Origin of the sequence: Spirillospora sp. NPDC000708 (assembly GCF_040299565.1) — a bacterium.
Classification (GTDB): Bacteria; Actinomycetota; Actinomycetes; order Streptosporangiales; family Streptosporangiaceae; genus Spirillospora.
Genome location: NZ_JBEPCJ010000072.1, coordinates 1 through 56087 on the forward strand (window position 1 = coordinate 1; position 56087 = coordinate 56087).

50 protein-coding genes and 4 tRNA genes are annotated in these 56087 nt (G+C 73.3%); 23 read left to right on the top strand and 31 right to left on the bottom strand.

Annotated elements, in window-relative coordinates; all coding sequences use genetic code 11:
- The 6 genes from ABT299_RS37295 to ABT299_RS37320 form a co-directional block, all read left to right on the top strand.
- On the top strand, window positions 1-198 hold a 198-nt coding region (locus ABT299_RS37295), incomplete at its 5' end, for a substrate-binding domain-containing protein (RefSeq protein ID WP_500253612.1).
- 155 nt (window positions 199-353) lie between these two features.
- Window positions 354-1643, top strand: a complete 1290-nt coding sequence (locus tag ABT299_RS37300; protein ID WP_387028687.1) for an extracellular solute-binding protein — start codon at window positions 354-356, stop codon at window positions 1641-1643.
- Window positions 1644-1749: 106 nt separating this feature from the next.
- Window positions 1750-2736, top strand: coding sequence for a carbohydrate ABC transporter permease (locus tag ABT299_RS37305; protein WP_387028686.1), 987 nt, complete (start codon window positions 1750-1752; stop codon window positions 2734-2736).
- Entirely contained in the window at window positions 2733-3629 is an 897-nt protein-coding gene (locus ABT299_RS37310) for a carbohydrate ABC transporter permease (protein WP_387028685.1), read from the top strand. The genes ABT299_RS37305 and ABT299_RS37310 overlap by 4 nt, the downstream gene beginning before the upstream one ends.
- Before the next feature lie 5 nt (window positions 3630-3634).
- Window positions 3635-5068 carry a GH1 family beta-glucosidase gene (locus ABT299_RS37315; protein WP_190866914.1) on the top strand — a complete coding sequence of 478 codons (1434 nt, stop codon included), beginning with the start codon at window positions 3635-3637 and terminating at the stop codon, window positions 5066-5068.
- Window positions 5069-5199: 131 nt separating this feature from the next.
- Window positions 5200-6210 carry a LacI family DNA-binding transcriptional regulator gene (locus ABT299_RS37320; RefSeq protein WP_190866881.1) on the top strand — a complete coding sequence of 337 codons (1011 nt, stop codon included), beginning with the start codon at window positions 5200-5202 and terminating at the stop codon, window positions 6208-6210.
- 27 nt (window positions 6211-6237) lie between these two features.
- On the opposite strand, the gene ABT299_RS37325 is transcribed toward ABT299_RS37320, so the two are convergent.
- The gene (locus ABT299_RS37325) at window positions 6238-7020 is read right to left on the bottom strand and encodes an SAM-dependent methyltransferase (protein WP_500253613.1); all 783 of its coding nucleotides are present in this window, start codon (window positions 7018-7020) and stop codon (window positions 6238-6240) included.
- 51 nt (window positions 7021-7071) lie between these two features.
- Between ABT299_RS37325 and ABT299_RS37330 the strand changes: the two genes are divergently transcribed.
- Window positions 7072-7554, top strand: coding sequence for a nucleoside deaminase (locus ABT299_RS37330; RefSeq protein WP_500253614.1), 483 nt, complete (start codon window positions 7072-7074; stop codon window positions 7552-7554).
- Between the two features lie 83 nt (window positions 7555-7637).
- Complete coding sequence (locus ABT299_RS37335; protein ID WP_500253615.1) at window positions 7638-8108, top strand: nuclear transport factor 2 family protein; 471 nt, start codon at window positions 7638-7640, stop codon at window positions 8106-8108.
- 12 nt (window positions 8109-8120) lie between these two features.
- On the opposite strand, the gene ABT299_RS37340 is transcribed toward ABT299_RS37335, so the two are convergent.
- The 14 genes from ABT299_RS37340 to ABT299_RS37405 form a co-directional block, all read right to left on the bottom strand.
- Window positions 8121-8666 carry a TetR/AcrR family transcriptional regulator gene (locus tag ABT299_RS37340; protein ID WP_500253616.1) on the bottom strand — a complete coding sequence of 182 codons (546 nt, stop codon included), beginning with the start codon at window positions 8664-8666 and terminating at the stop codon, window positions 8121-8123.
- Window positions 8667-8678: 12 nt separating this feature from the next.
- A complete protein-coding gene (locus ABT299_RS37345) occupies window positions 8679-9311 on the bottom strand; it encodes a hypothetical protein (RefSeq protein ID WP_387028675.1) in 633 nt (210 codons plus the stop codon).
- Between the two features lie 115 nt (window positions 9312-9426).
- Window positions 9427-12417, bottom strand: coding sequence for a glycoside hydrolase family 3 protein (locus tag ABT299_RS37350; protein WP_500253617.1), 2991 nt, complete (start codon window positions 12415-12417; stop codon window positions 9427-9429).
- 108 nt (window positions 12418-12525) lie between these two features.
- Window positions 12526-13560 carry a LacI family DNA-binding transcriptional regulator gene (locus ABT299_RS37355; protein ID WP_433150950.1) on the bottom strand — a complete coding sequence of 345 codons (1035 nt, stop codon included), beginning with the start codon at window positions 13558-13560 and terminating at the stop codon, window positions 12526-12528.
- A complete protein-coding gene (locus ABT299_RS37360) occupies window positions 13557-14930 on the bottom strand; it encodes a GH1 family beta-glucosidase (RefSeq protein WP_387028669.1) in 1374 nt (457 codons plus the stop codon). Before ABT299_RS37360 ends, ABT299_RS37355 begins: the two co-directional genes overlap by 4 nt.
- Entirely contained in the window at window positions 14930-17221 is a 2292-nt protein-coding gene (yicI, locus tag ABT299_RS37365; RefSeq protein ID WP_500253618.1) for an alpha-xylosidase, read from the bottom strand. The genes ABT299_RS37360 and yicI overlap by 1 nt, the downstream gene beginning before the upstream one ends.
- Complete coding sequence (locus tag ABT299_RS37370; protein ID WP_500253619.1) at window positions 17221-18111, bottom strand: carbohydrate ABC transporter permease; 891 nt, start codon at window positions 18109-18111, stop codon at window positions 17221-17223. Before ABT299_RS37370 ends, yicI begins: the two co-directional genes overlap by 1 nt.
- On the bottom strand, window positions 18108-19070 hold the full coding sequence (locus ABT299_RS37375) for a carbohydrate ABC transporter permease (RefSeq protein WP_387028664.1): 963 nt from the start codon (window positions 19068-19070) through the stop codon (window positions 18108-18110). Before ABT299_RS37375 ends, ABT299_RS37370 begins: the two co-directional genes overlap by 4 nt.
- On the bottom strand, window positions 19067-20353 hold the full coding sequence (locus ABT299_RS37380) for an ABC transporter substrate-binding protein (RefSeq protein ID WP_190866850.1): 1287 nt from the start codon (window positions 20351-20353) through the stop codon (window positions 19067-19069). The genes ABT299_RS37375 and ABT299_RS37380 overlap by 4 nt, the downstream gene beginning before the upstream one ends.
- 184 nt (window positions 20354-20537) lie before the next feature.
- Window positions 20538-21947: a protein kinase domain-containing protein gene (locus tag ABT299_RS37385; protein WP_500253620.1), complete on the bottom strand. Its 1410-nt coding sequence runs from the start codon at window positions 21945-21947 to the stop codon at window positions 20538-20540.
- 20 nt (window positions 21948-21967) lie between these two features.
- Window positions 21968-22759, bottom strand: a complete 792-nt coding sequence (locus ABT299_RS37390) for a putative hydro-lyase (RefSeq protein ID WP_347257076.1) — start codon at window positions 22757-22759, stop codon at window positions 21968-21970.
- Window positions 22756-23706, bottom strand: coding sequence for a 5-oxoprolinase subunit C family protein (locus tag ABT299_RS37395; protein WP_500253621.1), 951 nt, complete (start codon window positions 23704-23706; stop codon window positions 22756-22758). Before ABT299_RS37395 ends, ABT299_RS37390 begins: the two co-directional genes overlap by 4 nt.
- The gene (locus ABT299_RS37400; RefSeq protein WP_500253622.1) at window positions 23703-24311 is read right to left on the bottom strand and encodes a 5-oxoprolinase subunit B family protein; all 609 of its coding nucleotides are present in this window, start codon (window positions 24309-24311) and stop codon (window positions 23703-23705) included. Before ABT299_RS37400 ends, ABT299_RS37395 begins: the two co-directional genes overlap by 4 nt.
- An 8-nt stretch (window positions 24312-24319) precedes the next feature.
- Window positions 24320-25552 carry an NRAMP family divalent metal transporter gene (locus tag ABT299_RS37405; RefSeq protein WP_500253623.1) on the bottom strand — a complete coding sequence of 411 codons (1233 nt, stop codon included), beginning with the start codon at window positions 25550-25552 and terminating at the stop codon, window positions 24320-24322.
- Window positions 25553-25714: 162 nt separating this feature from the next.
- Between ABT299_RS37405 and ABT299_RS37410 the strand changes: the two genes are divergently transcribed.
- Window positions 25715-26410, top strand: coding sequence for a GntR family transcriptional regulator (locus tag ABT299_RS37410; protein WP_500253624.1), 696 nt, complete (start codon window positions 25715-25717; stop codon window positions 26408-26410).
- A 49-nt stretch (window positions 26411-26459) separates the two neighbouring features.
- Here the strand turns inward: ABT299_RS37410 and ABT299_RS37415 are convergent, their stop codons facing one another.
- A complete protein-coding gene (locus ABT299_RS37415; protein WP_347257075.1) occupies window positions 26460-27092 on the bottom strand; it encodes a GntR family transcriptional regulator in 633 nt (210 codons plus the stop codon).
- A gap of 144 nt (window positions 27093-27236) precedes the next feature.
- Between ABT299_RS37415 and pdhA the strand changes: the two genes are divergently transcribed.
- The 5 genes from pdhA to ABT299_RS37440 all read left to right on the top strand — a co-directional run bounded on the left by pdhA (window position 27237) and on the right by ABT299_RS37440 (window position 32689).
- Window positions 27237-28400 (top strand): pyruvate dehydrogenase (acetyl-transferring) E1 component subunit alpha, encoded by a 1164-nt coding sequence (gene pdhA / locus ABT299_RS37420; RefSeq protein ID WP_387028649.1) that lies wholly within the window; start codon window positions 27237-27239, stop codon window positions 28398-28400.
- Window positions 28401-28411: 11 nt separating this feature from the next.
- Window positions 28412-29461, top strand: coding sequence for an alpha-ketoacid dehydrogenase subunit beta (locus ABT299_RS37425; RefSeq protein ID WP_387028647.1), 1050 nt, complete (start codon window positions 28412-28414; stop codon window positions 29459-29461).
- Window positions 29458-30819: a dihydrolipoamide acetyltransferase family protein gene (locus ABT299_RS37430; RefSeq protein ID WP_500253625.1), complete on the top strand. Its 1362-nt coding sequence runs from the start codon at window positions 29458-29460 to the stop codon at window positions 30817-30819. Before ABT299_RS37425 ends, ABT299_RS37430 begins: the two co-directional genes overlap by 4 nt.
- Before the next feature lie 122 nt (window positions 30820-30941).
- Window positions 30942-31583 carry a nicotinamide riboside transporter PnuC gene (gene pnuC / locus ABT299_RS37435; protein WP_190868863.1) on the top strand — a complete coding sequence of 214 codons (642 nt, stop codon included), beginning with the start codon at window positions 30942-30944 and terminating at the stop codon, window positions 31581-31583.
- Window positions 31580-32689, top strand: coding sequence for an AAA family ATPase (locus tag ABT299_RS37440; protein ID WP_500253626.1), 1110 nt, complete (start codon window positions 31580-31582; stop codon window positions 32687-32689). The genes pnuC and ABT299_RS37440 overlap by 4 nt, the downstream gene beginning before the upstream one ends.
- On the opposite strand, the gene ABT299_RS37445 is transcribed toward ABT299_RS37440, so the two are convergent.
- The 7 genes from ABT299_RS37445 to ABT299_RS37475 form a co-directional block, all read right to left on the bottom strand.
- Window positions 32667-33911 (bottom strand): ROK family protein, encoded by a 1245-nt coding sequence (locus ABT299_RS37445; RefSeq protein ID WP_500253627.1) that lies wholly within the window; start codon window positions 33909-33911, stop codon window positions 32667-32669. The genes ABT299_RS37440 and ABT299_RS37445 overlap by 23 nt on opposite strands.
- A 110-nt stretch (window positions 33912-34021) precedes the next feature.
- The gene (locus ABT299_RS37450) at window positions 34022-35881 is read right to left on the bottom strand and encodes a glycoside hydrolase family 3 protein (protein WP_500253628.1); all 1860 of its coding nucleotides are present in this window, start codon (window positions 35879-35881) and stop codon (window positions 34022-34024) included.
- A gap of 103 nt (window positions 35882-35984) precedes the next feature.
- A tRNA-His gene (locus ABT299_RS37455) sits at window positions 35985-36059 on the bottom strand.
- A gap of 1 nt (window position 36060) precedes the next feature.
- Window positions 36061-36133: transfer RNA gene (locus ABT299_RS37460), tRNA-Arg, on the bottom strand.
- Window positions 36134-36154: 21 nt separating this feature from the next.
- A tRNA-Met gene (locus ABT299_RS37465) sits at window positions 36155-36227 on the bottom strand.
- A 5-nt stretch (window positions 36228-36232) separates the two neighbouring features.
- Window positions 36233-36317, bottom strand: a tRNA-Ser gene (locus ABT299_RS37470).
- Window positions 36318-36573: 256 nt separating this feature from the next.
- On the bottom strand, window positions 36574-37440 hold the full coding sequence (locus tag ABT299_RS37475) for an oxidoreductase (protein ID WP_387028636.1): 867 nt from the start codon (window positions 37438-37440) through the stop codon (window positions 36574-36576).
- Window positions 37441-37521: 81 nt separating this feature from the next.
- Between ABT299_RS37475 and ABT299_RS37480 the strand changes: the two genes are divergently transcribed.
- Window positions 37522-38403: a LysR family transcriptional regulator gene (locus tag ABT299_RS37480; protein ID WP_500253629.1), complete on the top strand. Its 882-nt coding sequence runs from the start codon at window positions 37522-37524 to the stop codon at window positions 38401-38403.
- A 9-nt stretch (window positions 38404-38412) separates the two neighbouring features.
- Here ABT299_RS37480 and ABT299_RS37485 read toward each other — a convergent pair whose 3' ends face one another.
- Both ABT299_RS37485 and ABT299_RS37490 read right to left on the bottom strand, forming a co-directional pair.
- The gene (locus ABT299_RS37485) at window positions 38413-38673 is read right to left on the bottom strand and encodes a sigma factor-like helix-turn-helix DNA-binding protein (RefSeq protein ID WP_500253630.1); all 261 of its coding nucleotides are present in this window, start codon (window positions 38671-38673) and stop codon (window positions 38413-38415) included.
- Between the two features lie 62 nt (window positions 38674-38735).
- Window positions 38736-39917, bottom strand: a complete 1182-nt coding sequence (locus tag ABT299_RS37490) for an MFS transporter (protein ID WP_500253631.1) — start codon at window positions 39915-39917, stop codon at window positions 38736-38738.
- Between the two features lie 99 nt (window positions 39918-40016).
- On the opposite strand from ABT299_RS37490, the gene ABT299_RS37495 reads away from it, so the two are divergent.
- Window positions 40017-40784, top strand: a complete 768-nt coding sequence (locus ABT299_RS37495) for an AraC family transcriptional regulator (RefSeq protein ID WP_387028630.1) — start codon at window positions 40017-40019, stop codon at window positions 40782-40784.
- 85 nt (window positions 40785-40869) lie between these two features.
- A complete protein-coding gene (locus tag ABT299_RS37500) occupies window positions 40870-41175 on the top strand; it encodes a hypothetical protein (protein ID WP_387028628.1) in 306 nt (101 codons plus the stop codon).
- Between the two features lie 16 nt (window positions 41176-41191).
- On the opposite strand, the gene ABT299_RS37505 is transcribed toward ABT299_RS37500, so the two are convergent.
- Window positions 41192-42382, bottom strand: coding sequence for an MFS transporter (locus ABT299_RS37505; protein WP_500253632.1), 1191 nt, complete (start codon window positions 42380-42382; stop codon window positions 41192-41194).
- A 106-nt stretch (window positions 42383-42488) separates the two neighbouring features.
- Between ABT299_RS37505 and ABT299_RS37510 the strand changes: the two genes are divergently transcribed.
- Window positions 42489-42980, top strand: coding sequence for an Lrp/AsnC family transcriptional regulator (locus ABT299_RS37510; protein WP_500253633.1), 492 nt, complete (start codon window positions 42489-42491; stop codon window positions 42978-42980).
- Window positions 42981-43013: 33 nt separating this feature from the next.
- On the opposite strand, the gene ABT299_RS37515 is transcribed toward ABT299_RS37510, so the two are convergent.
- On the bottom strand, window positions 43014-43859 hold the full coding sequence (locus tag ABT299_RS37515; protein ID WP_500253634.1) for an MBL fold metallo-hydrolase: 846 nt from the start codon (window positions 43857-43859) through the stop codon (window positions 43014-43016).
- A gap of 106 nt (window positions 43860-43965) precedes the next feature.
- On the opposite strand from ABT299_RS37515, the gene ABT299_RS37520 reads away from it, so the two are divergent.
- The 3 genes from ABT299_RS37520 (at window position 43966) to ABT299_RS37530 (ending at window position 46972) form a co-directional block, all read left to right on the top strand.
- Window positions 43966-45672: an AMP-binding protein gene (locus tag ABT299_RS37520; protein WP_500253635.1), complete on the top strand. Its 1707-nt coding sequence runs from the start codon at window positions 43966-43968 to the stop codon at window positions 45670-45672.
- Between the two features lie 30 nt (window positions 45673-45702).
- Window positions 45703-46629, top strand: a complete 927-nt coding sequence (locus tag ABT299_RS37525; protein WP_500253636.1) for a phosphotransferase family protein — start codon at window positions 45703-45705, stop codon at window positions 46627-46629.
- Between the two features lie 79 nt (window positions 46630-46708).
- Window positions 46709-46972 carry a TFIIB-type zinc ribbon-containing protein gene (locus ABT299_RS37530; protein WP_190860057.1) on the top strand — a complete coding sequence of 88 codons (264 nt, stop codon included), beginning with the start codon at window positions 46709-46711 and terminating at the stop codon, window positions 46970-46972.
- Window positions 46973-47066: 94 nt separating this feature from the next.
- Here the strand turns inward: ABT299_RS37530 and ABT299_RS37535 are convergent, their stop codons facing one another.
- Genes ABT299_RS37535 through ABT299_RS37545 form a run of 3 tightly spaced genes read right to left on the bottom strand, consistent with a single transcriptional unit; the run spans window position 47067 to window position 52152 of the window.
- Entirely contained in the window at window positions 47067-49622 is a 2556-nt protein-coding gene (locus ABT299_RS37535; RefSeq protein WP_500253637.1) for a polynucleotide kinase-phosphatase, read from the bottom strand.
- On the bottom strand, window positions 49619-51073 hold the full coding sequence (locus ABT299_RS37540; RefSeq protein ID WP_500253638.1) for a 3' terminal RNA ribose 2'-O-methyltransferase Hen1: 1455 nt from the start codon (window positions 51071-51073) through the stop codon (window positions 49619-49621). The genes ABT299_RS37535 and ABT299_RS37540 overlap by 4 nt, the downstream gene beginning before the upstream one ends.
- 38 nt (window positions 51074-51111) lie before the next feature.
- Complete coding sequence (locus tag ABT299_RS37545; protein WP_500253639.1) at window positions 51112-52152, bottom strand: DUF3152 domain-containing protein; 1041 nt, start codon at window positions 52150-52152, stop codon at window positions 51112-51114.
- Between the two features lie 254 nt (window positions 52153-52406).
- On the opposite strand from ABT299_RS37545, the gene ABT299_RS37550 reads away from it, so the two are divergent.
- On the top strand, window positions 52407-53255 hold the full coding sequence (locus tag ABT299_RS37550) for a TIGR02452 family protein (RefSeq protein WP_387028613.1): 849 nt from the start codon (window positions 52407-52409) through the stop codon (window positions 53253-53255).
- A gap of 36 nt (window positions 53256-53291) precedes the next feature.
- Here the strand turns inward: ABT299_RS37550 and ABT299_RS37555 are convergent, their stop codons facing one another.
- Window positions 53292-54032, bottom strand: a complete 741-nt coding sequence (locus ABT299_RS37555) for a TetR/AcrR family transcriptional regulator C-terminal domain-containing protein (protein WP_500253640.1) — start codon at window positions 54030-54032, stop codon at window positions 53292-53294.
- Between the two features lie 173 nt (window positions 54033-54205).
- Between ABT299_RS37555 and ABT299_RS37560 the strand changes: the two genes are divergently transcribed.
- Window positions 54206-55936, top strand: coding sequence for an MFS transporter (locus tag ABT299_RS37560; RefSeq protein ID WP_500253641.1), 1731 nt, complete (start codon window positions 54206-54208; stop codon window positions 55934-55936).
- Window positions 55937-56087: the final 151 nt, after the last annotated feature.

Here is a 56087-nt window from a genome sequence, read left to right on the forward strand (position 1 = left end):
TACCTCGACCCGCCGCTGACCACGATCCGCCAAGCCGTGCGGGAGATGTCGATGGCGGCGGTCAGCACGGTGCTCGACGAGATCCGGGGCGCGCGGTCGCCCCGGACGGAGCTGCTGTTCCGCCCGGAACTGGTCGTGCGGCGGTCCACGGCGCCCGTCCCGGCCGGCCGGCGGCTGTCCACCGTACAGGAGGGCTGAGCCGGGCCCCGACCGGGGCCCGGCCGGTTCTGTCCTCGTTGTAACGGTTGTGTTGCGGCGGATTGACAGTGAGGCGGCTCACGGTCTTTCCTTCGTGGGAGCGCTCCCACGCAATGGAAGACACAACCTGAGAGGGGTCCGCCATGAGGGCCATCATGCGGCGCGGACTGGGTACGGCGATGGCGGTCCTGCTCGCCGGCGGTCTCGCGGCCGCCTGCGGCGGGGACGACAAGAAGGACTCGGACTCGGGGCCGGTGACGCTCACCGTCGACGTGTTCGGCGAGGTCGGCTACGACCAGCTGTACAAGCAGTACGAGCAGTCCCACCCCGGCGTCACCATCAAGCAGCGCAAGGTCTCCGACCTGGACACCTACAAGCCGCGCATCCAGCAGTGGATGGCCACGGGCAGCGGCGCCGGAGACGTGGTGATGCTGGAGGAGGGCATCCTCCCGCTCTACATGCAGCAGCGGGCGAAGTTCCTCAACCTGTTCGACTACGGCGGCAAGGCCCTCCAGGACAAGTTCCTCCCCTGGAAGTGGCAGATGGGCGTCAGCCCCGACGGCAAGCAGCTCGTCGGGCTCGGCACCGACGTGGGCCCGCTCGCCATGTGCTACCGCACCGACCTGTTCAAGAAGGCCGGCCTGCCCACCGACCGCGAGGAGGTCGGCAAGCTCTGGCCGACGTGGGACGCGTTCCTGCAGACCGGGCAGAAGTTCCAGCAGAAGGTGTCCGGCACCAAGTGGCTCGACGGCCCCACCGCCGTCTTCCGCGCCACCGTCCTGCAGAACGCCGGCGCCGGCCCCGGCTACAGCTTCTTCGACAAGGACGACAAGTTCGTCTTCGACACCAACCCGGCGGTGAAGCAGGCGTTCGACACCTCGCTGAAGTTCGAGGAGAACAAGCTCACCTCCGACATGTCGATCTTCACGCCGCCGTGGCAGGCGGGCCTCAAGCGCGACACGTTCGCCACCGTGCCCTGCCCGTCCTGGATGCTCGGCGGCATCGAGCAGTTCTCCGGCCCGTCCGGCAAGGGCAAGTGGGACGTGGCGACCACGCCCGGCGGCTCCGGCTACTGGGGCGGCTCGTGGCTCGCGGTCCCCAAGCAGACCAAGCACCCGAAGCAGGCCGCCGCGCTCGCCGAGTTCCTGACCTCCCCGCAGGGGCAGACCGGCGCGTACGCCGCCGCCAACACCTTCCCGTCGTCGCCGCAGGCCGAGCAGGACCCGGCCGTCGCCGGCTCCAAGAACGCCTACTTCAACGACGCCCCCGCCGGCAAGATCTTCGGTGACCTGGTCGCCTCCGTGAAGCCGGTGCACCTCGGCCCGAAGAACGAGGACGTCCGGGCGGCCGTCGAGAACGTGCTGATCTCGGTCGGCCAGGGCAAGGTCAAGCCGGACGAGGCCTGGTCCAAGGCCGTCGAAGCGGCCAAGAAGGCCGCCAGGTAGCCGCCCCCCGCCGCGGCGGCGGCGCCGTGCCCCACCTCCCCGTACGGCGCCGCCGCCGTTCTCTTCCCCCGCTCACGTCCCGTCCTCGGAAAGGAGGCGCAAGGCCATGGCCACCGAACTGCGCCCCAGCCGGAACGGCCCCCAGCATCCCCCGGCGAAGGCACCTCCGGCGGCCCGCCGAACCCTGCGGTCCCGGTTGACCCGGCTCGATGTGAAGGGCGCGCCGTACGCCTTCATCTCGCCGTTCTACATCATCTTCGCGATCTTCGGCGCGTTCCCGCTGGTCTACACGCTGTGGGTGTCGCTGCACGACTGGGAGCTCGCCTCGGGCACCCGCAAGTGGGTCGGCTTCGACAACTACAAGTACCTGTGGGGCGACCCCGACTTCTGGCACGCGACGGTCAACACGCTCGCCATCTTCGTGCTGTCGACGATCCCGCAGCTGCTGATCGCGCTGTTCATCGCCAACGCGCTCAACCGGCGGATGCGCGTGCCGACCCTCTTCCGCATCGGCATGGTCGCGCCGCTGGTCACCTCGACCGCCGCCGTCGCCATCGTGTTCACCCAGATGTTCGACCACGACTGGGGCATGATCAACTGGGCGCTCGGGCTGGTGGGCATCGACCCGATCGGCTGGTCCACCAGCCGCGGCTGGTCCTGGGTGGCGATCGCCACCATGGTCGACTGGCGCTGGACGGGCTACAACGCGCTCATCTACCTCGCCGCCATGCAGGCGATCCCGAAGGACCTGTACGAGGCCGCCTCGATCGACGGCGCGTCCCGGATCCGGCAGTTCTGGCAGATCACCGTGCCGATGCTGCGCCCCACGATCATCTTCACCACGATCATCGCGACCATCGGCGGGCTGCAGCTGTTCACCGAGCCGGTCCTGTTCAGTGTGGGGACGCCCAACAAGATGGACGGCGGCCCGCTGCACCAGTTCCAGACGCTGACGATGTACATGTACGACAACGCCTTCGGCCATGACCGGTACGGCTACGGCGCCACGATCGCGTGGGCCCTGTTCGTGATGATCATCCTCTTCTCGCTGATCAACTTCCTGTTCGTGCGGCGCACGGGAGGCACCAAGTGACCACGCTCCTGGCCGGTCCCGGCGACGCCCGGCACGCGCGCGGCGGCGGCCGTCCCCGCCGGCTCCACGGCCTGTGGAACGCCAGCCCGCTGACCTACCTCACGCTGATCGTCGCGCTCGCCCTGTCGGTCTTCCCGATCTACTGGATGATCGCGGTGGCGACCCGCACCAACGACGTGGTCTCCGACGTCCCGCCGCCGCTGCTGCCCGGCGGGCACGGCGGCACCAACGTGCACCGGCTGTTCGACAACCCCGACGCCTACTTCGCCAAGGGCCTGCTGAACTCCGCGATCGTCTCGGCGTGCGTGACCGTCTCCACCGTGTTCTTCGCCTCGCTGGCCGGCTTCGCGTTCGCCAAGCTGCGCTTCCGCGGCAAGAACGCGCTGCTGGTGACGATCGTCGGGACGATGATGATCCCGGTGCAGATGGGCATCATCCCGCTCTACATGATCATGGTGAAGCTGGGCTGGCAGAACCATCTGCAGGCGGTGATCGTCCCGTTCCTCGTCACCGGGTTCGGCGTGTTCATGATGCGGCAGTACGCCGACCAGGCCGTCCCGGACGAGCTGATCGAGGCGGCCCGCGTGGACGGCTGCACGACGTTCGGCATCTACTGGCGGGTCGTGCTGCCCGCGCTGCGCCCCGCCGCGGGCGTCCTCGGCCTCTTCACGTTCATGCAGTCCTGGAACGACTTCATGTGGCCGCTGGCGACGCTCAGCCCCGAGAACCCCACGGTGCAGCTCTCGATCAACAACCTGGCGAACGCCCACTTCTCCGACTACACGCTCATGTTCGCCGGCACCACCGTGGCGGTCCTGCCGCTGCTCGTGGTGTTCATCCTGTTCGGCCGCCAGATCATCGGCGGAATCATGGAAGGTGCAGTGAAGGCGTGACCTCTCTGGAATCCAGCGCCGTTCAGGACGACGCCGGCGCCCGCGGCGCCGGCCCGCGGTTCCCCACCGGGTTCCGCTGGGGCGCCGCCACGGCCGCCTACCAGATCGAGGGGGCCGCGGCCGAGGACGGCCGCGGGCCGTCGATCTGGGACACCTTCGCGCGCACCCCCGGCAAGGTCCTCGGCGGCGACACAGGGGACGTCGCCGTGGACCACTACCACCGGTACCCCGAGGACGTCGCGCTGATGCGCGACCTCGGGCTGTCCTCCTACCGGTTCTCCATCTCCTGGCCCCGGGTTCAGCCGGCCGGGGCCGGGGCCGTCAACGAGCGGGGGCTCGACTTCTACCGGCGCCTCGTCGACGCGCTGCTGGAAGCGGGGATCGAGCCCTGGCCGACGCTCTACCACTGGGACCTGCCGCAGCCGCTGGAGGACGCGGGCGGCTGGCCCGAGCGGGACACCGCGCACCGGTTCGCCGACTACGCCGGGCTCGTGCACGAGGCCATCGGCGACCGCGTGCGGCACTGGACGACGGTGAACGAGCCGTGGTGCGCGGCGTTCCTCGGCTACGCGTCCGGGGACCACGCGCCCGGCCGGCTCGACCCGTCGGGGTCCCTGCTGGCCGCGCACCACCTGATGCTGGGCCACGGCCTGGCGGTGCAGGCGATGCGGGCCCGCCACCCCGGCAACCTGTTCGGCGCGGCCGTCAACCTGTACGCGGTCTCCCCCGCGACGGACGACCCCGCCGACGTGGACGCGGCGCGCCGCATCGACGGCATGCAGAACCGGCTGTTCCTCGACCCGCTGCTGCTCGGCCGCTACCCCGAGGACGTGCTGGCCGACACGGCCCGGCACGGTTTCGAGCCCGGCGCGGCGGACCTCGCCGTCATCAACCAGCCGATCGACCAGCTCGGCATCAACTACTACACGCGGCACACGGTCGCGGGGACGCCCGGGGAGGCGGCGCAGACGGCGTCGGGGCCGTTCGCCGTGCACTCGCCGTGGGTGGGCAGCGAGCACGTCCGGTTCGTCTCGGCGGGGCGGCCGACGACCGGGATGGGCTGGGAGATCGACGAGGGCGGGCTGCACGAGGTGCTGACCCGGGTGCACCGGGAGTACCCGGCCGTCCCGCTGTACATCACCGAGAACGGCGCGGGCTACGACGAGACGCCGGACGGCGATGGCACGGTCCACGACGCGGGGCGCATCGCCTACATCGACGCGCACCTGCGCGCGTGCCACGCCGCCATCGCCGACGGGGTACCGCTCGCGGGCTATTTCACATGGTCGCTGCTGGATAATTTCGAATGGGCTTGGGGCTACTCCAAGCGCTTCGGGCTGGTTCACGTGGACTATGCGACGCAGCGCCGGACGCCCAAGGACAGCGCGCGCTGGTACTCGGACGTGATCCGGCGGGGCGGCCTGCCCGGGGGCGGCTGACGGTCGCGGGGGCCGGCACCGCCCGCCCGGGCGGGCGGTGCCGCCGTCCGCCGGGCGGGCGCCCCGGTGGCCGCCGGCCCGGCGGGACGGCGGGACGGCGACGACGCCGCAGGAACGACGGAGGGGGCCTGATGACACAGAGGGGCACGCGCCCGACCCTGGAAGAGGTCGCGGCGCGCGCTGGCGTCGGCCGCGGCACGGTGTCCCGGGTGGTCAACGGGTCGCCGCGGGTCAGCGAGCGGGCCCGGCAGGCGGTGCTGAAGGCGATCGACGAGCTCGGGTACGTGCCGAACCGGGCGGCCCGCACGCTGGTCACCCGGCGCACCGACACCGTCGCGCTGGTGGTCGCGGAGTCCGACCAGCGGCTGTTCGGCGAGCCGTACTTCGCCGGGATCATCCGCGGGATCAGCAACGGCCTCGGCGACACCGGGCTGCAGCTGCTGCTCGCGCTCGCCCGCTCCCCCGCCGAGTACGCGCGCCTCGAGCACTACCTGACCACGCAGCACGTGGACGGGGTGCTGCTCACCTCGCTGCACGCCGAGGACCCGCTGCCCGCGAAGCTGGAGGCCAACGGGGTGCCGACGGTGCTCGGCGGCCGCCCGCCGGGGCTGTCGCCGGTCAGCTACGTCGACGTCGACAACCGGCTCGGCGCCCGCGAGGCCGTCGCGCACCTCATCGCCGGCGGGCGGCGGCGCATCGCGACGATCGCCGGCCCGCAGGACATGGGGGTGGGCATCGACCGGCTCGCCGGCTACCGGGAGGCGCTCGGCGAGGCGGGGCTGCCGGAGTACGTCGCGTTCGGCGACTTCGGCGAGGCCACCGGCATCAGCGCCGCGGAGCGGCTGCTGGCCGGCGAGCCCGCGGTGGACGCGGTGTTCGCCGCGAGCGACCCGATGGCGCTCGGCACGCTGCGGGTGCTGCGCCGGCTCGGCCGCCGCGTCCCCGACGACGTCGCGGTGATCGGCTTCGACGACTCCGCGGCGGCGCCGCTGGCCGACCCGCCGCTCAGCAGCGTGCACCAGTCGCCGGAGGAGATGGGCGTGGCGATGGCCCGGCTGCTGGTGTCGCGGATCCGCGGCGAGGCCGTCGCGGACCCGGTGGTCATCATGCGCCCGCACCTCGTCCTGCGCGAGTCGGCGTAGCCCGCCGGCGAGGCTCAGCGGCGCGGCTCAGCGGCGCGCGACGCCGGCGTACATCCAGCGGGTGCCCTCTCCGTCGCCGTCGGGCCGCCACTGCGGCACCCACACCACGCCCGGTTCCACCAGCTCGAACCCGTCGAACAGGGCCTCCACCTCGGCGCGGTCGCGGCTGCGGAGTCGTGCCGTGGCGTCGCGCCACGCGCCGACGGCCTGCCTGCCGCGCTCCGGCTGGCCCTCGGTGGTGCTGTGCGAGAGGGCGAGCAGGCTGCCCGGGGCCATGACGTCGCGGAACGCGGCGATGGCCGCCCGCGCCCGCTCGTCCTCGGCGAAGTGCAGCACGGCGAGCATCAGCACCGCCACCGGGCGGTCGAAGTCGATCAGCTCGCGCAGCCTCGCGTTCCCCAGGATCCCGGCGGGTTCGCGGACGTCCCCGCGGATCACCGCGGTGGTCGCGGACGCCGGCAGCAGCGCCCGCGCGTGCACGAGGACGATCGGGTCGTTGTCGACGTAGACGACGCGCGCCGACGGGTCCAGCGCCTGCGCGACCTCGTGCACGTTCCCCTGCGTCGGCAGCCCGGTGCCGATGTCGACGAACTGCCGCACGCCCGACTCGATCGCGAACCGCACGGCGCGGCCGAGGAACGCCCGGTTCTCCCGCGCGGCCTGCGGGATGTCGGGGCCGGCGTCGGTGGCGACCTTCGCGGCCGCGCGGTCGACGGCGAAGTTGTCCTTGCCGCCGAGGAAGACGTCGTAGATCCGCGCGGGGCTCGCGGTGCGGGTGTCCACGCCGGGCGGGGCGAACTCCTCGTTCATGCCCCCACCTTATGATCATTGGGGACGCACCGGACCCGAGACGAGGATTCCATGGCCTACGAACCGACCGAGGAAGAGCTGGTCCATCTGCGCCGCGCCGTCGAGCTGGCCGCCGAGGCGCTGGCCGACGGGGACGAGCCGTTCGGCACCGTGCTGGTGTCGGCGTCCGGCGAGGTGCTGTTCGAGGACCGCAACCGCACCGCCGGCGGCGACCAGACCCGGCACCCCGAGTTCGAGGTCGCGCGCTGGGCCGCCGCGCACATGGCGCCGGAGGAGCGCGCCGGCGCCGTCGTCTACACCTCCGGGGAGCACTGCCCGATGTGCTCGGCCGCGCACGGCTGGGTCGGCCTCGGCCGCATCGTCTACGTCCACTCGTCCGCGCAGGTGAGCGCGTGGCGTGCCGCTCTGGGGGTCCCGCCGTCGCCGGTCAGCGCGATCCCGGTCCAGGACGTGGTGCCCGGCATCCGGGTGGACGGGCCCGTCCCCGCGCTGGAGGCCGAGGTCCACGACCTGCACGTGCGCGCCTGCTCCTGAGTCCCGCCGAGCGGGACCGCTCCACAGGGCCCGGCGCGCCGCGGCTTGAATGGCCGCTCGTCCCCACCGTCAGGAGTTCCCGCATGTCCGACGCCCTTCCGGCCGACCAGGCCGTCCGGAATCTGATCTTCGCCTACGCCGAGGCCGTCGACGGCGGCGACTTCGCCGCGGTCGGCGCGCTGTTCGCGCACGGCGACTTCGTCAGCAGCGGCGCCACCCTGACCGGGGACGCGGTGGCGCGGATGTTCGAGAAGACGATCATCCGCTACGACGACGGGACGCCGCGGACCAAGCACGTCACGACCAACGTCGCCATCGAGCTGGACCGCGCCACGGCCACCGCGACGTCGTACTTCACCGTGATGCAGGCGACGCCGGAGCTGCCCTTCCAGGCGATCTGCGCCGGCCGCTACGACGACCGCTTCGAGCTGCACGACGCCCGCTGGCGCTTCGCCGAGCGCCGCATCACCCTGGAGCTCGTCGGCGACGTCGCCCACCACCTGCGCCGCCCCGACACCCTCCCTCCCCACCTGCGCCCCGCCACCTCGCGGTGAGCGCGCCGCACCTCAGCGGAAGGACTCGTCCAGGGCGTCGATCAGGCGGGTGAAGGTCTCGTCCAGGGACTCCGGCAGGCCGAAGGCCGCGTCGCGCTCCAGCGACGCGAAGCCGTGGCAGGCGATCCGCCACAGGCGGATCGCGTGGACCAGGTCGCCGCCCTCGAGCCGGTAGCCCCGGAACGCGGACGCGATGACAGCGATCGCCCGGTCGGAGACCGCCTCGTGCTCGGCGTCGCCGGGCGCCGGCGCCCGGACGCTCGCGGCGTACCGTCCGGGATGCGCGGCGGCGTAGGCGCGGTAGGCGGTCGACAGCTCCGCGAGCGCCTCGCGCCCGGTCACGCCCGCGACGGCGGCCGCGAGCCGCGCCGTCATCTCCTCCACGGCCAGCATCGCGATGCCGCGCTTGACCGCGTCCAGTCCGTCGACGTGCTTGTACAGGCCGGGGAGCGACACCCCGCACCGCTTGGCGACGGCCGCGAGGGTGAGCCGTTCGAGGCCCGTCTCGTCGGCGACGTCCGCGGCGACCCGGACGACCCGCTCCGGGGTCAGGCCCACGCGCGGCACGCCCTACCCGGCCTTCCGGGCGAGGGCGAGACCGGAGCCGGTGACGAAGAGGATCAGCAGGGGCAGCGACACGTAGGCCAGCGTAGCGACGCCGGTGAGCAGCAGTGCGTAACCGATGCCGGATCCGGCGATGGCGGCGGCGAGCGCGAAGCCCGCGTAGTTCAGCCAGCGCGGGAGCACCCCGGCGACCGCGCCCGCGGCGCCGACGGCAGCGAGGAAGAACATCTTGACGCCGTCCGCGCGGTTGAGCGCTTCCAGCAGCGCGTGCGCGGTGCCGGGCGTGGACGTGGCGACCAGCGCCAGCCCGATCGCGAACTGCGCCAGCGAGATGGCCGCGGCCACCAGCCCGGCGCCCGCCGCGATCCGCCCGGCGCGCGACCACCGGGCCGCCCGCCCGAGCGCGAGCGGGACGAGCGCGAGCGCCGCCGCGGGCAGCCCCTCGGTGAGCAGGAACTGCACGGCCGCCGCGCCGCCGTGCCCGGCGTAGTCGCGGACGATCGCGCTTCCGCTCGCCCCGAACCCGGGCGACGGCACCGGGACCGACAGCCCGGCGGCCCACGAGACCAGGAACCCGGCCCCGGCGACCGCGGGGACGCTCAGCAGCTTCTTGCGCGACGCGACGGCGATGGAGGCCATGCCACTCTCCTCAGAACGGTTAATGTGATTAGCCAAAAGTTAATCGCATTAACCGTCGATTGGCAAGCCCCCCGGACGGGCCCCGCCCCGGGCTCGCCGGGACGGGGCCCTCGCGTCAGCGGAGGGTGAGGGTGCTGAGGCGGGCCTCGCCGGTGAAGACGAGGTAGAGGTCGTGGCGGCCGGTGGCGCGCAGGGCGGCCGTCACGTCCTTGTAGGCGTACCTGTCGCCGGTGGACGGGATGGTGAAGGTCGCGGCCACGGGGCCGGTCGGACTGTCGAGGCGGGCCTGCACGGTGGTGTTCCCGGCGGTCTCCTTGGCCGCGCGGAGGGTGAGGGTGCCGTTCTTCAGGGCGGAGTCCTCGAACGAGATCCACGCGTTCGCGGCGCCGGCGACCGCGTCGCCCGCCGCCTTGGACTCGTCGACGAGCTGGACGGCGTTCTGGTCGTCGAAGTCGGCGGCGCGGGTCGGCCGGGTGAGGTCGCGGGCGGGGACGCGCTCGCCGTGGACCTCGACGGTGGCGCGCTGCCGGATGTCGGTCGACGAGGAGCCGATGAGGACGTCCTGCTTCGAGGTCTCCAGCGTCCACCTGTTGCGGGTGACGTCCCAGGTCGCGAGGTCCGACGCCTTGACGCGCAGCGTCACCGAGGCGGTCCGGCCCGGCGCGACGTGCACCTTCTGGAAGGCGCGCAGCTGCTCGACGGGCTGCTTCACGCGGGACGTCCGCTGGTGCGTGTAGAGCTGGACGACCTCGTCCGCCGCCCGCTTGCCGGTGTTGGTGACCGGGACGGTGACGGTCAGCGTCTTGCCGCCGGACAGCGAGCGGCCGCTGAGCTTCGGCTCGCCGTACCGGAACGTCGTGTAGGTGAGGCCGTAGCCGAACGGGTAGAGCGGCTTGCCCTTGTAGTAGAGGTACGTGCGGTCGGACTTGATGATGTCGTAGTCGAGGATGTCGGGCAGGTCGCTCTCGGAGCGGTACCAGGTCTGAGGCAGCTTCCCGGACGGGCTCTCGTCGCCGAACAGGACGGACGCGAGGGCGTTGCCGGTCTCGGCGCCCGCGTGGCTCGTCCACAGGATCGCCGGGACGTTCGCCTGCTCCCAGGTGAGGGTCGTCGGGTAGCTGTTCTCCACGACGACGACCGTGTTCGGGTTCGCCTTGCGGACGGCCTTGATCAGCTCCTCCTGGCCTTCGGCGAGGGCCATGGTCGTGCGGTCGTGGTCCTCGCGGCCGTTGATGAACGGCATGCTGCCGACCACGACGACGGCGGTGTCCGAGCCGGCCGCGGCCTTGACGGCGGAGTCGACGCCGCTGCTGACGACGTCCTTGGCGAACGAGCTGGCGTCGTCCTTGGTGGTGAGGACGAGCGTGCCGTCGTCCTGGACCTTCACGTAGACCTTGGTGGGGTCGGCCCAGTCGTACGCCTTCTCGTAGCCCGCGTAGCGCAGCAGGTAGCCGCCGTCGCCCTGCTTCTCCAGCTTGAACATCTGCTGGACGAACCAGCCGTTCGGCTGGTCCTGGTCGTTGGCGAAGGTGTTGCCGGAGTGGATGCCGACGGTCTTGCCGTTGGCGGCGCTGCGCAGCGTGACGATGCCCTGCCCCCAGTCGAACACGTCGAACTGGGCGGAGGCGTCGGGGGTGGTCGGGCCCGTCTTGAGGACGGCCCCGGCGGCGGTCGTCCCGCCCGCCACGTACTTGCCGGTCTTCACGTCCTTGAGGGCGATGCGGTCGACGCCCTCGCTGGACGCGACGTTGCCCGCGCCGGCCTTCGCCTTGATGCCGTCCAGCGGCGTCACGCCGTACGGCAGCGAGCCCGAGTACCAGTCGGTGTAGAGGGTGTTCGACAGCGGGCCGACGACGGCGACCTTCTTGCCGGACGCGAGGGGCAGCGCGCCGCTCTGGTTCTTCAGCAGCACCATCTGCTCTGTCGCGGCCTTGCGTTCGAGGGCGCGGTGCGCGGGGCTGTCGATGACGTCCTTGGTGATCTTCCCGTACTCGCCGCCGCCCGGGTCGAACTCGCCGAGCCGCACGCGGACGCTGAGGACGTCGCCCACGGCGCGGTCGAGGTCGGCCTCGCTGAGCAGGCCCTTGGACAGCGCCGTCTTCACCGCGTCGACGGTGATGGACGAGTTGGTGTCGTCGGTGGTGAAGCTGTCGACGCCCGCCTTGATGGCGGCGGCGTCGCCCGCGGGCAGGTCCGGGTAGTACTGCTCGGAGCCGACGAGGTTGTTGGGCGCGCCCGCGTCGGTGACGTTGAGCAGGGTCCTGCCGCTCCACTTCCGGGCGTCGTTCACCAGCGGCGACGCGGTCGCCGGGCGTCCGTTGACCAGGTTGTAGGAGGTCATCAGCCCGGTCGCGGCGTCCTGCGTCAGCGGCAGCCGGAACGGGACCTCGTCGTACTCCTTCAGCACGCGGGGCCGCACGCTGGACGACGTCTGGTCGCGGCGGATCTCGTTGTTGTAGGCGAGGTAGTGCTTGAGGACGGGCGCGGCCTTGAGGTGGTCGGGGTCGTCGCCCTGCATGCCCTTGCCGTAGGCGGTGGCGAGCAGGCCGGTGAGCAGCGGGTCCTCGGAGTAGCCCTCCTCGTTGCGTCCCCAGCGCGGGTCGCGCAGCAGGTTGACGACGGGCGCCCACAGCTGCAGGCCCCACACGTCCGGGTCGATGGTGTTGTACCCGCGGGCCTCGTCGCCGACGGCGGATCCGATCCGCTTGAGCAGCGCCGGGTCCCACGTCGCGCCGAGGCCGACGGACTGCGGGAACACCGTGCCCTTGGCGGTCCGGACGGCGCCGGACGCGTTGACGTCGGTGGACCAGGCGACGCCGTGCAGCGCCTCGGTCCCGGTCTTGAACCGCTTGATCCCGAGGCGCGGGATCGCCGGCTCGTACTGGTGGAGCAGGGAGATCTTCTCGTCGGTCGTGAGCCGTCCGAGCAGGTCCTTGACGCGGGCGTCGACGGACAGCCGCGGATCGCGGAACGGGTAGGTCTCGGCGGCCGAGGCGGCGGGGACCGCCGTCCACGCGGCGGGCGCCGCGATCACGGCGGCCACGGCCAGCGACAGGGCCCGGCGGCGACGGCCGGGGAAACGGGGGGTGGGGCGGGTGGTGTGCACCTGTTCTCCTCTGTGGCTCGTCCCCCGAGTACGGTTGTCGAAGCGCTTCGACGATCGGGCCGCGCGGGCCCGGGGCATGCCTCCTTCAGGTCCGGCGGGGCGGGAGGGTCAGCGCGGTGCCGGGGCGGAACTCGCGCGCGGGGTCAGGGTCGGCGGCAGCAGCGTCGCGGCCGGGACGGCCTCGCCGCCGAGCTTGCCCATCAGCAGCTCGACGGCGCGCCCGCCCACCTCCTGGGCGGGGATCGCGACGGACGACAGCGGCGGCTCGGCGTGCTCGGCCATCTCGTCCGGGCAGATCGCCACGACCGACACGTCCCGCGGGACGGCGCGGCCGTGCGCGCGCAGCGCCCGCACGACCGTGTCGACGACCGGCTCGTTGTGGACGAGGATCCCGGTCAGCCCGGGGCGTTCGGCGAGCAGCCGGGCGACCAGCGCGCGGGCCGCCTCCGGGGTCGCCTCGCACGGGTGGACGCCGCCGGCGAGCCCGTGCTCGCGGACGGCCGCGCCGAACCCGTCGGCGACCCGCTGCGCGAACCCGGTCCGCCGCGCGTACACCTCGGGCGGCGAGCCGATCAGCGCGACCTCGCGGTGCCCGAGCCCGGCCAGATGCTCCACGCAGACCGCGCCGGCCGCGTGGAAGTCCAGGTCGATGCAGGTCAGGTCGCCGGCGTCGGCGGGGAAGCCGATGAGCACGCTCGGCCGGTCCAGGGAGCGCAGCAGCGGCAGCCGCGGGTCCTCCATCTGGACGTCCATCACGATGAGCGCGTCCACGAGCGCGCTGTCGGCCACGCGGCTCAGGCCGTCCTCGCCCTCCTCCTGGGTCAGCAGCAGGACGTCGTGGTCGTGCCGCCGCGCGGCGGTCACCACCGACATCGCGAACTGCATGACGACGGGCACCGCGATGCCGGAGCGCAGCGGGATCATCAGGGCGAGGACGTTGGAGCGGCTGCTCGCCAGCGCGCGGGCGCCGGCGTGCGGGCGGTAGCCGAGCTCGCGGATGCTGTCGCGGACGCGCCGCCGGGTCTCCTCGGAGATCGTGCGCTTGCCGCTCAGCACGTAGGACACCGTGCTCGGGGACACCCCGGCGTGCCGCGCCACGTCGGTGATCTTGACCACGGACCGTCCCGTCGTCGAGCGGTTCATTTTGCGTCCGATGCTAGCGATGCGCGGATCGCGTCGCGGTACCAGAACGCACTGTCCTTCCAGGTTCGCTCGCCCGTGCCGTAGTCGACGTGGATCAGCCCGAAGCGCCGGTCGTACCCGTAGGCCCACTCGAAGTTGTCGAGCAGCGACCAGGCGAAGTATCCGCGCAGGTCCACGCCCGCGGCGCAGGCGCGCTCGGCGGCGGCGACGTGGTCGCGCAGGTAGGCGACGCGGCGCTCGTCGCGCACCCGGCCGTCCACGACCTCGTCCTCGAACGCGGCGCCGTTCTCGGTGATCATCAGCGGCACGTCCGGGTACTCGCGGTGCAGCCGCAGCAGCAGCTCCTCCAGACCGGAGGCGTCGATCGGCCAGCCCATCGCCGTGTACGGGCCGGGCTGCCGCACGAAGTCCAGGCCCTCGCAGCCGACGAACGGGGTCGCGGCGCCCTGCTTGTGGCCGTCGTCGGACTCGCGCGGCGACGTCCCGTCCCACACACGGACGAGCGTCGGCGAGTAGTAGTTGACGCCGAGGACGTCGAGCGGCGCGGCGATGACGCCGGCGTCGCCGTCCCGGACGAACGCCCAGTCGGTGATCTCCGCGGTGTCGGCGAGCAGGTCGGCGGGGTAGCCGCGGCCGAGCATCGGGTCGAGGAAGATCCGGTTCGCGACGGCGTCGGCCCGCCGCACGGCTTCGGCGTCGCCGCGCAGGTGGTGCAGGTTGAGCGTGACCGAGTGCCGCGCGGACGGCGACACGACGCCGCGCAGCGCCCGCACCGCCAGCCCGTGCGCGAGGTTCAGGTGGTGGGCGGCGGCGAGCGCGTCCGCCGGATCGGTGCGGCCCGGCGCGTGGACGCCCGCGGCGTAGCCGAGGAACGCCGAGCACCACGGCTCGTTCAGCGTGGTCCAGGTGGCGACGCGGTCGCCGAGGACCCGGCCGACGCGTTCGGCGTAGTCGGCGAAGCGGCGGGCGGTGTCGCGCTCCGGCCAGCCGCCCGCGTCCTCCAACTCCTGCGGCAGGTCCCAGTGGTAGAGGGTCGCGACGGGCGAGATGCCGTTCTCGAGCAGTTCGTCAACGAGCCGCGAGTAGAAGTCGAAGCCCTTCTGGTTCGGCTTCCCCCCGGGCAGCACGCGCGACCACGAGATGGAGAACCGGTACGCGCCGAGCCCGAGCCGGGCCATCGACGCGACGTCCTCTTTCCAGCGGTGGTAGTGGTCGGTGGCGACGTCGCCGGTGTCGCCGTTCAGCACCTTGCCCGGCGTGCGGCTGAAGGTGTCCCAGATGGACGGCGTGCGGCCGTCCTCGCGGGCGGCGCCCTCGATCTGATACGACGCGGTCGCCGCGCCCCACAGGAACCCCTCCGGGAAGCCCATCAGTTCTCCTCTTCCAGGGTGATGACGAGTTCGCCGCCGGCGGCCTTCACCAGCACCCCCTGCGGATGCTCCGACGCCTCGCCTCCCTCCACCGCCGCGACGCGCGCGTTCACCAGGAGGACGCTCCAGGCGCCCGCGCCGGTGACCCGCAGCGTGGCGCCGTTCCGCACCGTGGTGAAGGACGTGTCGTCGACCTGCGTGAGCACGGTCGTCCCGTTGGCCGGTTCGTACACGCGCAGCGTCACGCCGTCGGCGTGGTCGTAGTCGGGGCGGTCGTCCACCGAGCCCTCGGGGATCACCGCGCCGGGACGGGCCAGCAGCGGCACGCTGCCGAACCCGTGCCGTTCCCGCACCCACCGGCCGCCGTGCACGCGCTCGCCGGTGACGTAGTGCGTCCACACGCCGTCCGGGACGTAGTAGGAGATGTCGCCGTCCGCCGAGAACACGGGCGCGACGAGCAGGTCGTCGCCGAGCATGTACTGGCGTTCGAGGTGCGTGCAGGCCGGGTCGTCCGGGAACTGCAGCACCATCGCCCGCATCATCGGCAGGCCCTCGCCGTACGCCTGCCGCGCCGCCCCGGAAAGGTAGGGCATCAGCCGCATCTTCAGTTTCGTGAAGTCGCGGAGGACGTCCACCGACTCCTCGTCGAACAGCCACGGCACCCGGTACGAATGGCTGCCGTGCAGGCGGCTGTGCGAGGACAGCATCCCGAACGCGATCCACCGCTTGAACAGCGCCGGATCGGGCGTCCCCTCGAACCCGCCGATGTCGTGGCTCCAGTACCCGAACCCCGACAGGCCGAGGGAAAGGCCCCCGCGCAGGCTCTCCCCCATCGCCTCGAACGTCGATTCGCAGTCGCCGCCCCAGTGCACCGGGAAACGCTGCCCGCCGGTCGTCGCGGACCGGGCGAACACCACCGCCTCGCCCTCGCCGCGCTTCTTGCGCAGCAGTTCGAAAACGGTCTGGTTGTAGAGGTAGGTGTAATAGTTGTGCGCGCGTTCCGGGTCGGAGCCGTCGTGGTAGACGACGTCGGTCGGGATGCGCTCGCCGAAATCGGTCTTGAAGCAGTCGACGCCCATGTCCATGAGCGCCTCCAGCTTCGCCGCGTACCACTCCCGGGCCTCGGGGTTGGTGAAGTCGACCACCGCGAGGCCGGGCTGCCACTTGTCCCACTGCCAGACGTCGCCGTCCGGCCTGGTCAGCAGGTAGCCGCGTGCCCGCCCCTCGGCGAACAGCGGCGAGCGCTGCCCGATGTACGGATTGATCCAGACGCAGATCCGCAGCCCGCGCTCCTTGAGCCGGCGCAGCATTCCCGCCGGGTCCGGGAACACGCGCGGGTCCCATTCGAAGTCGCACCACTGGAACTCGCGCATCCAGAAGCAGTCGAAATGGAACACGCTGAGCGGCAGGTCCCGCTCGGCCATCCCGTCGATGAACGAGGAGACGGTCGCCTCGTCGTAGTCGGTGGTGAACGAGGTGGACAGCCACAGGCCGAACGACCAGTCCGGCAGCCGCGCCGGCCGCCCGGTCAGCGCCGTGTACTTGCGCAGGATCTCCCGCGGCGACGGCCCGTAGATGACGAAGTACCGCATCGACTGGCCCTCGACGCTGAACTGCGTCCGCGCGACGGCCTCGGAGGCGACCTCGAACGAGACGTGCCCGGGATGGTCGACGAACACGCCGTAACCCGCGTTCGTCAGGTAGAACGGCACGTTCTTGTACGCCTGCTCGCTGGCGGTGCCGCCGTCGGCGTTCCAGATGTCGACGGACTGGCCGTTCTTCACCAGCGGCCCGAACCGTTCGCCGAGCCCGTACACGAAGTGGTCGACGCCGAGATCGAGCTGTTCCCGCACGTAGTGCCCGCCGTCGTCGGTGTCGATGACCGCCGTCGCCTTCGGCGCCGTCCCGGTCAGCCGCCGCCCGCCCGCGAGGAAGTCGACGCCCCACTCCCCGCCGCGCCGGACCCGCACGGTCAGCGCCCCGGACGTCAGCTCCGCCGCGTCGTCGTCCACCCGGACGTCCCCGGTGGGATCGGCGGCCAGCTCGAACCGCGGCCCGCGGGCCTTCTCCCCCGCGAAATGGGTGATGGTGACGCCGATGACGTCCGGCATGGGCGACGCGCAGTCCACCGTCACCACCGGGCCCTTGAGCAGGTCGCCCCGGTGCCGGATCCGCTGCACGGGCGCCTGCACCGAGAACGAGCCGGGCCCTTCGGCGACGTCGAGGACCTCCACCGGATGAACGGCGTGCACACCCTCGCGCATCATCCAGTAGCCGTCACTGAACTTCATTACTTAATGGCTCCTGCGGTGAGTCCGCGCGACAGGGTGCGCTGGAAGATGAGGAAGAACACGACGGTCGGGAGGAGGCCGAGGAGCGCGGCGGCGCTGGACATGGTGGCGTCCATGAGGCGCTGCCCCTGCAGCACGCCGAGCGCGACGGAGACCGTCTGGTTCTCGTTGGAGATGAGGAAGACCATGGGGATGAGGAACTCGTTCCACGTCCACACGAAGAAGAAGACGAGCAGCACGCTCAGCGTCGGCCGGACGACCGGGACGACCACCCGCCACAGGACCTGCCAGCGGTTCGCGCCGTCGATCCGGGCCGCCTCCAGCAGCGGGCGCGGGAACGCCGACATCACCGACGACAGCAGGTAGGTGCCGAACGCGCTCTGCACCACCGTGAACACGATGATCACGCTGAGCCGGGTGTCGTAGATCCCGAACTGCTTCGCCAGGTGGTACAGCGGGTAGACGAGCGCCTCCTGCGGCAGCGTGTTGGCCAGTAGGAGCAGCGCGAGCAGCCAGATGCGGCCCTTGATGCGGCCGATGCCGAGCGCGTAGGCGTTGAACACCGACAGCAGGACGGCCAGCACCGCGACAGAGCCGCTGATCAGCACGCTGTTGAACAGCACGTGCCCGAAGTCGACCCGGTCCCAGAAGTCGCGGATCGCGTCGAGATTCAGGCTGGACGGCGGCGCGAGCGGCCCCTTGGAGGTGTACTCCTGCGGGGTCTTCAGCGCGTTGAACACCACGACCAGGAACGGGATCAGCATGATCCCGGCCAGCGCGACGAGCGCGACGAGCACCGCGTAGGCGGACGGGCCGCGGCGGCGTCTCCGGCGCGGGGCGCCCTGCCGGTCGCGCGCCGGCGCGGCCGGCTCGGTCATCGTCACGGTCATCGCTCCTCCCCCAGGTCACGTCCTTGCAGCCGCAGGAAGACGACGGTGAGCGCGACGATGACGAGCGTCAGCACGGTCGCGATCGCCGAGCCGTAGCCGACGTCGGACTTCTCGAAGAAGTTGACGTAGGAGTAGTACGACGGGACGTTCGTGGCGCCGCCCGGACCGCCCTTCGTCAGCACGAAGATCTGCGGGAACGCCTTGAGCGCGGCGATCGTCGTCCACAGCAGCACGACGAAGATCTCCGGCCGGATCTGCGGGATCGTGATGTGCCGGAACCGCCGGGCCCACGTGGCGCCGTCGATCTCGGCGGCCTCGTACAGCGACGGGTCGACGCGCTGCAGCCCCGACATGAAGACCACGAGCGGGAACCCGATCTGCATCCACACCATGACGCCGAGGACGGACCACAGCGCGGTGGACGGGTCGCCGAGCCAGTCGTGCGCGAGCGACCCGAGCCCGGCGTCCTTCAGCAGGGTGTTCACCGCGCCGTTGTCCGGCGCGAGCAGCCAGCTCCACACGACGCCGGCGATGACGACCGGCAGCACCTGCGGCAGGTACAGGCAGGCCCGCAGGATCGCCGCGGCGCGCGGCCCGAAGTGCCGGTCGATCAGGTCGGTGAGGGCCGCCGCCAGCACCAGCCCGATCGCCGTCGGGACGATCGCCATCCCGATGATGACCAGGACGTTGTGCCGGAACGAGGCCCAGAACTCCCCGTCCTTCACGAGCTCCCGGTAGTTGTCGAGGCCGGCCCAGGACGGGCTGCCGACGCCGGACCAGTCGGTGAAGCTCGTCCCGACGTTCATCAGGAACGGCACGCCGATGACGGCGGCGAACAGCAGCAGCCCGGGGATCAGGTACGGCAGGTAGGCGAGCTGCTCGCGCGCCCTCCCCCGGCCGTCCGGCCGGGGCGCGGCGGCGGCGCCGCGCCCCTTCCGGGCCTCATGGCGCGTGGTCACTTGGGCAGGCCGGAGTCGTAGGTCTTCTGCAGCGCGCCGAGCGCGTCACCGGGCGCGGTGCCGTTCATGATCTTCTGGCCCTGCGCGACCCAGGCGTCGTAGAAGCCGGCGACCGGCCAGTCGGGGTAGTAGGCGAGCTGGTTGTTCTGCGCCAGCGTGGTGAAGTCGTCGGTGAGCTTCTTGACCTTCGGGTCGGTGATCGCCGACGGGTCGGCCGCGACGGGGATGCCGCCGAGGTTGCCGAGCATGTTCTGGACCTTCTTCTTCATCGTGATGTCGATGAAGTCGTAGGCGAGCTGCTTGTTCTTCGAGCCCTTCGGGACGACCCACAGGTTGCCGCTGGAGCCGAGCGTCATCTTCGCGCCGGGCCAGACGGAGGTCTCCCAGTCGAACTTGGCCTCCTTGGCGACCCGGCCGAACCACCAGGACCCGGAGAACATCATCGGGAACTTGCCGCTCATGAAGGCGACGCCCGCGTCCTCGGCCTTCTGGCTCACCGAGTTCTTGGCGATGTAGCCCTTCTTCACCCAGTCGGCGAACGTGGCGGCGCCGGCCGTCCAGGCGGCGTCCTTGAAGTCCGGCTTGGCGGTGTAGCGCTGGTAGGCGTCCACCCAGGACCGGTCGGGCGCCTTGTCGAGGGCGAGCTGGTAGACGAACTGCTGCGCCATGTACTCGGCGCCGGCGTTGGTCAGCGGCGTGACGCCCTTGGCGACGAACTTGTCCATCGCGGCGGTCAGCTCGGCGAACGTCGTCGGGATCGCGACGCCGTTCTTCTTGAACAGGTCCTTGTTGTAGTAGACCTGCAGGTACTCGCCGTAGTTGGGGACGCCGTACCATTTGTCGCCGCCCATGGTGCCCTTGGCGTCGTACTTGGCGGTGACCTGGACGCCGGGACTGATCAGCTTGTCCCAGCCGCGCTTGGTGACCTCCGGGGTGAGGTCCTGGAGGAGGCCCTGCTTGGAGAGCATCCCCGCGGTCGCGTTGCCCTTGTTGTACTCCAGGACGTCGGGGGCGTCCTTGGAGTTGAGGACCATCGGCGCGGTCTTCTGGATCTGCTCGAAGCCCTTCTCCTCGAACTTCACCTTCACGCCGGGATGGGCGGCCTCGAACTCCTTGATCGCCTCGTTCCACGCCGCGCCCATGGCGCTGTCGGGGGCCTCGTAGTGCCAGAGCTTGAGCACCTTGCCGCCGGAGTCGCCGCCGTCGCCGCCACAGGCGGAAAGCGACAGGGCCGCGGCGGCGAGGGCGGCGAGCAGCGCCGCGCTCCTGCCTGCCTTGAACATGGGGGATCCTTCGCGGGGGTGGGACCGGGGGTGGTCGGATCGATGAGGGTGTCGAAGCGCTTCGATTGACGGGGATGCTAAGCCCTGGGTGAGCCGCCGCACAATAGGCCGAACGGCATTCACCACCGAAAACGGGTGTTGAACTGCGAGAACTTTCTGGGAGCGCTCCCACCCACAGCCGGGGCTAGCGGCACTCCCCGCCGTTCAGGGTGAACCTGGACGGCCGCCCGTCGCCCGCGTCCCGCTTGCCGAGGAACCCGAACTCGACCGTCCCGCCCGGCGGGATCGACCGGTTCCAGTCCGCCGCGGTGACGGTCACCGAGGTGCCGTCCTGCTGCTGCCCGGCGTTCCACACCTGCGTGATCGACTGGCCGTCGGGGAAGTCGAACGCCAGCCGCCAGCCGTCGATCGCGGCCGTCCCGAGGTTGGTGATCCGCACCGTCGCCTGGAAGCCCTGCGGCCACGACCCGTCGATCCGGTACGCCACCGAGCACGCGGTGACCGCCGCGGTGGTCCGCGACGGGGACGGCGCCGGCGGACGGCCCGGCCCGTCCGAGGACCGGGACGAGCCCGGCGTCAGCAGGCCGATGAGCAGGGCCGCCAGCCCCGCCGCGCCGATCCCCGCCCCGGCGATGATCAGCGGCTTGCGGCCCGGCGGGCGGGACGCATCCTCGGCCAGGGGTGCGGCCGGGGATGCGCCGGGCGTCGGCCCGTCGGGCGGCGGCTCGTCCAGCACGCGGGTCGGCGGGTGCTCCTCGTCCGGCGGGGGCGCCGGCTCCGGCGTGGACTGCGGGAAGGGGGCGAGCTGGACGCCCGCCGCGTCCGCGAGGACCCGCGCGGCCTCCGGCGCCGCCGGGCGGGCCTCGGGGTCCCCGTCCAGGCAGCGGCGGCAGAGCTCCGTGACCTCGGCGGGGACGCCGTCCGGCGGCGCGCCGAGGACGGCTGAGGGCGCGTCGCCGGTCAGCGCCTGGTTCAGCACGACGCCGAGCGAGAAGACGTCGGCGGCCGGACCCGGCTCCGCGCCCGTGAGCAGCTCGGGGGCGACGTAGGCGGGGGTGCCGAGGAGGGGCCCGCCGGACGTCCCGGTGAACGCGATGCCGAAGTCGAGGACCTTCACCCCGACCGGCGTCAGGAACACGTTCGCCGGCTTGATGTCGCGGTGCACGACCCCGGCGGCGTGCGCGGCGGCCAGCGCGTCGGCGATCCGGGCGCACACGCCCGCCGCCTCCCGCCAGGGCATCGGGCCGCGCGCGAGCCGCGCCGCCAAGGTCTCCCCGTCCAGCAGCTCCATCACCACGTACGGGACGCGGCGCCGCTGCGCGAACCGGCCCGTCCGCGGGGTGACGTCGTCCTCGCCGTAGTCGTACACGCCGGTGATGCTCGGGTGGGCGAGGCCGGCGGCGGCCTTGGCCTCCTGGCGGAGCCGGCGGCCGAGCTCCTCCGGCCAGCCGTCCGCCGGGACCTTGACCGCGACGGCGCGGTCCAGGACGAGGTCGGTGGCGCGCCAGACGGTGGCCATCCCGCCGGCGCCCAGCGGCGCCTCCAGGACGTAGCGCTCGCCGAGCCGGTCGCCGGGGGCGACGATCTCGGGCATGGACGAAGCCTATGCCGGACTCAGGGCACGAGGTACCGGGAGTCGCGCGCGTCGGTGATCGCCATGTGCCCGGGCGCGTGGCCGATCGCCAGCTTCGGGCGGGACGCCATGACCGCGGCCTGCGGCGTCACCCCGCACGCCCAGAACACCGGGATCTCGTCCACCCGGACCTCGACGGGGTCGCCGAAGTCCGGCTCGTCCAGGTCGGCGATGCCGAGCTCGACGGGGTCACCGACGTGCACGGGAGCGCCGTGCACGGACGGGTACCGGGCGGTGACGCGGACCGCGTCGGCGACCTGCGCGGCGGGGACGGGCCGCATCGACACCACCAGCGGGCCGCCGAACTCGCCGGCGCGGCGGCACATCCGGTTCGTCCGGTACATCGGGACGTTGGTGCTCTGCTCGATGTGCCGGACGGGGACGCCCGCCTCGCGCAGCGCGTCCTCGAACGTGAAGCTGCACCCGATGAGGAAGGAGACCAGGTCGTCGCGCCAGTACCCGGTGACGTCGGTCGCCTCGGCGACCGGTTCGCCGTGCTCGTACACGACGTAGCCGGGCAGGTCGGTGCGCAGGTCGCCGGCGAACAGCGGCGCCGACACCGCGCCCGGCTCGGTGACGTCCAGCACGGGGCACGGCTTGGGGTTGCGCTGCGCGAAGAGCAGCAGGTCGTAGGCCTGGTCGCGGGGCACGGCGATGAGGTTCGCCTGCGTCCAGCCGGAGCACCACCCGGCCGTGGGGACGCGCAGTCCGGCGCGGAACAGCGCCCTTGCCTGGTCCGGGGAGAGCGAGCCCGGGTCGATCGGATTCGTCACGGTCCCTCCTGTCTGATCTGTTCGGCCTGTTCGGCGCGTCCGGCCTGCCTGGCCTGTTCGGCCGGCGGTCCTGCGAGCGGGGGCGCGGGATGCGGGCGGAACCGCAGCCGCTGCCCGGGGCGCGCCTGGGCGGCGCGCCCGACGTCGGCGGAGACGACCACCGCGATCACCGGGTAGCCGCCGGTGACCGGGTGGTCGGCGAGGAACAGCACGGGCAGCCCGGACGGCGGGACCTGCAGCGCGCCGGTGACGGTGCCCTCGCTGGGCAGTTCGCCGCGCCCGGCGTGCGCGAGGCGCGGGCCGTCCAGCCGCATGCCGACCCGGTCGATCTCGCTGGTCACCGCGTAGGGCGAGCCGAACAGGGCGTCCAGGGCGCCGGGGGCGAGCCAGTCGGCGCGGGGGCCCGGGATCGCGCGCAGCACGATGTCGCGGGCGGGCGGCGGCGCGACCGGGAGGACGTCCAGCAGCGGGTCCCGGCGCGGCGCCGGGCCGATCGGCAGCAGGTCGCCGGGCTTGAGCGGGGCGGGGCCGAGGCCGGACAGCGTGTCGGTGGAGCGGGAGCCGAGGACGGGCGGGACCGCGATCCCGCCGCGGACGGCCAGGTAGCTGCGCAGGCCGGTGGACGGCGCGCCCATCCGCAGCTCGGCGCCGTCCGGGACGTGGAAGACGGAGAAGGGGGCGACGGCGCGGCCGTCGACGGTCATGGGGACGGGTGCGCCGGTCACGGCCGCGAACACGCCCCCGCGGGAGCGGACGTGCAGCCCGCCGAAGGTGGTCTCGATGGCGGCGGCGTCCTCGGGATTGCCGACCGCGCGGTTCGCGAGCCGGAACGAATCCGGGTCCGCGGCGCCCGCCACCCCCACGCCGAGCGCCGCGTGACCCGGACGTCCCAGATCCTGAACGGTTGCCAGGAGTCCTGATCGGAGAACGTCCAAGCCCCGCTTCATGGTTCCCTCCGGACGAAACAAACTTTTCCTCCAGGGCGGAGCAGGGCGGGCGGGTCGCGGTCGAGGTCCCACAGGACGGCCTCCGTACGCCCTATGAGCTGCCAGCCTCCCGGCGACTCGACCGGGTAGACGCCGCTGAAGCGGCCCGCGAGGCCGACCGCGCCGGCCGGGACCCGGACCCGCGGGGTGCCGCGGCGCGGGACGTCCAGCCGCGGGTCGCCGCCGTCGAGGTAGCCGAATCCGGGCGCGAACCCGGTGAACGCGACCCGCCACGGGGTGCCGGTGTGGGCGGCGACGACGCCGTCCGGGGTGAGTCCGGTGAGCGCGGCGACCTCGTCGAGGTCAGGGCCGTCGTAGACGACGGGGACCTCTATGGCCGCCGCGGACCCGGCCGCCGCGCCGGGGCGCGCGCCGCGCACGGCGGCGGCGACCCCGGCGGGGTCGGCGGACGGGTCGAGCAGCAGGGTGAGGGTGCGGGCCGCCGGGACGATGTCGGTGACGCCGGGCGGCGGCGCGGCGCTGAGCGCCGCGTACAGGCGGAGCATCGCCTCCGCTCCGGGCAGCTCGACGAGCAGCGCCCGGTCGCCGTTCCGCAGGATCCGCACCCGTCCCCTCACTTCCACAGGTCTTCTATGCCCGAGAGCGCGTTCCAGCCGAGGTACAGGGAGAGCAGCCAGGCGGCGACGCCGAGGGCGAGGAGCCAGGCCGGGTACCGGTACCCGCCGAGCAGGTCGCGACGGCGGGCGGCGACCCACAGGAGCACGGCCAGCCCGAACGGCAGGATGAGGCCGTTCAGCGCGCCGGCGAGGATCAGCAGCTTGGCCGGGGTGGTCCCCATCGCCAGGTAGATCGCGGTGGAGACCAGGATGAACGCGACGACGAGCCGGTTGCGGTGCCGCTCGATCCAGCCGGAGAACGACACCAGGAACGACACGGAGGTGTAGGACGCGCCGATCACCGAGGTGATCGCGGCGGACCACATGATCAGGCCGAACACGCGCAGCCCGGTCTCGCCGGCGGCGTGCTGGAAGGCCGAGGGCGCCGGGTTGTCCTTGGCGAGGGTGACGCCGCCGGCGACGACGCCCAGCACGGCGAGGAAGAGCAGCACCCGCATCACGCCGGTGACGACGATCCCGGTGACGGCGCTGCGGTTGATCTCCCGGATGCTGCCGGGCCCGGTCAGCCCGGATTCGATCATGCGGTGCGCGCCGGCGTAGGTGATGTAGCCGCCGACGGTCCCGCCGATCAGCGTGGTGATGACGAGGAAGTCGACCTGCCCGGGCGCGACGGTCTCGCGGAGCGCGTCGCCGAGCGGCGGCCCGGACTTCACCGCCACGTAGAGCGTCATCACGATCATGACGGCGCCGAGCACCACCACGATCCGGTCCATCGCCACGCCGGCCCGCCGGATCAGGAAGATCGCGATGGCGACCAGCGCGGACAGCGCGCCGCCGATCTTGACGTCCAGGCCGAGCAGCGCGTTCAGCCCGAGCGCGCAGCCGGCCACGTTGCCGATGTTGAACACCAGGCCGCCGAAGACGTCCAGCGCGGCCAGCGCGTAGCCGCCGCCGGGCACCACCCGGTTGCCGAGGTCCTGGGCGCGCCGTCCGGAGACGCCGACGATCCGCCACACGTTCAGCTGGATCGCGATGTCGACCAGCACCGACACCAGGATCGCGAACGCCATCGCGGCGCCGAGCTTGGCGGTGAAGGTGGTCGTCTGGGTGATGAACCCGGGGCCGATGGCGCTGGTGGCCATCAGGAACATGGCGCCGAGGAGCGCGCCGCGGCGGGAGGAGGAGGTGGGCGGGGAGGCCGGCGTGTGGTCGAGGGTGGTGTCCGTCATGGCTGCCCCTTCCGGGGTGTCGGCTTTCCGCCAGGGTAAGGATTGTTCAACAATCCTTCAATCCCCTTGTTGATGAATCCTCTCGGAGAGGGGATACGGTGGTGCCGTACGAGTCACGCGCGCGCCCCCGCGGCGCCGCGCCACCGCGGGGAGGACGGGCCGATGCCGGCGCAGGAGTCGTGGCTGGAGAACATCGCTGCGGCGCGGGACGACATCGGCCGGCTCAGCACCGCGGACCGCGTCGCCCACCTGCTGCGCGAGCAGATCACCGACGGGCGCCTCGCGCCCGGCGACCGGATCCCCGAGGAGGACCTCGGCCGCGCCGCCAAGGTCTCCCGCAACACCATCCGCGAGGCGTTCCGGCTGCTCATCAACGAGCGGCTGCTCGTGCACGAGTTCAACCGGGGCGTGTTCGTCCGCCGCGTCACCGCCGAAGGGCTCGCCGACCTGTACCGGGTCCGCCGCATCCTGGAGTGCGAGGGCGTGCGGTGCGCGCCGTCCGCGCCGCGCGAGGCGCTCGCCCGGGTGGAGGCGGCCGTGGCCGACGGCGAGCACGCCGCCGCCGGCGGGCGCTGGGCGCAGGTCGGCACCGCCGACATCCGCTTCCACCAGGCGCTCGCCGCGCTGGTCGGCAGCCCCCGGGTGGACGAGATGATCCGGCACCTGCTGGCCGAGATGCGCCTGGTCTTCCACGAGATGGGGTCGCCGCGCGAGTTCCACGAGCCGTACCTGGCCCGCAACCGGCGGCTCTACGACCTGCTGGAGCGGGGCGACGCCGCGGCCGCCGAGGCGGAGCTGCGCTCCTATCTCGACGACGCGGAGGCGCAGCTCACCAAGGCCTACCGCGAGCAGGAGTGACCCCCGCCGCGAGGCGGAGGGAGACGTGCCGGGACCGCGCGCGGGCGCCTCAGGGCGCGTAGTTCATGACGTGGTCGTGCAGCAGCTGCGGGGCCTGCGGGTCGCGGCGGCGGAACGCCTCGATCAGCTCGGCGTGCTCGGCCGACTTGGAGTAGATCTCGGTGTGGTGCAGCCGCAGCGACAGGGTCGTCCACAGCTCGATGCCGAGGCCCTCCCACACCGAGAACAGCAGCCGGTTCCCGGCCGCCTCGACGATCTCGCGGTGGAAGGCGATGCTGAGCCGCATCTGCTCGTGCAGGTCGCCCTCGCGCGCCGCCTCGCTCAGCTGCCGGTTGCGCTCCTCCAGCGCGTCCAGGCAGCCGCTGATCCGCGCCATGCCGAGCTCGGCGGCGGTGCGCTCCAGCCCGGCGCGGACGGGGAAGATCTCGGCGAGGTCCTGCTCGGTGAACTCGCGGACGCGGGCGCCCCGGTTCGGCAGCGACTCGATCAGCCGCTGCGCCTCCAGCTGCCGCAGCGCCTCGCGCACCGGCCCCTGGCTGACGCCGAGCTCGGTGGCGATGCGGCGCTCGACGATGCGCTCGCCCGGCTCCCACCGGCCCGCGCTGATGCCCTCCACGATGAACTCGCGGATCTGGTCGGCGAGCCCGGTGCGCAGCAGCTGGGCGGGGACGGGCGTGTTCACGGGAGCCAATATTAGACGGGGCGACGGTAAGTGAGTCTTGACGCCGGAGGAGATAGACTCGAATATGATCGATCATTGATCAATGATGATCGGTGAGCGTCGTGGCGATCCTACGGCGTTCCCCCGGACTTAGGAAGGTCGCCGATGGCTGAGACCACCCGGTCAGCTACCAAGGCCGCTCCGGCTCGCACGACCCGGAGAGCGCGCGGCACCAAGGCCTCCGGGCCGGCCGCCGCTCCGGCGGGCAACGGCGCCGCGAGCGAGCCCGCCGTCGACGGCGCCGCCCCGGACGCCCCGGCGGAGAGCGCCGAGACGCTGGTGGCGTACTACCGCCAGATGCTGCTGATCCGCCGCTTCGAGGAGCGGGCCGCCCGCGCCTACACCGAGGCCAAGATCGGGGGCTACTGCCACCTGAACCTCGGCGAGGAGGCGACCGTCGTCGGCCTGATGGCCGCGCTGCGCCCCACCGACTACCTGTTCACCAACTACCGCGAGCACGGCTACGCCCTCGCCAAGGGCATCTCCGCCGAGCGCGTGATGGCCGAGCTCTACGGGCGCTCCACCGGCGTCTCCAAGGGCTGGGGCGGGTCCATGCACCTGTTCGACGCCGAGGCGCGGCTGCTCGGCGGGTACGGCATCGTCGGCGGGCAGGTCCCGCTCGCGGCCGGCGCCGCCCTCGCCGTCTCCTACAAGGGCGGCGACGAGGTCGTGATGTGCCACATGGGCGACGGGACCACCGCGATCGGCGCGTTCCACGAGTCGCTGAACATCGCCGGCCTCTGGGACCTCCCGGTCGTCTTCGTAGTGATCAACAACGGGCTGGGCATGGGCACCACCGTGGAGCACTCCGCCGCCGAGCCCGAGCTGTACCGGCGCGGCGCCGCCTACCGGATGGAGAGCGTCCGGGTGGACGGCACCGACGTCGTCGCCGTGCGGGACGCCGCGCGCCACGCCGTGGAGCGCGCCCGCAGCGAGAGCAAGCCCTACCTGCTGGAGACCACCAGCCCCCGGCTCAAGGGCCACTCGGTCGTCGACCCGGCCCGCTACCGGTCCAAGGAGGAGAAGGAGGCCCTGAAGGCCGCCGACCCCCTCGCCCGGATGGCGCTGGAGCTGGAGGAGGCGGGGATCCTGTCGCACGACGAGCGCGACCGCCTCGACGCGGAGGTCACCGCCGCGATCGACGCCGCCGCCGCGTTCGCCGACGAGAGCCCGGCCCCCGAGGTCTCCACGCTGTTCGACTACACCTACGCCACCCCCGTCCCGGGCGAGCTGCGCCGCCTGCCCGCCGACCCGGTATTCAGTTCCTGAGGAGCACGCTGATGGCACCCGTCACTTACCGCCAGGCGCTCCGGGACACGCTGCGCGCGGAGATGCTCCGCGACGAGAACGTCTTCCTGATGGGCGAGGAGATCGGGCTCTTCGAGGGCTCCTACAAGATCACCGAGGGGCTGCTGAAGGAGTTCGGGCCGAAACGCGTCCGGGACACCCCGATCGCCGAGGAGGGCTTCGTCGGCGCCGCGATCGGCGCCGCGATGCTCGGCCTGCGCCCCGTCGTGGAGATCATGACGATCAACTTCTCGCTGCTCGCGCTGGACCAGATCGTCAACCACGCCGCCAAGATCTACGGCATGTTCGGCGGCCAGGCCAGCGTGCCGATGGTGATCCGCACGCCGGGCGGCGGCGGCCAGCAGCTCGGCGCCACCCACTCGCAGAACGTCGAGCTGTTCTACTCGTTCATCCCCGGCCTGAAGGTCGTCGCGCCGAGCACGCCAGCCGAGGCGTCGGCCATGCTGAAGGCCGCGATCCGCGACGACGACCCGGTGCTGTTCCTGGAGAACCTCGCCCTCTACAACACCAAGGGCGAGCTGCCGGCCCCGGTCGAGGAGATCGAGCCGGCCGAGATCGGCCGCGCCGCCGTCACCCGCCCCGGCACCGACATCACGATCATCGGCTACTCGCGGATGGCGCGGGTCGCCTCCGAGGTCGCCGAGACCCTCGCCGCCGAGGGCGTCTCCGCCGAGGTCGTGGACCTGCGCAGCCTGCGCCCGCTGGACCGCGCGACGATCGTCGAGTCGGTCCGCAAGACCGGCTGCGCGGTCGTCGCCGAGGACGACTGGCTGACCTACGGGATCGGCGCGGAGATCGCCGCGACGATCCAGGAGGGCGCCTTCGACTGGCTGGACGCGCCGGTCCGCCGCGTCGCGATGGCGGAGGTGCCGCTGCCCTACGCCAAGTCCCTGGAGTCGGCGGCGCTGCCGTCCGCCGACTCCCTGCTCACCGCCGTCCGCGACACGCTCCGCGCGACCGGCCGTATCCCGAGGGGGACGACCCCCACACCCCCGCCGACGATGCTGGAGCCCGCCCGATGACCGAGATCCTCATGCCGCGCCTCTCCGACACCATGGAGGAGGGCGTCATCAGCTCCTGGCAGAAGCAGCCGGGCGACGAGGTGGCGGTCGGCGACGTCCTGGTGGACATCGAGACCGACAAGGCGGTCATGGAGTACGAGGCCTACGAGGCCGGCGTGCTCGAGAAGATCCTCGTCGGCGAGGGCGAGACCGCCGCGATCGGCGCGCCGATCGCGGTGATCGCCCCGAAGGGCGGCGCGGGCACCGAGGCGGCGGCGGCCGAGCCGGCGCCCGCCCCGGCCGCCGCACCCGCTCCGGCCCCCGCGGCGGCGGCCGCGCCCGCGCAGCCCGCCGCCGCGCCGGAGCCGGCCCCGGAGCCCGTGCAGGCCGCCGCGCCCGCCGCGGCACCCGCCCCGGCGCATCCGGCGCCGGCCGAGCGCCGGACCGGCGCGTCCCGCCCGCCGTCGTCGCCGCTGGCGCGCCGGCTGGCCCGCGACCACGGCCTCGACCTCGCGACGCTGACCGGGTCCGGGCCGGGCGGGCGCATCGTCCGCGCCGACATCGAGGCCGCGATCCGCGACGGCGCCACGGGCACCGCGCCCGCGCCCGCCGCCGAGGCGCCCGCCGCCCCGGCGCCCGCCGCCGCTCCGGCCCAGGCGCCCGCGCCCGCCGCGCGGCCGCAGGCCGCCGAGGACCCGGACGTCGAGGCCGTCCCGCTCAACCGCTTCCGCAAGGTCGCGGCGCGGCGGCTCACCGAGAGCAAGCGGAACGCGCCGCACTTCTACCTCAACCGGGAGGTGGACGCCGAGGCGCTGCTGGCGTTCCGCGCCACCCTCAACGAGGCGCTGGCCCCGGCGAAGGTCAGCGTCAACGACCTGGTCGTGAAGGCGGTGGCCACGGCGCTGCGCGAGCACCCCGAGGTCAACGTCTCCTACACCGAGGAGAACCTGCTCTTCCACAAGCGGGTGCACGTCGGCGTCGCCGTCGCCGTGGCGGACGGCCTGGTCGTCCCGGTCGTGAAGGACGCCGACCGCAAGAGCGTCTCGCAGATCGGCCGGGAGACCCGCGAGCTGGCGGGGAAGGCGCGGGACGGGAAGCTGTCCGCGCAGGAGATGAGCGGCGGCACGTTCAGCGTCAGCAACCTCGGCATGTTCGGCGTCGACTCGTTCTCCGCGGTGATCAACCCGCCGGAGGCCGCGATCCTCGCGGTCGGCGCCGTCCGCGACGAGCCGGTGGTGCGCGACGGGCAGGTCGTCCCGGGCAAGCGGATGGCGGTGACGCTCTCGGTCGACCACCGCGCCTGCGACGGCGCGACGGCCGCGAAGTTCCTCGCCCGCCTCGCCGAGCTGCTACAGAACCCGCTGCTGATCGTGGCGTGAGCACGGCCCGGCCGCGAGGGTGAGCGCGCGGCCCCGGTGATCGCGCGGCCCCGGTGATCGCGGAGGTCACCGGGGCCGCGCGCCACTTGTCGTCTTTCTGACGACATGTGATCATTGCCGCCATGGCCGTGAACGTTCCGCTGGGTCCCCTGCTCGATCCGGCGTTCCACCTCGGGTCGGTGCCCACCACGTGGGCGGAGCTGCTCGGCTTCGCCACCGGCGCGGTCAACGTCTGGCTGGTCGTCCGGCAGAACATCCTGAACTGGCCGGTCGGCATCGCCAACGTCGTCCTGCTGGGCCTGGTGTTCCTGGACGGCGGCCTCTACGCCGACGCCGGGCTCCAGGTCGTCTACGTCGTCCTCCAGCTGTACGGGTGGTGGGTCTGGCTCTACGCCGGCGACGGCCGCGACGAGCTGCCCGTCCGGCGCACCGCGCGCACCGAGTGGGCCGGGCTCGCCGTCGCCGGCGCGGCCGGGACGGCGCTGCTGACCTGGATGCTGTCGGCCTGGACGGACTCCACCGTCCCGTTCTGGGACGCGCTGACCACCGCGCTGTCGCTCGTCGCGACCTACGGGCAGTCCCGCAAGCTGCTGGAGTCGTGGTGGCTGTGGATCGCCGCCGACCTGATCTACATCCCGCTGTACTTCTACAAGGAGCTGAAGCTGACCGGCGCCCTGTACGTGCTGTTCCTCGCGCTCTGCGTCGCGGGCCTGGTCGCCTGGCGCCGCGACCTCCGGCGGCGGACGGCCGCGGTGCCGGCATGACCCACGAGCACGGGCTCGTCATCGGCAAGTTCTACCCGCCGCACGCGGGCCACCACCACCTGATCGACACCGCCGCCGCGGCGTGCGCCCGGGTGACGGTGGTCGTCGCCGCGTCCACCGTGGAGAGCGTCCCGCTCGCCCTGCGCACCGCCTGGCTGCGGGAGGCGCACCCGCAGCCGCACGTGGAGATCGTCCCGGCGGTGGACGACGCCGAGATCGACTACGGCTCCGACGAGATCTGGTCGGCGCACGTCGCGGCGTTCCGGGCGGGGCTCGCGCTGCGGTCGGGGCTCGGCGTGGCCGTCCCGCCGGTCGACGCGGTGTTCAGCTCCGAGCCGTACGGCGCCGAGCTGGCCGCCCGGTTCTCCGCCGTCCACGTGCCGGTGGACCCGCCGCGCGAGCGGTTCCCGGTCAGCGGCACCGCCGTCCGCGCGGACCCGGTGGCGGCGTGGGAGTGGCTGTCACCGCCCGTCCGCGCGTACCTGGCGCGCCGCGTCGTGGTGACCGGCGCCGAGTCGACCGGCACGACGACGCTGGCGCGCGCGCTCGCCGCGCACTACGCCGGACGCGGCGGGGTGTGGGCGGCGACGCGGTGGGTCCCGGAGTACGGGCGCACCTTCACCGAGGAGAAGCTGGCCGCCGCGCGCCGCGCCGCGGGCGACCCGTCGCTGTGGCTGGACGGCCTGGGCTGGGAGTCCGCCGAGTTCACCGCGATCGCCGAACGGCACGCCGCGCTGGAGGACGCAGCCGCGCGCACCGGTTCGCCGCTGCTGGTCTGCGACACCGACGCGTTCGCGACCGCGCTCTGGCACGAGCGGTACCTCGGCGCGCCCGCCCCGGACGTCGAGGCCGTCCACGAGCGGGTCCCGCACCACCTGTGGATCCTGACCTCGCCGGACGGCGTGCCGTTCGAGCAGGACGGCTGGCGGGACGGCGAGTCGGTCCGGTCCTGGATGTCGGACCGGTTCCGGGAGGAGCTGGAGAAGCGGGGCCTCCCGCACATCGTGGTCACCGGCCCGCACGAGGAGCGGCTCGCCGCCGCCGTCGAGGCCGCCGACGCGCTGCTCGCGCGCGGCTGGTCGTTCAGCGCGCCCCTGGCTCCGTAGCCCCGGACGGCTCGGCCGGCCCGGGCGGCTCCGCCGCGGCGGGCGCCCGGTCGACGCGGAAGAGGTCCTCGTCGATGCGGTCGAGGGCCAGCCGGACGGCGCCGATCCCGATCGCCTCGTCGCCCAGCCGGGACGCCTCGATGCGGACGGGGCTCAGGCAGAGCGGCGGCACGTGCCGGCGCAGCGCGTCCACCAGCGGCGCTCCCGCGCCGACCAGCGGCCCGCCGACGACGATCATCTCCGGATCCAGGGCGAGGGCCATCGCGGCGATGCCGCGCGACATCCGCGCGGCGAGCCGTTCGACCGCCTCCAGCGCCGCCGCGTCCCGCCGCCCGGCCGCGGCGAGCACGCGCGCGGCGTCCTCCAGCGCGGGGCCGGCGGAGGCGAGTCCCGCGAGCGCCGCCCCGGCCGCCGCGGGCCCGGGCTCTGCGCCGGTGATCAGGACGGCCGTGGTGTTCCGCAGGCCCAGCTCGGGCAGCATCCCGATCTCGCCCGCGGCGCCCCACCGGCCGCGGTGCAGGCGCCCGCCGATCAGGGCGCCCGCGCCGGTGTGCAGCCCGGCGAGCACGCACACGACGTCGTCGGCCGCGCGGGCGGTGCCGCACCACCGCTCGGCCATCGCCGCGAGGTTGGCGTCGTTCTCCACCAGCACCGGGCAGGCGAACGACCGGCCGAGTTCACGGCCGAGCTCGACGCCCTCCCACCCGGGGACGGCGGCGCAGCGGGTGACGGTGCCGTCGGGGCCGACGACGCCGGGGGTGCCGATCGCGACGGCCCGCAGCGACCGCCGGTCGATCCCGGCCTCGGCCAGGCACTCCTTGACGGCCGCGCGGACGGCGGCGATGCGGACGTCCGGCCGGGCGTAGGTGTCGAGTTCCGCGCGGCGGCCGCCGACGTTCGCGCCGCACAGGTCCGTGAGGAGCAGCCGGACGTGGTGCGCGTCGATCTCGACGCCGAGGGCATGGCCGGCCTCGGCGCGGAACCGGTAGCGGCGGGCGGGCCGGCCGAGCCCGCTGCCGGGCCGCGGCGCGACCTCGGCGACCAGGCCGCGGCCGATCAGGTCGCCGAGCACGCCCTCGGTGGTGGGGCGCGACAGCCCGACCCGGCGGGCCAGCCCGGACAGCGTCGACTCGCCGCCGTCGCGCAGCTCCCGCAGGGTGGCGGCGGAGTTCAGGCGGCGCAGCACCGAAAGGTCGCCCCCGTGCAGCGAGTGTTCGGACACGGCACCCCCCGACGGCGGTCTGCGGGCCGGCGGCTCAAGGCCGTCCTACTTATGGAAGGCACCTGCACAAGTGGCCGGACGGCGCCCACGATACTCCGGCCCGGCGTCCCTCAGCCGCCGTAGGCGAGGCCGTATCCGAACGGGAAGAGCGGCTTCTTGCCGTCGCCGCGGTTGACCGGCTCCTGGCCGCCGTCGCGCGGCCACGTCACCGGCAGCCTGCCGGACGGCCGGGCGTCGCCGAACAGCACGTCGGCGACGCCCGCTCCCTCGGTGCCCGGCAGCCACGACGCGACGAGCGCGTTCCAGCCGCCGAGCCGGGACGCGACGTCCAGCGGGCGCCCGGACACCAGGACGACGGCGACCGGCACGCCCGAGGCGCGCAGCCGCTCGACGGTCGCCAGGTCCTCCTCGTCGAGGGCGAGGCCGCCGGGCCGGTCGCCGTGGTACTCGGCGTACGGCTTCTCCCCGACGACGGCCACCGCCGCGTCGTAGGACTTGTCGATCCCGTTGCCGTCCCGGTCGTAGCCGACCTTCGCCCGCTCTCCCGCGACTTGCCTGATGCCCTCCAGGATCGTCGTCCCGGGCGTCGTCCGGCCCGGCGATCCCTGCCACGTCACCGTCCAGCCGCCGGACTGCATGCCGATGTCGTCGGCGCTGCGCCCCGCGACGAAGATCTTCCCGTCGCGGCGCAGCGGCAGGACGCCGTCGTTCTTCAGCAGCACCTGCGACTCGGCGACGGCGCGGCGGGCGAGCGCGCGGTGCGCGGCGCTCCCGACCGTCTTCAGGAGGCTCCGGTCGGCCATCGGCCGCTCGAACAGCCCGAACCTCATCTTCTGCGTCAGGATGCGGCGGTTGGCGTCGTCGACGCGCGCCATCGGGACCGTCCCGTCCTCCACCTCGGCGCGCAGGCCCGCGATGAAGTCCTTCCACTTCTCCGGCACCATGACCATGTCGATCCCGGCGTTGACCGCCTTCGCGATCTCGTCCCTCGTCATGCCCGCCTTGCCGTCGATCCGGTCGACGCCCTGGTAGTCGGACACGACGAAGCCCCCGAAGCCGAGCTCGCCCTTCAGCACCCCGGTGATCAGGTACCGGTTCGCGTGCATCTTCACGCCGTTCCACGAGCTGTAGGACACCATCACCGACCCGACGCCGCGCCGGACGGCCTCCCGGAACGGCGGCAGGTGCACCGCCCGCAGCTCCTCCTCGGAGATCCGCGCGTCGCCGCGGTCCCGGCCGCCCTCGGTGCCGCCGTCGCCGACGAAGTGCTTCGCCGTGGCGAGGACCGACGCGGGGCCGCCCGGCTTCGCGCCCTGGAGCCCGTCGATGAGCGAGGTCATGGCGGACGGCAGCTCCGGGACCTCGCCGAACGACTCGTATGTGCGTCCCCAGCGGTCGTCGCGGGCGACGCACAGGCAGGGCGCGAAGTCCCAGTCCGCTCCGGTCGCGGCCATCTCCTCGGCCGTCGCCGCCCCGATCTCCCGGACGAGCTCCGGATCGCGCGAGGCGCCGAGCCCGATGGCGTGCGGGAAGATCGTCGCGCCGACCACGTTGTTGTCGCCGTGCACCGCGTCCACCCCGTACAGCATCGGGATGCGCAGCGGGGCCGACAGCGCGCCCTTCTGGAACGCGTCGTCCATGTCCGCCCAGCTCTTCGCCGTGTTCGGGGACGGCGCCGAACCGCCCGCCGACATGACCGACCCGATCCGGTACCTCCCGACCTCCTCCGGGGTGATGTACCGGCGTTCGGGCTGCGTCATCTGCCCGAGCTTGTCGTCCAGGCTCATCCGGGAGAGCAGGTCGTCGACGCGGGCCGCGACGGGCAGCGCGGGATCGAGGTACGGGGCGGCGGCCGCGCGCTCCGGACCGGCGGCCAGCGCGGGCACGGACGGCGAGCCGAGGGCGAGCAGCGCCGGCAGGCCGAGGGCGAGCAGCCGCACCCGGGCCGCCCGCACGCAGGAGCAGTCCATGAGGAAGGTTTTTCCGGCGACGGCCAATTCCGGCGCAAGCGGGCGCAAGCGGCCGGCAATATCTGCCGGCCGCCGCCCGACCAATCTCGATATTTCTTGTTAAGGGCGACCGCCCGGGATCGAACCGAGGACCTCCAGGACCACAACCTGGCGTGCAGACCACCACACCACGGACGCCGTGTCTCCGGCAGGAATCGAACCTGCGCCCTCCGGGTCCGCAACCCGGCGCGCTCTCCTCTGCGCCACGGAGACTCGATATTCATTTGTCGTGCGTACTGGGCGCAGGAATCGAACCTGCCTGATGCGGCTTATGAGGCCGCCGGATGCACCAGCATCCCTGCCCAGCCTGCGCGGAGGGTGCGAGATTCGAACTCGCGCAGGGTGACCCCTGACCACGGCTTAGCAAGCCGCTGCCTTTCCGCTCGGCCAACCCTCCGGAAGAACGTGGGGGTATCGTGCGGGAAAAGAAAAAGACCGCCCGTTCTGCTCGGGCGGTCGGCGGCGGGACGCGATGGTCACGTCCCGCGGCGGCTCCCGAGGCCGGAGTGGCTGCTGCGATGCATTCGGTGTCGGCGCATCTTTCCCTCTCCCTTCCGGCCTCGTTCCGTTCGATGTCCATAGTGCCGGAACGGTTCCCTTGCGGCAACTCCTTTATCGGGGCGGCCCGCTCGGTGCGGGCCGCCCCGTTCCCGCTACTCGTCGAAATCGGTGCTGCGGATCAGCGGCTCCCAGGCGGTGAACTCCTTCCGGAGGCCGTCGAGGCTCGCGGCGACAGCGTCGGCGGCGTCGCTGCCGAGCGGCAGCCGCAGCGGCGTGTCCTCGGCGTCCAGCGCGGTGAGGATGGCGGCGGCGGCCTTGGCGGGGTCGCCCGGCTGCTTGCCGTCGCTGTCCGGCAGGCCCTTGCGCACGCGGCCGACCGTGTCGGCGTACTCCGGCATCTCGTCGGCCATCAGCAGCCCGCCGCCCGCGAACGACGTCCGGAACGCGCCCGGCTCCACGATCATCACCTTGATCCCGAACGGCGCGACCTCGCCCGCGAGCGCCTCCGTCAGCCCTTCCAGCGCGAACTTGGTGGCCGAGTAGCCGCCGACGCCCGGGAAGGACAGCCGGCCGCCCTGGCTCGTCAGCTGCACGATCGCGCCGGAGCCCTGCGCGCGCATGTGCGGCAGCACCGCGCGCGTCAGCGCGGCGGGGCCGAAGAAGTGCAGGTCCATCAGGTCGCGCAACTCCCGGTCGGTGGTCTCCTCCACCGCGCCGACCAGGCCGCGCCCGGCGTTGTTCACCAGGACGTCGATCCGGCCGTGCCACAGCAGCACGTCGGCCACCACGTCCGCGATCCGGCCGTGGTCGGTGACGTCCAGCGCGACCGCGTTCACGCGGCCGGGGTACCGGCCGGCGAGGTCGTCCAGTGCCTGCGGGCGGCGCGCCGCCGCGACGACGGTGTCGCCTGCGGCGAGCGCCGCCTCCGCGATCGCCCGCCCGAACCCCGAGGTCGCCCCGGTGATCAGCCAGACCCGCCCGCTCGCCGTGCCGTTCTCGTTCTCAGTCGTGTTCGTCATGCTCCGTTTATCGCAGCCGCGGCGGGGCGGCGTCCAAGACAGAGATCAACATGAGCGATAAAGAGCCTTTATCATCGCAGCATGGAGCTGCGGCAACTGCGCTACCTGGTCGCGATCGCGGACGCCGGGAACCTCGGCCGGGCCGCCGAGTCGCTGTTCGTCAGCCAGCCGGCGCTGTCGTACGCGCTGCGCCGGCTGGAGTCCGAGCTCGGGGTGCGGCTGTTCGACCGGCACGCCGGCGGGGTCACCGCCACGGCCGCCGGGGCCGACGTCGTCGCCGAGGCCCGCCGGACGGTCCGGCAGGCCGACCGGGTCGCCGCGGCGGCGGAGCGGCACCGGCGCGGCCAGGACGGGGTGCTGCGCGTCGGGTTCGAGGCGACCGGCGCCGGGGAGCTGACCACCCGGGCGCGGGCCGCGTTCGCCCGCGCCCATCCCGGCGTCCGCGTGGAGCCCAAGCGGTTCGACTGGGGCGGCGAGGCGGACGCGCTGCGGTCCGGGGACGTGGACGTGGCGTTCGTGTGGCTGCCCGCCGACCTGTCCGGCCTGCGCGCCGAGGTCGTGCACACCGAGCCGCGGATCGTCGGGCTCCCGTCCGGCCACCGGCTCGCCGGGAGCGAGGCGGTCGGCATCCTCGACGTCGGCGACGAGCCGCTGATGTGGACGGAGCGGGCGCCGCGCGAGTGGGTGGACTGGTGGGCGGTCAACCCGCGCCCGGACGGGTCGGAGCCGCGGTGGGGGCCGACCAACGACAACGTCGAGGAGATGCTGGAGCAGGTCGCCGAGGGCGTCGCGATCTGCTTCGCGCCGTCCAGCATGGCCCGGTACTACACGCGGCCGGGCATGGTGTGGGTGCCGCTCACCGGCGTGGAGCCGCTGCGGGTCGCGCTCGCCTGGGCGGACGGCGCGGACGGCCCGCTGGTGCGGTCGTTCGCGAAGATCGTCCGCGACCTCGCCACCACATGACCGTCCCGGTCACCGGGTGACGGGCGCGCCCAGGATCGCGTGCAGCGCGCGCAGCGCCTGGTAGACGCGGACCTTGACCACATCGACCGGCACGCCCAGCAGGGCGGCGGCCTCGTTGACCGAGCGCTCCCGGAAGACCGTCTCGGTGAGGATCTCGCGGTGCGCCGACGGCAGCGCCTGGAAGGCCCGGGCGACCGCCGCGGAGCGCGTCCGCTCCCCCGGTGCGCCGGGGGCGAACGAACCGGTGTGCTTGCCCATTCGCAGTGCCACGCAACGAACTTCGCACCGCTCCGCCCGCCCGTCGCCGCCCTTATGCCGTCTTTAAGGAAGAGCTAACGGTGGAGTGAGGGGCGGGGGGTGTCGGGGGCGATGGCGGGGGTTTCGAGGGGGGCGGGTTCCTGGAGGCGCCGGGCGAGGAGCCAGGCGGCGGCGGGGACGGCGATCAGCGGGAGCAGCGCGGCGCGCGGGGACGCGGCGTCGGCGAGCGCGCCCACGGCGGGGCCGGCGACGCCGCCCGCGCTGACGGCGAGGCCGAGGGTGACGCCGCTGGCGGTGCCGACGCGGCGCGGCAGGTAGTCCTGGCCGAGCGTCACCTGGATCGAGAACGGGGCGTAGAGGGCGATCGCGGTGAGCGCGACGAACGCGTAGATCGTGTACGAGGGGGCGAGCGCGACGCCCGCGACGGCCGGGACCGCGAGCAGGTAGGACGCGCGCAGCGTCCGCACGCGGCCGAGCGTCCCGGCGAGCCGCCCGCCGAGGACCGTCCCGACGGCGCCGCCGGCGAACAGCACGAACAGGGCGACCGCCCCGGCGTCCGCGCCGCCGCCGGTCCGCTGCCGCGCGACGACGGCGAGCAGGGTGCTGAGGCCGAAGAAGACGACCGAGCGGCACAGCACGACCAGGGAGAGCCGGACGAACATCGGCCGGTCGTCCCGGCCGTCCGCCGCGCTCTTCTTCGCGGCCGCGCCGGACGTGCGGCGGCGCATCGCGGTGAGGCTGAGCGCCGTTCCGAGGGCGGCCGGTGCCGCGAGCCACGGCGTGGCGTGCAGGCCGCCCGCCGCGAGGACGGGCGTGACCAGCAGCGGGGCGGCGGCGAAGCCGAGGTTGCCGCCCAGCGAGAACCAGCTCATCCCGGCGTGGTCGCCACCGGTCAGGGCCCGCGCGACCCGCGCCGACTCGGGGTGGTAGGCGGCCACGCCGAGCCCGGACAGCGCGATCGCGGCCCAGGTCAGGGCGTACGCGTCGGACACGCCGGACAGGGCGACGCCGAGGCCGGCGACGCCCGTCGCGGCGGGCACGAGCCACGGCATCGCCCAGCGGTCGGTGAGCATCCCGAACGCGGGCTGGACGACGGAGGACAGCAGCGTGGCGGCGAGCACGATCCCGGACGCGGCGACGTAGCTGTAGTGCCGCCCGGTGACGAGGAACGGGACGATCGCGGGCACGGCGCCCTGGTAGACGTCGACGCAGGCGTGTCCGGCCGACAGCAGCGCGACGGGGCCTCTGCGGTTCATACCGGCAGCCTCGCTCCCGGCGCTCCTGTCACGCTTCCGATATTTGGCCAACTTGTGTCGATGGACCGCCTTGTCGGTGCCCGTGCGTACCCTGAGCCGGTGACCCGCCACACCCCGCGCGCGAGTACGGGCCTGCGGCCGCTGCCGCCCGGCGGCGAGATCGACGCGCACCGCCACGACGACCACCAGCTCGCCTACGCCGTCTCCGGCGTCCTGTCGGTCACGACCGACGCCGGGATCTGGCTCGCGTCGCCCGCCCGGGCGCTGTGGATCCCCGCCGGGACCGTCCACGAGCACCGCTCGTTCGGCGGCGCCGACCTGCGGCTCGTCGGGATCCCGGCGGCCCGCGACCCGCTCGGCCTTGCCCGTCCCGCCGTCCTGGGGGTGGACGCGCTGCTGCGCGAGCTGATCGTGGCCTGCACCGGCGCGCCCGCCGCAGAGCGGGACGGCGCCGAATGGCTGCGGCTGCGGGACGTCCTGCTCGACCGCGTCGCCCGCGCCCCCCGATACGCCGACTACGTCCCCTCCGCGCGGGACCCGCGCCTCGCCGCCGTGTGCCGGATGCTCTGCGACGACCCCGCCGACGACCGGACGCTCGGGGAGCTCGGCGCGCGCGCTGGAGCCGGCGAGCGCACCCTCACCCGGCTGTTCCGCGCCGAGCTCGGCATGACCTTCCCGCAGTGGCGCGCCCAGCTGCGCCTGCACCACGCCATGGTCCTGCTCGCCGAGGGCCTCCCGGTGACGACCGTGGCGCACCGGTCGGGGTGGGCGTCCGCCAGCGCGTTCATCGACGCGTTCCGCCGCACGTTCGGCCACACGCCGGGCACGCACCGCGCCCGCGTCGACGGACGACTCCTGCTCCGCTGACCTCCGCGCGCGCCGGCGAACTCGCAAGCGGGCCCCTCGCCCCGCGGCGCAGCGCCTAGGATGAGGCTCCGGGGAGGTGGTGGACGTGGACGCGCCGCACATGACGTTCCCGCCGGACGGCTGCTCCTACGAGGTCCGCTACACGCTGGGCCGCCGCGGCACGGGCCTGGAGGCGTTCCCCGACGAGTTCGACCTCGGGCGCTGGTTCGTGCTGATGGCCGAGGAGGGCGTGTTCACCCCGGAGGACTTCTCCGTCCCCGACGAGGACGGCCGCAACGGCTTCCAGATCTTCTGCGTGTCCGGCGGAACCCGCGTCCCGATCAGCTACTTCCACCCGCGCCTCGTCCGGGGCCGCATCGAGGGCGCCCGCACCGCCGTCCCGAACCCCTGACGCGCGACCCGCGCCGCTAAGCGCGCGCGGGACGCCGGAGCGCCGCCGACGCCAGCACCGCCAGGACGCAGAACGTCCCGCCGAGCGCCCCGTACCCGGCCGCGGACATGATGACGGTGGACGCCAGCCCGGCCACGGCGGCGATCGTCCACACGGCCGCGTCCACCGTGCCCTCGACGTCAGCGCGCGCGGGCTCGGGCAGTTCGCCGGCGAGCCGTCCGCTGCCGCCGACGAAGCACAGGTTCCACGCGTAGCCGAGTCCGAACAGCGCCGCGGTGCGCGTCCAGGCGCCGCCGCCGGCCGCCGCGAGGCCCGCCGACGCGGCCAGCGCCGCGACGCCGGCGAGCATCACCGGACGCGCCCCGTACCGGTCGACCAGCCGCCCCGTCACCGGCGACAGCGCGAACATCCCCAGCGTGTGCGCCGACAGCGTCATCCCGACCATGCCGAGCCCGTCGCCGTCCATCCGCATCGCCACCGGCGCCGCCGTCATCACCGCGACCATGACGACCTGCGCCGTCACCATCACCACCAGCGCGGGCCGCGTCACCGGCCCCTGGAGCAGGACCCGCAGCGGGACGCGGGCACCGGGCTCCGGCGCGCCGGTGCCGGGCGCCTCGGGGGCGGACGTCGCCATCGCGAGCGCGGCGGCGGCGGTGGCGGGGACCGCTGCGAGGAAGGGCCCCGCGAGGTGCGGGAGGCCGAGCGCGTGCGCGAGGCCGCCGGACGGGTCGAGCAGCAGCGGCCCGCCGACCGCGCCGACGGCGGCGGACCAGACGACGACGCCGATCGCGGAGCCCCGCCGTCCCGGCGGGTACAGGTCGGCCGCCGCGTACCGCGAGAGCTGCGCGCCGGCGTTGCCGAGGCCGAGCATCGCCATCCCGGCGCAGAGGGCGGCCAGGTCGCCGCGCGCGACGCCGGCGGCGGCCAGGAAGGCGCCGGCCGCGGCGGCGAGGTACCCGCCGGCCAGCACCGCGCGGCGGCCGAGGCGGCGCGCCGCGCGGGTCAGCGCGAGCGCGCCCACCCCCGTGCCGACGATCCCGGCGGTGGCGGGGACGCCGCCCCAGCCGGTGCCGAGCCGGTCCGCGGCGGCCAGCGTGCCCGCCGCGCTCGCCATCGACATCGCCGCGTTCATGAGGGCGGTCCCCGCGCACAGCGCCGCCATCGGGCGCGCCCGTGCGGGGCGCGCGGTGAGGGTCTGATCCATGCCCTCGACGCTAGAAAGGTCCTGCGCCGGGATGAATGGACGATCTATGGTGTTCGCTCCGCGCCACCTGGCGTTCGGAAGCCGATTCCGGAAAGGAGCCTTGCGGATGGATCGGGAGCTCGACCGGACGGACTGGCGCATCATCGCCGAACTCCAGCGCGACGGGCGGCTGTCGTTCAACCGGCTCGCGGCCCGCGTCAACCTGTCGGCGCCCGCGGTGGCCGAGCGGGTCCGGCGGCTGGAGGAGTCCGGGGTGATCACCGGCTACCAGGCGCGGATCGACCCGGCCCGCGTCGGCCGGCCGCTCACCGCGTTCGTGCAGATGCGCTGCGCCCTCGGCCGTTGCCTGCTGAAGACGACCACCGCCGAGGACCTGCCCGAGGTCACCGAGGTGCACAAGCTCAGCGGGAACTGGTGCTCGTTGCTCAAGGTGCGGGTCGCGTCCATGCCGCACCTCGAAGGGCTGCTGGAGCGGCTCGGCGAGCACGGCGAGATGAACTCCCACATCGTGCTGTCCACCGCGTACGAGGCGCGCGCCGTCGAGGCCCCGGCGCCGGAGTCCCGGACGGTGACCGCCTCCGAGGGCTGGACCCGCTGACGGCGCGGCGTGCCGCCGGGCCGGGCCGGGCCGTCAGCGCGCCGGGTGCGGCGCGGGCGACGGGGTCCGGCTCGCCGCCGGTCCGATCGTGATGGTGCCGCCGCGCTCGACATGGCGCACGCGGGCGGCCATCCCGCGCCGCCCCACCTCCTTGTCGAAGTCCGAGAGCGGCGACTTCATCACCGTGTAGTCGTCGTAGTGGACGGGGACGGCGGTCGCGCAGCCGGTGGTCTCCAGCCACTGCGCGCCCTGGCGCCCGTCCATGGTGACGGTGAGCAGCCCGAGCAGCCGGGTGCCGCCGAGATGGACGACGCCCGCGTCGATGCCGGGGAACCGGCGGCGGATCTCGGCGATCTCGTCGTACATGAGCGTGTCGCCGCTGATGCACAGCCGGAACCTCGGCTCGCCCTCCGGCGGGCCGAACTCCAGCAGCGACCCCATGACGGGCGGCAGGAGGCGGCTCAGCGGTCCGGGCGCGTGCCGGCCGGGCAGCGCGGTGATCCTGATCGAGTGGTCGCCCTTGGCGACGCTCTCGGTCTCCCAGGTCCGCATCCCCTCCGCCGCGCGGAACCCGCGGCTGTTCAGCGCGCGCGCCGCCGCCGCGGTGGTGAGGATCGGCAGCCCCCGGTCGAGGTGCCGCTCGGCCACCGGGTCCCAGTGGTCGCCGTGCAGGTGGGACAGCACCACGCCGTCGAGCTCGGGCAGCTCGTCCACCGAGATCGCCGGGTCCTTCACCCGCCTGCTGGTGATGCCGTAGCCGAGGTCGGCGCGCTCGCCCCGGCGCAGGAAGTTCGGGTCGGTCAGCAGCGTGACGCCGCCGTACCGGATGATCGTCGTCGCGTTCCCGACGAAGGTCAGGCTGGCCGTTTCCGCGAGCATCGTTCCCCCTCTCCGATCCCGGTCGATGCCCCTACCCGGCGGACGGCGCCCCAAGCGTCCGGCGGCGAGTTCCGGGATCGGGCGGGTCGTGGTTGAATTCTCGATTATGTGGCCCTCGTCACAAAGATCACTCCCGTGGCGGCGGAGGTATCAGCCGGGGGTTCCCACCGACATCGAGATCCCGGACGTCCCCGTCACGCGGCTGCTCGACGACGCCGCGGAGCGGTACCCGCGGCGGACCGCGCTGGTCTTCTTCGGGCGGCGGCTCGACTACCGGGAGCTGCGGGACGCGGCGGACCGGTTCGCCGACGGGCTGCACCGGCTCGGCGTGCAGCCCGGCGACCGGGTCGCGCTGATCCTGCCGAACTGCCCGCAGGCGGTGATCGCGTTCTTCGGGGTGCTGCGCAGGGGCGCGATCGCCGTCCAGCACAACCCGCTGTACACCGAGGAGGAGATGCTCCACCAGCTCGCCGACTGCGACGCCCGGGTCGCCGTCGTGCTGGATCGTTCCTACTCGACGGTGCGGGCGGTGCGGCACCGGCTGCGGCTGGAGCACGTCGTCGTCACCTCGCTCGTCGACTACCTGCCGCCGGCCAGGCGCGCCGTGCTGCGGCTCCCGCTGGTGCAGACGCAGCGGCGCCGCGCGGCCATCACCGCGGACGTGCCCGACGACGCGGGCGTCGTCCCGTTCAAGGAGCTGCAGCGGATCCCGCAGCGGCAGGTGCGGCAGCTTCCGGTGGAACCGTCGCGGGACCTGGCGGCCATCCAGTACACGGGCGGGACCGAGGGGCGCCCCAAGGGCGCCATGCTGACGCACCGCAACCTTGTCGCCAACGCGTGCCAGCAGCACGCCTGGGACGTCGGCGGGCGCGAGGGGCAGGACGTGACGCTCGGGGTGCTGCCGCTGTTCCATTCGTTCGGCCTGATGAGCTGCCTCATCGCGCCGGTGATGACGGCGGGCGCGGTGGTGCTGCTCCCGCGCTTCGACCGCGACCGGGTGCTGCGCGCCATCCGCAAGTACCGTCCGACGGTGTTCCCCGGTGTGCCGACGCTTTACGAGCAGGTGCTGGACAGCCCGCGGTTCCGGCCGTCGGACCTGCGGTCGCTGCGCGTGTACATCTGCGGCGCGATGGCGCTGGGGCAGCGGACGCTCGACCGCTTCGAGGAGCTGGGGGCGCGCGGGCTGATCCAGTGCTACGGGCTGACGGAGGCGTCTCCCGCCGTCACCGGCAACCCGCTGGGCGGCGGCGCCCGGAACACGACCGTGGGGCTGCCGCTGCCGATGACGGACGCCGTCATCGTGGACGTCGACGAGCCGACGCGGGACCTGCCTCCCGGGGAGGTCGGCGAGCTGGTGGTGCGCGGCCCCCAGGTGTTCGCGGGCTACTGGAACGCGCCGCTGGCCACCGCGCAGGCCCTGTCCAAGGGCTGGCTCCGCACGGGCGACATCGCGGTGATGGACGAGGACGGGTTCATCACGATCCTCGAACGGCAGCGGGACATGATCAAGGTGAGCGGCTTCAGCGTCTTCCCGTCCGAGGTGGAGAAGGTCCTGCGGCGCCATCCCGCCGTGTACGACTGCGCCGTGGTCGGCGGGCCGGACGAGCGGCGCGGGGAGCGCGTCATCGCGCACGTGGTGGAGCACCCCGCCTACCCGTTCTCCGCGGACGAGCTGCGGCGGCACTGCGAGCGCTACCTCTCGCACTACAAGGTGCCCGCCGAGTTCCGCCCGCGCACGGAGCTGCCGCGGAACGTGCTGGGGAAGGTCGTGCGGCGCAAGCTGCGCGACGAATCGGTGAATTCTCCGGCGTAGGGGGCGCCCGCCGGGTGGTTGACTGTCCCCGTGGAGACCGAGACCGCCCCGCCGGAGCTCTTCGCCCGGCTCGTCGAGATCGGGCGTGACTCGTCCCGCGTCGCCGCGCGCGCTTCGGACGCGCCGCTCGATCCGGAGACGCTGTACGACCGTCACGGCGTGCTGGTCGTGCGGGTGGGCGACGTCGTGGTGAAGGCGCATCAGCCCGGCCGCGACTACGGGGAGCCGTTCCTCGAACGCATCAAGGTGGCGGCGTCCCTGCCGGACCTCCTGCTGGGGCCGCTCGGTCCGCCGTCGATCGTGGACGGCCGTACGGTGACGCTCTCCGCGTACGGGGAGCCGGTGGATCCCCACGAGGAACTTCCGTGGGAGGACGCCGGACGGCTTCTGGCGGCGCTCCACTCCACGCCCATACCGGCGGACGCACCGTCCTGGGGACGTCCCACTCGCGTGGCCACGCAGGTGGCGCGCCTCGGCGACGGCCCTGCCGAGGACGAGGTGCGGCGCGCGTTCGCGACCCTGCCCGCCTGGATTCGCGGTGAAGGAGCGGGCGACGCGCGTCCCGCGCGCGCGGAGTGCCTCATTCACGGCGACTGGCATCTCGGCCAGATGGTGCGCGCGCGAGACGGCCGCTGGCGGCTGATAGACATCGAGGACCTCGGCAGGGGCGACCCCGCGTGGGACCTCGCCCGCCCTGCGGCGCTGTACCTGTCGGGCGTCCTGCACCCCGACGATTGGGCGCGGTTCCTCGACGCCTACGACGAGGCCGGCGGCCCCGCGGTGCCGGACGCCGGCGTCCCCTGGACGCACCTCGACATGCCCGCGCGAAGTCTGGCGATCCAGATCGCCGCCACGTGCGTCATATCCGCACGGGAGGATGAGCGCCCGTTGGACGGACCGGAGCAGGCGATGGTGGACGCCTGCGGCAGAATCTCCGCGACGGGGGGCGCGGCATGACGGCCCGCGTGACGTGGCGCGGAACCCGCCCTACGTTTAGCCTCTACCTGGGGATCCATAACGGAAGGACGACAAGGCGATGCACTGCCCTAAGTGTCATGGATTGATGCGGACCTACAACCGCAGCGGCGTCCACATCGAGCAGTGTGACAACTGCCGGGGCATCTTCCTCGACTACGGCGAGCTCGAGGCCCTCAGCCAGATGGAGGCCCGGCACCGGGCCGCTCCGCCGCCGCCCGGATGGGGCGCCCCGGCGGCGGCCGTGCACCACCATCACCACGGTGGCCACCACGGGCACCACGGCCACCACGGCGGCGTTTTCCACATGCTCTTCTCGACCTGACCCGCACGCGGCCCGCCCCTCTGGGAGGCGGGCCGCGGTCGTTCCCGGCCCTATGGGCCGCGCAAGCGCGCGCGGCGGGCCGCGGCGGCGGCCGTCACAGGCGCGGGTCGACGGGCTCCGACTCCAGGGCCAGCACGGCGAAGACGGCCTGGTGGACCCGCCACAGCGGCTCCCCGGCGGCGAGCCGGTCGAGCGCCTCGGTTCCGAGGGCGTGCTCGCGCATCGCCAGCGACCGCTTGCGGCCGAGCGACCTGCCGCGCAGCCGGTCGAGGTTCTCCGGCTCGGTGTAGTCCGGCCCGTAGATGATCCGCAGGTACTCCCGGCCCCGGCACTTCACGCCCGGCTGGACCTTCGTGCCCTCCGGGAGCGGGCCGAGCGGCTTGACGACCATCCCCTCCCCGCCCGACGCGGTGAGCTTCTCCCACCACTCGGTCGCGGCGGCCTCCGACTCCGGCGACGCCAGGTCCACGACGACCGACTCGGTCCGCTGGAGCAGCCCGGTGGGGTCGGCGGCGGCGAGCCCGGCGGCCACGTCCATGTGCCAGTCGTGGTCGCGTGCCGTGGCCAGGGAGCGGCCCTCGGCGGCGAGCACCTGGAACGGCGCGATCCGCACTCCCTCCAGCCCGTCCACGGGCCAGCAGTAGCGCGCGTAGGCGTCGCGGAAGCGCGCCGCGTTGGCCGCGCGCCGGTCGATGTGCTCGCGGAGCCCGCCGATGTCGAGGCCGCGCTCGTGTGCGCGCGCGAGAACGTCGGACGCCATCGGCAGCGCGGCGCGCGCCGCCGCGCCGGTCGCGGCGTACTGGGTGCGGATGAGGTCCATGGCCTTGGCCGACCAGGGCAGCAGCTCGCAGTCCAGCACGAGCCATCCGGTCTCCACCTCGTCCCACAGCCCGGTGGCGCCGATCGCGGAACGCAGGCGGCCGAGCACCTCCTCGGTCGCGGACGCGTCGCGGAAGAAGGACCGCCCGGTGCGGGTGTAGACCGCGCCGGTCGTCCCGTCGTCCACGCCGAAGCGGGTCTCGGCGACGGACGCGTCGCGGCACACGACCGCGACGGCGCGCGATCCCATGTGCTTCTCCTCGCAGATCGCGCGCAGGACGCCCTTCTCCCGGTACGCGGCGAGCGCCTCGGCGGGGTGCTCCAGGTACCCGGGCAGCGGCGAGGTGGCGGCGGGCGCCATCGTGGGCGGCAGGTAGACGAGCCACCGCGGGTCGACGGCGAACCGGCTCATCACCTCCAGCGCGGCGAGCGCGTTCTCCTCCCGGACGGTGACGCGCCCCATCAGCCGGGTCTCCACGCCCTGGTTGCCGAGAACGTCGTCGATCTTCAGGACGTCGCTCTCGCGGTGGCCGCCCGGCGCCGAGGCGGACGCCGCGTGCAGCGGCCGGGTCGGCTCGTACCAGACCTGCCGCGCGGGCACCGACACCAGCTCGCGCTCCGGGTAGCGCAGCGCGGTCAGCTTGCCGCCGAACACCGCGCCGGTGTCCAGGCAGATGGTGTTGTTGATCCACTCGGCGTCCGGGACGGGCGTGTGGCCGTACACCACCATCGCCTTGCCGCGGTAGTCGCGCGCCCACGGGTACCGGACGGGCAGCCCGTACTCGTCGGTCTCCCCGGTGGTGTCGCCGTACAGCGCGAACGACCGGACACGGCCCGACGCGCGCCCGTGGTAGTCCTCCTTGAGCCCGGCGTGGGCCACGACCAGTCGGCCTTCGTCGAGGACGTAGTGGCTGATGAGCCCGTCCATGAAGCGCAGCGCGCCGTCGCGGAACTCCTCGGTCTCGGCGCCGAACTGCTCCATCGACTCGGCGAGCCCGTGCGACAGCCGCACCTGGCGCCCGCGCAGGGCCCGGACGAGCTTCGCCTCGTGGTTGCCGGAGACGCACAGCGCGTTGCCCGCCTCCACCATCCCCTTGACGAGCCGGACGACGCCCGGTGAGTCCGGGCCGCGGTCGACCAGGTCCCCGACGAAGACGGCGGTGCGGCCGCCCGGGTGGTTCGCGTCCACGGCCAGGCCCTGCGCGTCCCGCTCGATCCCGTAGCCGAGGTCGCCCAGCAGGTCCTCCAGCTCGGCGAGGCACCCGTGCACGTCGCCGATGATGTCGAACGGCCCGGTGAGGTCCCGCCGGTCGTTCCACGCCTTCTCGTAGACGATCGTCGCGGCGTCGATCTCCTCCTGGCCGGACAGCACGTGGCAGCGCCGGAACTCGCGGCCCAGCGTCCGCAGCCCGCGGTTCAGCTCGCGCCGCTGGCGCGGGATCACGTGCGCGGGCATGTCCCGGTCGGGCCGGACGGCGTTGCGCTCGGCGGCGAGCCGCTCGGGGACGTCCAGGACGATCGCCGCCGTCAGCACGTCGTGCTCCTTGGCGAGCCGCAGCAGCGCCTGGCGCGCCTTGCTCTGCACGTTCGTCGCGTCCACCACGGTGAGCAGGCCGCGCCGCAGCCGCTTGGCCACGATGTAGTGCAGCAGGTCGAACGCGTCGCCGGTGGCGGACTGGTCGTTCTCGTCGTCGGACACCATGCCGCGGCAGCGGTCGGACGACACCACCTGCGTCGGCGCGAAGTGCTTGCGCGCGAAGTGCGACTTGCCCGACCCGGTCACGCCGACCAGGACGACGAGCCCCATCTCCGGAAGCCGGATCTCGGTCATCGGACGAACACTCCCATCTGCGTCGGCGCGCCCACCTCGGGGTCGTCGTCGCCGACGGGCACGTGGCGGACGCGGTAGCCGTGCGCGGCGGCGACGCCGTCCGCCCAAGCGCGGAACTCCGCGCGGGTCCATTCGAAGCGGTGGTCGGGGTGGCGCATGGCGCCGGGCGCCAGCCCCTCGTAGCGGACGTTGCGCTCGGCGTTGGGGGTCGTCACGATGACGACGCGGGGCTGGGCGTGGCCGAACACGACCTGCTCCATGGCACGGAGCCGGGGCGGGTCGATGTGCTCGACGACCTCCATCAGCACTGCCGCCTCGTAGCCGCGGAAGCGGTCGTCCGCGTAGGTGAGGGCGCTCTGGAAGACGTCCAGGACGCGCTTGTCGGGACGGTGCCGCGGCTTGTCCAGGCGCAGCCGGCGCGCCGCCCCCTCCAGCGCTCGGTACGAGACGTCCGTACCGGCGATCTCCGCGAAGAAGTCGTCCCGGGCGAGGCGCGCCAGGAGCTTCCCCGACCCGCAGCCCATGTCGATGACGCGGCGCGCGTCCTCGTCGTGGAGCGCCTGCACGACCGCCTGGACCCGCCGCTCCGACAGCGAGGCCGGCGCCTCTTCTTCGGCGGCGGCGCCGTCCGCGCCGTTCGCGGCGGTGGCGCCGTTCTCCGCCCGCGCGGGCTCCTCCTCGACCTCGACCGGGTCGAGGGCCTCCTCCGGCGCGTCCTCCGCGTCGGCCAGGCGGCCCAGCGCGGCGCGCACGAGCGCGCGCCGGTTGGCGAGGTAGCGGCGGGTGATGGCCGCCCGGTCGGGATGCGTGCCGAGCCACCCCTCCCCCGCCCGGATGAGCTTGTCGACCTCGTCCGGCGCCATCCAGTAGTGCTTCGCGTCGTCCAGCACGGGCAGCAGCACGTAGAGCTGGTTGAGCGCGTCGGCGAGGCGCATACGGCCGGTGAGCGTGAGCGTCACGTAGCGGGAGTCGCCCCATTCGGCGAACTCCGGGTCCAGCGGCACGGGCACGGCCGACACGTCCCAGCCCAGCGGCGCGAAGAAGCGCTCGGCCTGCCCCGGACCGCCCCGGCACGGCAGCGCCGGCAGCACGATCTCCAGGGGGATCGCGGACTCCGCCAGCTCCGGGCGCAGCGCGCACTTGCCGCGCATGGCGGTGCGGAAGACGTTCGCCATCGCGGACGCCAGCAGCGACGACGCCGCGTACGGGCGGTCGTTCACGTACTGGCCGAGGGAGAAGTCGGGCGTGCCCTTGCCGCGCGTGCGCACCAGCTTGACGGGGTCGACGTCCAGCAGCAGCGCCGCCGTGCAGCGCCCCGCGTCCGCGTCGGGGTAGAAGACGTGCGCGGTGCCGAAGGACTGGCCGAAGCTCTGCGCCTTGTCCGGATGCTTGTGCAGCAGGAAGCCCAGGTCGGTCGCCTGGGCCGCGGTGGTACTGATCGTGAGGAGCACGCCTCGAGTGTGGCGGAACCCGGCGATGCGCTTCTAATTCATTTTCCGGGCACGGAGGGGCCGGTCAGGAAACGGCCGTGCGTGTCGTACGGCCACGGGTTGATCCTGCAGCCTTTCAGCCCGTAGATCTGCTGCATCATCACGGGCGCGGGGCGGCCGCGCCCCGGGCAGGTCATGTGGCCGAATCCCAGCCGGTGGCCGACCTCGTGGTTGATGGTGAGGGCGTGGTAGGCGTCCGGCTGCCCGCGGTAGTACTTCGTCAGCAGCAGCCAGCGCCGCAGGTTCACCACGACCTGCTTGCCGCCGCTGCAGTTCACCGTGCCGTTCGTGGTCATGCCGTACGAGCCGCAGATCCGGTCGACGGTCTTCGGCGACGCGAGCTGCACCACGAAGTCGTACTGGCCGGAGTTCACGCGCTGGAAGGCCCATTTGCCGCTGGCCGTCCACCCGCGCGGATCGGCGAGTATCTTGTCGACACTGCGCGCGAACTTCGTGGGGTTCTGCCGTAAGCCGCCCTCCACCTGGACCATGTAGCGCATGACCTTTCCGTGGCCGAACACGCGGCTTCCGGAAGCGGGCAGAAGGAATTTCCCCGTCCCCTTCGTGGGGATGTACAGCGAGCTCTTGGGCGTGGCGGACGGCGCGTCGGGCGGTTCCGTCTCGACCCGCGCGCCGCCGTCCCCCTTGCCGGTCTCCCGTGCGGGCGGCGGCGGCGCGGCGGCGTGCTTGGTCCCGCCGCCGAAGCTCAGGTAGGCCATCGCTCCGAGCCCGGCGACGCTGATCAGTACCAGGGCGGTGACGCCCAGGATCACTCCGCGCAGCCGCGTCCGCCGGGCGCCCTCGAACTCGCGCTCCAGGTCGTCGCCGAGCCAGTCCCCCGTGGACGGACGGCGGGGCCCGCCTCCACCGCGCCCGCCTCCGCCTTGCCCGCGCCCGCCGCGCCGCCGCCCGCCCTGGCCCCCGCGTCCGCCGCGCGGTGCGGGGGGTTCGGCCGCGAAGGACGCCTCTCCCGGAAACGGCTCCTGTCCCGGAAACGGCTCCTGCGCCGGGCCCGGGTACCCGGGCCCGGCGGGCGGCATCGGCGGCTGGGGCGGGGGCGCGGGGGCCCGGCGGTGGGACGACGCCCTGCGCCGGCCTTCTCGGGATCGTGGAGGCTGCATCGCGGGCCAGCATGCCAGAAAGTAGTCAGAATATGATCATTTCCCACAAATCCCCAGGTAGCGTGACAAGTTCCAACATCTCTGGCATGACTCGCCCGACCACGAAGAGTGGCGTGCCGAGCGCGAAAAGGGTTTGCGGCCGGCGGCGCGGGACCGCCACAATCCGGAGCGACATGAGCAGACACCCCCGCCGGATGACCGCGCAGGAGACCGTGGCCGTCCTCGAACGCGGCGAGTACCGTGCCCCGGCCGGGCACACCGTCTCCATCGCCGACGACCTGGCGCGCTGCGTGCGCGACACCGTCCTCTACCGCCCGGAGGAGCTGGACGCCCTCCTCAAGGACCTGCCGGGCGCGGCACCGGGCGCGGGCCCCGCCGGCGGCGCCGCGACGCGCATCGAGGTGACCGACGAGACCACCCTCGCGGCGGCGCGGCGCCTGGTCGCGCCCGGGAAGGTCCCGCTGGCGCTGAACTTCGCCTCCGCCAAGAACCCCGGCGGAGGGTTCCTGAACGGCGCGCACGCCCAGGAGGAGGGCCTGGCCCGCTCGTCCGGCCTGTACCCGTCGCTGCGCGCCGCCAGGGAGTACTACGAGTTCCACCGCGCGCAGGGCGACCTGCTCTACAGCGACCACATGATCTACTCCCCCGGCGTGCCGGTGATCCGCACCGACGCCGGGCGCCTGCTCGACGAGCCGTACGAGGTGGCGTTCCTGACCTCGCCCGCTCCGAACCGGGGCGCGATCCGCGACCCCGAGAAGGCGGAGCGGATCCCCGAAGTGCTGCGCGTGCGCGCACGCAAGGTCCTCGCGGTGGCGCTGGCCCGGGGGCACGGACGGCTGGTCCTGGGCGCGTGGGGCTGCGGCGTGTTCCGCAACGACCCGGCGGAGGTGGCGGAGGCGTTCGCCGGTCCGCTCGGGCCGGGCGGCGAGTTCGAGAACCGCTTCGAGCACGTCGTCTTCGCCGTCTGGGAGTCCGCCAAGGACACCCCCAGGCGCAACGCGTTCCGCCGCGTCTTCGGCTGACGCCCTCGCGGTGCCGCCCGCGGCGGCACCGCGGGTCTACGCGCCGCCGCCGTCCTCGATGTAGGACTCGATGCCGCGCAGCAGGACGTCGAGCCCGAACTCGAAGCGCTCGGCGCCGCCCTCGTCGGTGAGGTCGTCCACCAGCGAGACGATGCGGGGGTACCGGTCGGCCGGCAGGGCCTTGTAGTACTCGCGGATCTGGGCGAGGTACTTCTGGAAGTGCTCCCACGGGTCCTCGTCGCCCTTGATCGTCGCCGTGTAGAAGGTGTCCTCGATGGCGTCGGCGTCGATGTACATGCCCAGCGTGTCGACGGCGAGCCCGGCGATCTTCGGGGGGACGCCGGCCGCGATCATGAGGGCGAGCTGCGACTCGGCGACGGCGAGCAGGTTCGGGCCCGTCGGGATCAGCCCCATGGAGACCTTCGCGATGTCCCGGTGCGAGGTGTAGACGCGGCGGATCTCCATCGCGACCTCCTTCAGCTGCTCGCGCCACCGGGCCGGGTCGGGCTCGGCGGGCAGCCTGATCTCGGCGGCGACGCGGTCGAGCATCAGCTCCCGCAGCTCCTGCTTGTCCGAGACGTGCGCGTACAGGGAGGCCGGGCCGGTGCCGAGCTCCTGCGCGACGCGGCGCATGGTGACGGCCTCCAGCCCTTCGGCGTCCAGCACGGCGATCGCCGTCTCGACGACGAGCTCCTGCGTGAGCGGCTGCCGGGACGGCGCGGCCCTGCGCGGCCGGCGGCCCGGCGGCGTCGGCATGTCCGGACGTGCGCTGGCCACCTCGGGACCTCCCAATTTCGCGATACATCTTGACTATCCCGGAACGCGATATATCTTCTCTACCTGAGAGACAAACTCGCGTTCACGAACATCGTACTTGACACGAACGCCGTTCCCACCGTAGAACAGTGTTCGTAGTTAAGAACGGTGTTCCCCCCGTGATGGAGACGACCATGACCGAGACACTGCAGACCCCCGCGGGGGCCACCGGCACGGCCGGCTACCGCTGGCGGTGGGCCGCCCTCTTCGTGATCCTCGCCGGCGAGATCATGGACATGCTGGACTCCCTGATCACCAACATCGCCGCCCCCACCATCCGCGCCGAGCTGGGCGGATCCGCCGCCACCATCCAGTGGCTCGCGGCCGGCTACACCCTCGCCATGGCGGTCGGCGTCATCACCGGCGGCAGGCTCGGCGACCTGTACGGCCGCAAGCAGATGTTCGTCGTCGGCGCGGCCGGCTTCACCGCCGGCTCGCTGCTGTGCGGCGTGGCGGTCTCGCCCGGCATGCTGATCGGCGCCCGGCTGATGCAGGGCCTCTTCGGCGCGATGATGCTGCCGCAGGGCATCGGCATGATCAAGCAGATGTTCAGCGAGAAGGAGATGGGCGCCGCCTTCGGCGCGTTCGGCCCGGTCATGGGGCTGTCGTCGGTCGGCGGACCGGTGCTGGCCGGCTGGCTGATCGACGCCGACCTGTGGGGCACCGGCTGGCGGATGATCTTCCTGATCAACCTGCCGCTCGGCCTGGCCGCCGTGCTCGCCGGGCTGCGCTTCCTGCCCTCCGGGAAGTCCCCGCAGGCCACCCGGCTCGACCTCACCGGCGCCGTGCTGGCGTCCGTGGGCGCCGGGCTGATGATCTACCCGCTGGTGCAGGGCCGCGAGCTGGACTGGCCCGCCTGGACGTTCGCGATGATCGCCGCGTCCCTGGCCGTCTGGGCGCTCTTCGCCTGGTACGAGGCGCGCAAGCAGCGGGCCGGCGCCGACCCGCTGATCATCCCCAGCCTGTTCCGCAAGCGCGGCTTCACCGGCGGGCTCGTCGTCGGCGTCGTCTTCTTCAGCGCCATGGCGGGCACCGGCCTCGTGCTCTCGCTGTTCTTCCAGCTCGGCCTCGGCTTCTCCGCGCTCAAGGCCGGACTGTCGCAGATCCCGTGGTCGGTCGGCATCGTCCTCGGCTTCGGCGCGGCGCAGGCCGTCCAGCGGTTCGGCCGCATCGTCATCCAGGCGGGCGCCCTCGTCATGGCGGCCGGCATCGCCGGGATGTTCGCCACGCTGCAGCTCGCCGGCACCGGCGTCACGCCGTGGCAGCTCGTCCCGGCCCTGACCGTCACCGGGCTCGGCATGGGCCTGCTGATGGCCCCGTTCTTCGACACCGCCCTGGCGGGCGTCGAGCCCGAGGAGGCCGGCTCCGCGGGCGGCACCCTCACCGCGATCCAGCAGCTCGGCAGCTCGCTCGGCGCCGCCGTCCTCGGCACGATCTTCTTCGGGCTGCTCGGCGGGCACGTCGCCACCGCCGCCGACGACGGGTCGGCCGCGCTGCGCGGGCGGCTCACCGCCGCGTCCGTCCCGGCCGCGCAGCAGGAGCGCATCGTGACGGGACTGCGGGCGTGCGGCCACGACCGGGCCACCGCCAAGGACGCCCAGGCCGTGCCGCCGTCCTGCGCGCGAATGCAGGAGGACGTCAAGGCGGCGATCGCCGCAGCGCCGGCCTCCGCCCCCGCGATCCAGAAGGCGGTGGCGGCGGACGCGGCGCACGCGGCCAAGGTCGGCTTCACCGGCGCTATGAAGATCACGCTGTGGATCGTGGTCGGCATGCTCGGCCTGACGTTCCTGGCCGTGTTCCTGCTGCCGAGGCACGCTCGCCCGCAGGACCCCGCCGGCGGCGGCGCGCAGCCCGCGACCGCCTGACGCCCCGTGCCCGGCGGCGCCCCACGGCTCCGGCGGCTCCCGGCCCGGCGTCCCGCGACCCGGCGGCCCCGAGGTTCCGCGACCCGGCCCGGCAACCCCGGAGAAAGGCCCGCGGCGAGGACGAGCGCTCCACCGTTGAGCGCACCTCCCG

What these genes read in the sequence shown, in the direction of transcription:
- ABT299_RS37335 (WP_500253615.1), top strand. Translation starts at nt 7,638, where the DNA reads ATGTCCGACGCCCTTCCGGCCGACCAGGCCGTCCGGAATCTGATCTTC.
- ABT299_RS37355 (WP_433150950.1), bottom strand. Translation starts at nt 13,560, where the DNA reads ATGAACCGCTCGACGACGGGACGGTCCGTGGTCAAGATCACCGACGTG.
- ABT299_RS37545 (WP_500253639.1), bottom strand. Translation starts at nt 52,152, where the DNA reads ATGCCGCCCGCCGGGCCCGGGTACCCGGGCCCGGCGCAGGAGCCGTTT.
- ABT299_RS37430 (WP_500253625.1), top strand. Translation starts at nt 29,458, where the DNA reads ATGACCGAGATCCTCATGCCGCGCCTCTCCGACACCATGGAGGAGGGC.
- ABT299_RS37505 (WP_500253632.1), bottom strand. Translation starts at nt 42,382, where the DNA reads ATGGATCAGACCCTCACCGCGCGCCCCGCACGGGCGCGCCCGATGGCG.
- ABT299_RS37510 (WP_500253633.1), top strand. Translation starts at nt 42,489, where the DNA reads ATGGATCGGGAGCTCGACCGGACGGACTGGCGCATCATCGCCGAACTC.
- ABT299_RS37535 (WP_500253637.1), bottom strand. Translation starts at nt 49,622, where the DNA reads ATGACCGAGATCCGGCTTCCGGAGATGGGGCTCGTCGTCCTGGTCGGC.
- ABT299_RS37345 (WP_387028675.1), bottom strand. Translation starts at nt 9,311, where the DNA reads ATGGCCTCCATCGCCGTCGCGTCGCGCAAGAAGCTGCTGAGCGTCCCC.
- ABT299_RS37490 (WP_500253631.1), bottom strand. Translation starts at nt 39,917, where the DNA reads ATGAACCGCAGAGGCCCCGTCGCGCTGCTGTCGGCCGGACACGCCTGC.
- ABT299_RS37370 (WP_500253619.1), bottom strand. Translation starts at nt 18,111, where the DNA reads ATGACCGTGACGATGACCGAGCCGGCCGCGCCGGCGCGCGACCGGCAG.
- pnuC (WP_190868863.1), top strand. Translation starts at nt 30,942, where the DNA reads ATGGCCGTGAACGTTCCGCTGGGTCCCCTGCTCGATCCGGCGTTCCAC.
- ABT299_RS37330 (WP_500253614.1), top strand. Translation starts at nt 7,072, where the DNA reads ATGGCCTACGAACCGACCGAGGAAGAGCTGGTCCATCTGCGCCGCGCC.
- pdhA (WP_387028649.1), top strand. Translation starts at nt 27,237, where the DNA reads ATGGCTGAGACCACCCGGTCAGCTACCAAGGCCGCTCCGGCTCGCACG.
- ABT299_RS37325 (WP_500253613.1), bottom strand. Translation starts at nt 7,020, where the DNA reads ATGAACGAGGAGTTCGCCCCGCCCGGCGTGGACACCCGCACCGCGAGC.
- ABT299_RS37380 (WP_190866850.1), bottom strand. Translation starts at nt 20,353, where the DNA reads ATGTTCAAGGCAGGCAGGAGCGCGGCGCTGCTCGCCGCCCTCGCCGCC.
- ABT299_RS37360 (WP_387028669.1), bottom strand. Translation starts at nt 14,930, where the DNA reads ATGGGCTTCCCGGAGGGGTTCCTGTGGGGCGCGGCGACCGCGTCGTAT.
- ABT299_RS37395 (WP_500253621.1), bottom strand. Translation starts at nt 23,706, where the DNA reads ATGAAGCGGGGCTTGGACGTTCTCCGATCAGGACTCCTGGCAACCGTT.
- ABT299_RS37550 (WP_387028613.1), top strand. Translation starts at nt 52,407, where the DNA reads ATGAGCAGACACCCCCGCCGGATGACCGCGCAGGAGACCGTGGCCGTC.
- ABT299_RS37305 (WP_387028686.1), top strand. Translation starts at nt 1,750, where the DNA reads ATGGCCACCGAACTGCGCCCCAGCCGGAACGGCCCCCAGCATCCCCCG.
- ABT299_RS37530 (WP_190860057.1), top strand. Translation starts at nt 46,709, where the DNA reads ATGCACTGCCCTAAGTGTCATGGATTGATGCGGACCTACAACCGCAGC.
- ABT299_RS37475 (WP_387028636.1), bottom strand. Translation starts at nt 37,440, where the DNA reads ATGACGAACACGACTGAGAACGAGAACGGCACGGCGAGCGGGCGGGTC.
- ABT299_RS37450 (WP_500253628.1), bottom strand. Translation starts at nt 35,881, where the DNA reads ATGGACTGCTCCTGCGTGCGGGCGGCCCGGGTGCGGCTGCTCGCCCTC.
- ABT299_RS37385 (WP_500253620.1), bottom strand. Translation starts at nt 21,947, where the DNA reads ATGCCCGAGATCGTCGCCCCCGGCGACCGGCTCGGCGAGCGCTACGTC.
- yicI (WP_500253618.1), bottom strand. Translation starts at nt 17,221, where the DNA reads ATGAAGTTCAGTGACGGCTACTGGATGATGCGCGAGGGTGTGCACGCC.
- ABT299_RS37480 (WP_500253629.1), top strand. Translation starts at nt 37,522, where the DNA reads ATGGAGCTGCGGCAACTGCGCTACCTGGTCGCGATCGCGGACGCCGGG.
- ABT299_RS37405 (WP_500253623.1), bottom strand. Translation starts at nt 25,552, where the DNA reads ATGACGGACACCACCCTCGACCACACGCCGGCCTCCCCGCCCACCTCC.
- ABT299_RS37425 (WP_387028647.1), top strand. Translation starts at nt 28,412, where the DNA reads ATGGCACCCGTCACTTACCGCCAGGCGCTCCGGGACACGCTGCGCGCG.
- ABT299_RS37410 (WP_500253624.1), top strand. Translation starts at nt 25,715, where the DNA reads ATGCCGGCGCAGGAGTCGTGGCTGGAGAACATCGCTGCGGCGCGGGAC.
- ABT299_RS37520 (WP_500253635.1), top strand. Translation starts at nt 43,966, where the DNA reads ATGTGGCCCTCGTCACAAAGATCACTCCCGTGGCGGCGGAGGTATCAG.
- ABT299_RS37300 (WP_387028687.1), top strand. Translation starts at nt 354, where the DNA reads ATGCGGCGCGGACTGGGTACGGCGATGGCGGTCCTGCTCGCCGGCGGT.
- ABT299_RS37515 (WP_500253634.1), bottom strand. Translation starts at nt 43,859, where the DNA reads ATGCTCGCGGAAACGGCCAGCCTGACCTTCGTCGGGAACGCGACGACG.
- ABT299_RS37320 (WP_190866881.1), top strand. Translation starts at nt 5,200, where the DNA reads ATGACACAGAGGGGCACGCGCCCGACCCTGGAAGAGGTCGCGGCGCGC.
- ABT299_RS37440 (WP_500253626.1), top strand. Translation starts at nt 31,580, where the DNA reads ATGACCCACGAGCACGGGCTCGTCATCGGCAAGTTCTACCCGCCGCAC.
- ABT299_RS37560 (WP_500253641.1), top strand. Translation starts at nt 54,206, where the DNA reads ATGACCGAGACACTGCAGACCCCCGCGGGGGCCACCGGCACGGCCGGC.